Genomic DNA, 55,544 nt, shown 5'->3' with positions numbered 1-55,544 from the left:
CCTGCAGGAGCTGCGCTGGTATGACCGCACCGAAACCTTCGTCAGACCGGGGCTGGCCTTCACCACGCTGACCCTGCTCGACTCCACGCCCCCCGGCGAGGTGCAGGAGGAGTTCTACCAGGCACGCAAGAAGCTCGGTGACGAGGCCCGCAACCTGCCGGCGGGCGTGATCGGCCCGATGGTGAACGACGAGTACGCCGACGTGACCTTTGCGATCTACGCCCTCAAGGCGCGCGGCGAGGAGTCCCGGGCGCTGGTGCGCGATGCCGAAGCCTTGCGCCAGCGTCTTTTGCACGTGCCGGGTGTCAAGAAGGTCAACATCGTCGGCGAGCAATCCGAGCGGATCTACGTGGAGTTCTCGCACGAGCGCCTGGCCACGCTGGGCATCAGTCCGCAGGACGTCTTCGCGGCATTGAACAACCAGAACGCCCTCACGCCTGCCGGGTCGGTGGAGACCCAGGGTCCGCAGGTGTTCATCCGCATCGACGGGGCGTTCGACGCGCTGCAGAAGATCCGCGACACGCCCATCGTGGCCCAGGGCCGCACGGTCAAGCTGTCCGACATCGCCACCGTCCAGCGCGGCTACGAAGACCCCTCGACCTTCATCATCCGCAACGGTGCGGAGCCTGCCTTGCTGCTGGGCGTCGTCATGCGCGACGGCTGGAACGGGCTGGACCTGGGCAAGGCGCTGGACCGGGAGGTGGGCGCCATCAACGCAGACATGCCGCTGGGCATGGGCCTGACCAAGGTGACGGACCAGGCCGTGAACATCAGCGCCTCCGTCGATGAGTTCATGCTCAAGTTCCTGGCCGCGCTGCTGGTCGTGCTGGTGGTGTGCTTCGCCAGCATGGGCTGGCGCGTTGGCGTGGTGGTGGCTGCGGCCGTGCCGCTGACGCTGGCGGCCGTGTTCATCATCATGGCCGCCACGGGAAAGAATTTCGACCGCATCACGCTCGGCTCGCTGATCCTTGCGCTGGGCCTGCTGGTGGACGACGCCATCATCGCCATCGAGATGATGGTGGTGAAGATGGAAGAGGGCTACGACCGCGTGGCCGCGTCCGCCTACGCCTGGAGCCATACCGCGGCGCCCATGCTGTCCGGAACGCTGGTGACGGCGGTGGGCTTCATGCCCAACGGGTTCGCACGCTCCACGGCGGGCGAGTACACCAGCAACATGTTCTGGATCGTCGGCATCGCGCTCATCGTGTCCTGGGTGGTGGCCGTGGTGTTCACGCCCTATCTCGGCGTGAAGATGCTGCCCCCTCTCAAGAAGGTCGAAGGCGGACATGCGGCGATGTATGGCACGCCCCGCTACGAGCGCCTGCGGCGCGTGCTGGGCAAGGTGATCGCCCGCAAGGGCATGGTGGCTGCAGTCGTGGGCGGGCTCATGGTGGCTTCCGTGCTGGGCATGTCCATCGTGAAGAAGCAGTTCTTCCCCATCTCCGACCGGCCCGAGGTGATGGTCGAGGTGCAGATGCCCTACGGCACCTCCATCGGCCAGACGAGCGAGACCACCCGCAAGGTGGAAGCCTGGCTGCTGCAGCAGCCCGAATCGGAGATCGTGACCGCCTATATCGGCCAGGGCGCACCGCGCTTTTTTCTGGCCATCTCCCCTGAGCTGCCCGACCCGTCGTTCGCCAAGATCGTCGTGCGCACCGCCAACCAGGCGCAGCGCGACGCGCTCAAGCTCAGGCTGCGCGAGGCCATCGCCCAGGGACTGGCCCCGCAGGCGCAGGTGCGCGCATCGCAGATCGTGTTCGGGCCGTACTCCCCGTTCCCCGTGGCGTATCGCGTCTCCGGCCCCGACCCGCAGCGGCTGCGCGACATTGCCGGCCAGGTGCACCAGGTGCTGCACGACAGCCCGATGATGCGGACCGTGAACTCCGACTGGGGCGTGCGCACCCCCGTCATGCGCTTCACCCTGGACCAGGACCGGCTGCAGGCCATGGGCCTGACCTCCGCGGCAGTCGCGCAGCAGCTGCAATTCCTGCTCAGCGGCGTGCCCGTGACCACCGTGCGCGAGGACATCCGCACCGTGCAGGTGATGGCGCGTTCTGCGGGCGGCACCCGCCACGATGTGGCCAGGGTCGGCGACTTCACGCTCACCAACGCCACTGGCCAGCGCATACCGCTGTCGCAGCTGGGCGAGGTCACCGTGCAGATGGAGGAGCCCGTCATGCGCCGCCGCGACCGCATGCCCACCATCACGGTTCGCGGTGATATCGATGACAGCCTGCAGCCGCCCGATGTCTCGGCGGCCCTCACCCGGCAGCTGGAGCCCATCAGGAAGGCGTTGCCTGCGGGCTACCGCATCGACGAGGCCGGCTCCATCGAGGAATCCGGCAAGGCCATGACGGCCATGCTGCCCCTGTTCCCGATCATGATCGCCATCACGCTGATCATCATCATCTTGCAGGTGCGGTCGATATCGGCCATGGTCATGGTGTTCCTGACCAGCCCCCTGGGATTGATCGGCGTGGTGCCGACGCTGATCGTCTTTCAGCAGCCCTTCGGCATCAACGCACTGGTGGGGCTGATCGCGCTGTCGGGCATCCTGATGCGCAACACGCTGATCCTGATCGGGCAGATCCAGCACAACGAGCAGGAGGGGCTTGCGCCGTTTCAGGCGGTGGTGGAGGCCACCGTCCAGCGCGCCCGGCCCGTGATCCTGACCGCGCTGGCGGCGATCCTGGCCTTCATCCCGCTGACCCAATCGGTGTTCTGGGGAACGCTGGCCTATACGCTGATCGGCGGCACGCTGGCCGGCACGGTGCTGACGCTGGTCTTCCTGCCCGCCATGTACTCGATCTGGTTCAGGATCAGGCCCGGCGAATCCCCGCGCTGATCCACGGCAAATGCGCCAGCGGCCCGGGCCGATTGGCCACAATGGCGCATCCCGTTCCAGGCTCAGGAGGCCATGCATGTCCGATATCCGCTGCGGCGATTCCATCCACCCACGCGCATCCCTGGGCCGCCGCTGCGCGCGCGCCGCCGCACCCGTGCTGGCGGCGCTGCTGCTGTCGCCGCTGGCCCAGGCAGCGCTCAAGGTGGGCGACACCGCGCCGCGCTTCACCACGCCGGCTGCGGTGGCGGGCAAGGCCTTCGATTTCGACATGGCCGCCACCCTCAGGAAGGGGCCGGTGGTGCTGTATTTCTTCCCCAAGGCCTTTACGCAGGGCTGCACCATGGAAGCCCACGCCTTTGCCGAGGCCACGCCGCGTTTCGCGGCCATGGGCGCCACGGTGGTGGGCATGTCGCATGACGACATCGATACGCTCAAGCGCTTTTCCACCGAGGCCTGCCGCGACCAGTTCGCCGTGGCATCGGACCCGCAGGCGCAGACCATCCGCGCCTACGATGCCTCGGCCGCCGCCAACCCCCAGCGCGCCGACCGCATCTCCTACGTGATCGGGCAGGACGGCAAGGTCCGCTTCGTGCACATGGGCTCGGACCCGGACGAGCATGTGCGCCAGACCGAGGCCGCGGTCAAGCGGCTGACCGGAAAGTAGCCCGCCGCGCGGCCCCTGTCAGGGGCCGTTGCCCTCGCCGGCCAGGATCTCGGCGTATTCCTCGTCCGTGAACAGCCTGGAGCGTGTGTGGAAGGCCTTGCCCGTGCTGCCCTCCAGCGAGAAGGTGCCGCCCTGGCCCTCGATCACGTCCAGGATGAGCTGGGTGTGCTTCCAGTATTCGTACTGCGACTTGCCGATGTAGAAGGGCGCGCCGCCCACCTGGCCCAGCAGCACATCCTGGGCGCCTATCGTCAGCTCGCCGGGCAGGTAGCAGTTGGCGGCGCTGTTGTCGCAGCAGCCCCCGGACTGGTGGAAGAACACCGGCCCGTGCTGCGCCTGCAGGTCGGCGATCAGCGCCAGCGCGGCGTCGGTGGCAGTCACTTTGTCGACCATGGGTTGGTCCTTTCCTGGGCGGCCGGCCGCGCTGTGCGCCGCCGGCCGCATTCACCTGGGAAGAACTTCAGAAGAAGCCCAGCTTGTTCTCGCTGTAGCTGACCAGCAGGTTCTTGGTCTGCTGGTAGTGGTCCAGCATCATCTTGTGGGTTTCGCGGCCGATGCCCGATTCCTTGTAGCCGCCAAAGGCCGCGTGCGCCGGATAGGCGTGGTAGCAGTTGGTCCACACGCGCCCGGCCTTGATGGCCCGGCCCATGCGGTAGGCCACGTTGCCGTTGCGGCTCCACACGCCCGCGCCCAGGCCATAGAGCGTGTCGTTGGCAATGGCCAGGGCCTCGGCCTCGTCCTTGAAGGTGGTCACGGCCAGCACGGGGCCGAAGATTTCCTCCTGGAAGATGCGCATCTTGTTGTGGCCCTTGAACAGCGTGGGCTGCACGTAGTAGCCGCCTTCCAGGTCGCCGCCCAGATGGGCCTGGCCGCCGCCGGCCAGCACCTCGGCGCCCTCCTGCTTGCCCAGGTCCAGGTACGACAGGATCTTGGTGAGCTGCTCCTTGGACGCCTGCGCGCCCATCATGCTGTCGGTGTCCAGCGGGTTGGCATGCCGGATGGCGGCCACGCGCTGGAGCACGCGCTCCATGAAGCGGTCGTAGATGCTTTCGTGGATCAGCGCGCGGCTGGGGCAGGTGCAGACCTCGCCCTGGTTGAAGGCGAACAGCACCAGCCCTTCGACGGCCTTGTCGAGGAAGGCATCGTCCTTGTCCATCACGTCGGCGAAGAAGATGTTGGGCGACTTGCCGCCCAGCTCCAGCGTGGCCGGGATCAGGTTGTTGGCGGCGGCCTGGGCGATCACGCGGCCCGTGGAGGTGGAGCCCGTGAAGGCGATCTTGGCGATCCGCTTGCTGGTGGCCAGCGGCATGCCGGCCTCGCGGCCGAAGCCGTTGACGATGTTGAGCACGCCGGGCGGCAGCAGGTCGGCAATGAGCTCGGCCAGGATCAGGATGCTGATGGGCGTGGACTCGGCCGGCTTGAGCACCACGCAGTTGCCTGCACCCAGCGCGGGCGCCAGCTTCCAGGCCGCCATGAGGATGGGGAAGTTCCAGGGAATGATCTGGCCCACCACGCCCAGCGGCTCCTGGATGTGATAGGCCACCGTGGTCTCGTCGATATGGCTGAGCGCGCCTTCCTGGGCGCGCACGCAGCCCGCGAAATAGCGGAAATGGTCCACGGTCAGCGGGATGTCGGCATTCAGCGTCTCGCGGATGGCCTTGCCGTTGTCCACGGTCTCGGCATAGGCGAGCAGCTCCAGGTTGGCCTCGATGCGGTCGGCGATCTTCAGCAGGACGTTCGCACGCTCGGCCGCGCTGGTGCGGCCCCAGGCGTCGCTGGCGGCATGGGCGGCGTCCAGCGCCAGTTCGATGTCTTCGGCCGTGGAGCGCGCGGCGCGGGTGTAGACCTTGCCGCTGATGGGGGTGACCACGTCGAAGTACTGCTCCTTGACCGGAGGTACGAACCTGCCGCCGATGAAGTTGTCGTAGCGGGCCTTGTAGGCGATCTTGGCGCCAGCGGCGCCGGGTGCTGCGTAGACGGTCATGCTGCTTGTCTCCTGAGGATGCTTATGGGTCTGTTGTGATCGGGTGTGGATCGGGATATCCGGCCATGGCCGGACGGCAGACATGATTCAAAAGCCGTGCCAGCCCGCAGGCCGCAGGGCAGGTGCCCGCAAAGGCCCGCGGGACGTGGCTGCTGCGGGTATTCCCGTGCGCGTTCGCCCTGTGCCGTGACGTTGCGCAACAGGACAACTGTCCAGAAATGGAACAGTCGGGCGCCTGACCCGCCACTTGGCTTGCCCGGTGCCCGCCGGCCCCGCATACTGGCCCGCAACGCGGCGCAATGACGCCCGAGCAGGAGACAGCATGCAATCGAGAGCCTCCCTTGTGGCCTTGCGCCAGGCCCGTCACAGCCTGATGGAGTCGGGCCTGTGCCCCAGCGGCCTGGTGGACGAGCGCCTGGCGCGCTCGTGGCAGCGCTGCATCGAGCAGGGACTGCGTCCCACCGGGCGCCTGGGCGCCGCCGACAACCTGGAGCAGCACGCGCTGGGCGTGCTGCGCAGCCGCCACCATGCGCTGCTGGCGCATTCACGGCCCGTCATGGAATACCTGTCCGAGCAGGTGCGCGGCAGCCAGAGCGTGGTGGTGCTGGCCGGCCCCTGCGGCACCCTGGTGGATACCTGCGGCGACCCCTTCTTTCTGGGCAAGGCCGAGCGCGTGGCCCTGGCCAGCGGCGCGTCCTGGCATGAGGCGCAGCGCGGCACCAATGCCATCGGCACGGCACTGGCCGAGATGGACTCCATCGAAATCCAGGGCGGCGAGCATTTCCTGGAGCGCAACGGCTTTCTCACCTGCGCGGCCGCGCCCATCCTGTCGGGCACGGGCCAGCTGCTGGGCATTCTGGACATCTCCAGCGAATATGGCCGGGGCAGCCCGCACACGCTGGGCCTGGTCGGCACGGCGGCCCGCATGATCGAAAACCGCCTCATGGCCTGCGACGGCCAGCGCCACATCCGCCTGCACCTGCACGCGCGGCCCGAAGGCATTGGCACGGTGGGCGAAGGCATTGCGCTGATCTCGGGCGACGGCTGGGTGGTGGGTGCCAACCGCGCCGCTCTGGCCTTGCTGCGCCTGTCGCACGCGCAGCTGGGCAGCGTGGCGCTGGACCAGGTGCTGGACGCCAGCCTGCAGGAGCTGCTGTCACGCCAGCACCGCCAGCCCGATGCGGCCCAGCCGCTGCGGCGCCATGACGGCACGGCGCTGTTCGGCCAGCTGGTGCCGGACCGGCGCACCATCATGGCGGGGGCGGCGGCGCAGACAGTGCAGGAGGCGCTGGGAGCGCGGCAAGCGGGGGAAACACGGCAGGCCCCCCGCGATGCGCTGGCGCGGCTGGACACGGGCGATGCGCGCTGGCGTGCGGCGGCCGACAAGGCCCGGCGCGTGCTGGGCAAGCCGATTGCGCTGCTCATCCAGGGCGAGTCCGGCGTGGGCAAGGAATGGTTTGCGCGCGCGGCCCACGACAGCGGGCCACGCCGCGACGGCCCCTTCGTGGCCATCAACTGCGCGGCCATGCCCGAGTCGCTGATCGAGGCCGAGCTGTTCGGCTACCGCCAGGGCGCCTTCACGGGCGGGCGGCGCGAAGGACAGGCGGGCCTGCTGCGCCAGGCGCACGGCGGCACCCTGTTCCTGGACGAGATCGGCGACATGCCGCTGTCGCTGCAGACCCGGCTGCTGCGCGTGCTGCAGGAGCGGCAGGTGGTACCGCTGGGCGGTGGCACGCCCGTTGCGGTCGATTTCGCGCTGGTCAGCGCCTCCAACCGCAGGCTGCGCGAGGATGCCGACCAGGGGCGTTTTCGTGCCGACCTGTACTACCGCATCAACGGCCTGGCCGTGGAGCTGCCTCCGCTGCGCGAGCGCGGCGACTTCGAGGCGCTGGCCGCGCGCATGCTGGCCGACATCGAACCCGCGCGCCCGCTGCGCATGGCACCGGCCCTGCTGGCGCAGCTGGCCGGCCATGGCTGGCCCGGCAATCTGCGCCAGTGCGCCAGCGTGCTGAGAACGGCCTGCGCCATGCTCGACCCCCATGAGGACTGCCTGCAATGGCAGCACCTGCCCGACGACTTCCAGGCCGAGCTGGCGCAGACCGCCCGCAGCGGCCCCCGGCTCGACGCTGCGCCGCAGAGCCTGGATGAACTCTCGCGCTCGGCCGTGCGGCAGGCGCTGGAGAACTGCCGGGGCAATGTCACCCAGGCCGCGCGCATGCTGGGCATCAGCCGCCAGACGCTGTACCGCAAGCTGGCCCAGGACCGTGCGGCGGACGGCTTGCGACTGCAGTGAGGCGCCTGCCGGTGCTCAGGCCTTGAAGGTGATCCAGGGCCTGAGCTTCACGGCGGCGTGGATCAGGCCGGCGGCCTCCTGCGACTCGATGACCGGGCCGATGGGCTTGTAGGCTTCGGGCGCCTCCTCGATGCGGCGCTCCTCGCGCAGCGTCACGCATTGCCAGCCCTGCTCGCCCGCATGGCCTGCACGTGCTTCGGGGCGCAGCGCGCGCACGGCCTGGCGGCGCATGCGCCGCCCCGCGCCATGGCTGCAGGACCAGAGCCAATCGGCCGCGCCCAGGCCCGTGACCAGGTAGGAGGCATCGCCCATGGACCCCGGGATCAGCGCGAAGTCGCCCTCGTTGGCCGGCGTGGCGCCCTTGCGGTGGATGTTCATGCCGCCTTGCTGCAGGACCACGTTGTGCGGCACATCGACCACCAGGCGCGAATCCGCTGCGCCCACGATCTGCTCCAGGTCCTTGCGCACCAGCTCGGCCAGCACCACGCGGTTGGCCCAGGCATAGCGCGCCGCCACGCCCATGGCCTGCAGGTACTCGCCGGCCAGCGGACCCGACAGGCCGTACAGGCCGCTGGCCGGGTGCTTCACGCCTTGCGGCCACTCGGCCCGGGCGCGGTCCATCCAGGCCTGGCCCACGTAAAAGCCCAGGTCGCGCGATCCGCTGTGGATCATCACCACCACGTCGCCCGCGCGCAGTCCGGCGCGGTAGGCCGCGTGGCGGTCCAGCACCTCGTCGACCACCTGCAGTTCCACGAAATGGTTGCCCGATCCCACCGTGCCCAGGCACGGGTCGCGGAACACGGCATGGCGCTCCTGCAGATAGGCATGGGGCGCGTGGCGGGCGCTGCCAGCGAAGCTGTCCAGGCCGATGCAGGCGGCCAGCTCGCGGTGCAGGCGGTCCCTGTCGACATGGCCCCACAGGCCCTGGCCGCTCAGCCGGTCCACAAAGGCGGCCGGCCCGTGGTCGAACAGCGCGCGGAAGGCGGCCGTGGTCACGGGCACGTCGCGCCCGCTGCCCAGCAGGCTGGCGGTCAGCAGTTCCACCAGCCGGCCCTTGTGCGGCGCCAGCTGGTCCAGCCGGGCGCCCGTGGTCAGCAGGCGCACGCTGCAGTTGATGTCCGTGCCGATGGCGGCCGGAATGACGAAGTCCGATGGCGTGGCCACCACGCTGCCCACGGGCGCCACCGTGCCCGGATGGAAGTCGGGCGTGGCGCAGGCGCGGCAGACGGCGCCGTGGCTGCCCTGGCCGTCATGCCGGCGCACGGCGGCAAAGGCCAGCAACTGGCGCACGGCCTTGTCCTCCAGGGGAAGGCTGTCGGGAAGAAGAATGTGGGCCTCGGCCTGGCCATCGCGCACGTGGTAGATGCCGTCGCGATAGTCGAGAGAGATGCCCGTGCGTGCAAAGGCACGCTGGAGTCGTTGAGGAGTGCTCATGGCTGCAGATCCGCGAGGCCTGGTTGGCGCTCGCCGCGTCCGATGGGTGTACGGACGATGAAAGACACCCGGGCGGCAAAGGCCCGGAAAACGTCTTTCCTGCAGCAGCTCGTTCAAGAAAGAAGGGGCGCAGTATAGCGGGATCCGCGCTGGACGGCAGGCGCTACGCGTTGCGCCGCTCGTACTGGGCGATGGCGTTGAGCAGCAGGGGCGAGAACTTCTTCGCGTAGTCGGCTCCACCCCACTGGCTTGACGATCCGCTCAGGTGCAGGGCGCCCAGCGGCACGCCGTCGGCATCGACCACGGCGGCGGCCAGCGCGACCTCGCCCATGATGAATTCATCGACCACCATGGCGTAGCCGCGCTCGCGCACCTTCTTCAGTTCCGCCTGGACGGCCTTGGCCGTGGTCAGCGTCCGGGGCGTGCTGGCCAGCAGGCGGCCGGGGGCCAGCAGCTGCTCCACCTGCGCCTCGTCCAGCCGGGCCATCACGGCGCGCCCGCCTGCCGTGCATTGCAGGGGCACGCGCCGGCCCACGAGCGAGGCGTGGTAGTGCTCGGTGCTGGTCTGGTGGCGCAGCACGTGCACCAGCCAGTCGCCGTCGCGCAGCGACAGGCTGATCTTCTGCTCCGTGTCCTTGGACAGCTGCAGCAGCAGGGGGTTGAGCGCCTCGGCCAGCGCATGGGTGCGCAGGAAGTGGAAGGTCAGGTCCAGCACGCCCGGGCCCAGCCGGTAGCGGCGGGTCTGGCTGTTTTGCTGCAGGTAGCCCTCGGCGCTGAGGGTGTAGGCGTAGCGCTGGGCGGCGCTCTTGTCCAGGCCGCTGCGCTCCATGATTTCCGTGAGGCTCAGGTCGCCCGCCGCGCCCTTGAAGCAGTCCAGCACGCGGAATGCCTTGCCCACGGAGCCCACATACAACGCGTTTTCGATCATCGTTTTACCTGATTGTGAATCTGAAGTATTAAATAACAATACCAAGTATTGAAAAATATGGAGGCAGCGGATGCCACAGCAAGCCATTGTCAGTGCGGACCGGGCGGTCGGCGCGTCGGAGTGGATCAAGGGCCAGCGGGAGAACATGCTTTCGCTGCTGGCCGACATCGTCAACATCGACTCGGGCAGCTTCGACAAGCCCGGCGTGGCGCGCGTGTTCCGGCGCCTGGAGGCCTTCTTCCTGGGCCAGGGGCTGCAGGTCAGCCCGCATTTCGTCGATGGCGTGGAGGCCGCGATCTCGGTCACCGTGAACGCGGGCAGCACCGTGGGCAGGCCCGTGCTGCTGATGGGGCACTGCGACACGGTCTTCCCTGAAGGCGAGGCCGCGCGCAGGCCGTTCCGCATCGAAGGCGGCAGGGCCTACGGCCCGGGCGTGGCCGACATGAAGTCGGGCATCGTCATGAACGCCTTCCTGCTGGCTGCGCTGGCCCACAGCGCGGAGCCCGCGCCCGAGGTCACGGGCCTGTTCACCTGCGACGAGGAAATCGGCTCCCCCCTGAGCAAGTCCGTCATCGAGCCCTTTGCGCGCAAGGCGGGCTTTGTCTTCAATGCGGAGCCCGGCCGGCCTTCGGGCAACGTGGTCACGGGCCGCAAGGGCGGCGTGTTCTTCGGCGTGGAGATCGAGGGCAAGGCGGCGCACTCGGGCGCCAACTTCGCCGAGGGCATCAGCGCCATCTCGGAGCTGGCGCACAAGGTGGTGGCGCTGGACGCGCTCACCGACCTGGACAAGGGCGTCACGGTCAACGTGGGCCTGGTGTCGGGCGGGCTGTCGGTGAACACGTCGGCGCCGTCGGCCAAGGCGGCCATCGACCTGCGCATTTTCGATCTGGACCAGCGCGAGTCCCTGGTGGGCCGCATACGCTGCATCTGCGACAAGTCCTTCATCCAGGGCACGCGCTCCACGCTGAACATCACCGGCGAGTTCCGCCCCTTCGTTCCCACGCCGCAGTCGCAGCAATTGTTCGAGCTGTACCAGGCCGAGCTGGGCGCGCTGGGCCACAAGGCCGAGGGCGAGTTCAGCGGCGGCTGCGCGGACTCGGGCGTGACCTCCAGCCTGGGCGCCATCACGCTGTGCGGCACCGGCCCCGTGGGCGGCAAGTTCCACACCACCGACGAGTACTGCGAGGTGGACACCATCGTCCCGCGCGGCCTGGCGGTGCTCCACACCATTGCACGCCTGCCCCACGCCCGGTGGTAGGGCGCGCCTGATTCCCGCCTTCCCCCTCAAGCCACTGCCTGGTGCACTTCCATGAATCCACTTGCCTTGCCCACACGCCGCTCGCTCCTGAAAATCGCCGCCGGCCTGCCGCTGGCGCCCCTGCTGCTGCAGCCTGCCGCGGCCTCGGCGCCCGGCCCAGTCAGCCTGATGGTGCCCTACCCGGCAGGCGGGCCCAGTGACGTCAGCGCCCGCATCCTGAGCAAGCCCATAGGCGAGGGACTGGCGGCCAAGGTGATCGTGGAAAACCTGGGCGGCGCCACGGGCACGATTGCCGCATCCAAAGTGCTGGGCGCCAGGGCCGACGGCAGCATGTTCTTCCAGGGCACGCAGAACGAACTCATCCTGCCGCCGCTCACCAACAAGGCCGTGCGCTACCAGCCCGATGCGTTCGAGAACCTGCAGTACATCACCGTCACCCACCTGGTTCTGCTGGTGCGCTCGGGCCTGCCGGCCCGGAACATGCAAGAGTTCCTGGCGCTGGCGCGCTCGCGCAACGAAAGCAATTCGCTGACCTACGGCTCCGTGGGCGTGGGCTCGCTCTACCACCTGATCACCGAGTACATGGGCAAGGTGGTGAAGGTGCCGTTCACCCACGCGCCCTATGCGGGCACGGCGCCCGTGATCCAGGACCTGGCCGGCGGCCAGATCGACTTCAGCATCATGCCGTTCCAGGCGTCCATGCTGGAGATGATCCGCACCGGCCGCTTCCGGGCGCTGGCCGTGCTGTCGCGCAACCGGCCTGCCGTGCTGTCGGCCGTGCCCAGCATCACCGAAGTGCCGGCGCTGCGCGATTTCGAGTACGCCAGCCTGGCGGGCTACTTCGTCAAGCGCGGCACGCCGCAGGACGTCAAGCAGCGCCTGAACCAGGCCATCGGCCAGGCCCTGCTGGACCCGCAGGTCATCGCCAAACTGGAGGCCGACGGCCGTGACGTTGCCAAGCCCATGGGCCTGGACGATGCGGCGGCCGCCTATGCGCGCGAGATCGCCAAGTACCGCGAGATGATCCGCGTCACGGGATACGTGCAGGCGGATTGAGAACGAAGGCCGCAACCTAAGCGAGTGCACCCTCCAGCAGCTCGGCCATGCGCGGCAGGTCGGGCTCGGCGCTGGTCACCAGCAAGATGGCGCGCTCATAGGCGGCGCCCGCAATGGGCAGCATGCGGCAGTCGCCCATGAAGCGCTCCAGGCCCGTCCAGTGCGGCACCAGGCCCACGCCCATGCCGTCGGCGGCCAGCATGGCAATGGCCTCCAGCGCGTCCAGGTCGCACAGCACCGCAGGCTCCAGCCCCTGGTCGGCCAGCCAGTCGGCCGCATGGCGGCCACCCCAGGCATCGGGGTCGTAGCGTATGTAGGGCAGGCTGCGCAGCAGCGCGGCAGGCCGGCCGCGCGCCTGGGGCGGTGCCAGCAGCACCAGCGGCTCGCGGCGCAGCTGCACGCTGCGCAGCGCCTTGGGCAGTTCAAAAGGGGGCGCCACGATGACGGCGGCATCGAGCTCGCCGGACTGCAGCATCTGGAACAGCGCGCGCGAGGTGCCCGGCACGATGACGGGCCGGCACTGTGGCGCCGCCTGCGTGAGCTTGCGCAGCGCGGCCGGCAGCATGCCGGTGAGCGCGGTCGAGATGGCGCCGATGCGCAGCGTGCCGGCCAGGCCATCGGCGCTGGCATCGCTGCCCAGCAGCGCGGCCTCGCGCACCAGGCGCCGCGCGCGCGGCAGAAGGGCCAGGCAGGCCTGGGTGGGGCGGGCCGCATGGCCGCTGCGCGAGAGCAGGGCAAAGCCCAGCTCGCGCTCCAGCGCCTGCACGCGCTGGCCCACGGCGGCGGCGGACAGGTGCTCGGCGCGCGCCGCATCGGCGATGGAGCCGCTGTCCACCACGGCGATCAGGCTCTTGAGATAGCGGGTCTCCAAAAGATTTCCTTGGGGATTGCAAAGAAATCAACGCTATCACTTTCGAAAAGCCTCTGCTAGGCTCGCGCCACCCACGGCAGGCCACGGCCTGCGAGCCTGCCTGCACCACAAGCACAACCAAAGGATCAGCCATGCGCACCAGCTTCCACCTTGCCTACCATGTCCGCGATCTGGACGAAGCGCGCGCCTTCTACGGCACGCTGCTCGGCTGCCAGGAAGGCCGCAGCACCGAGACCTGGGTGGACTTCGACTTCTTCGGCCACCAGATCTCGCTGCACCTGGGCGAGCCCTTCCCGGTCACGAACACCGGCCGCGTGGGCGACCACATGGTGCCCATGCCCCACCTGGGCCTGGTGATGGCCATGGACGACTGGAAGGCCCTGGCCGCGCGGCTGTCGGGCGGCGTGGTGGATTTCGTGCTGCAGCCCGGCATCCGCTTCGAGGGCGAGCCTGGCGAGCAGGCCACCATGTTCTTCCGCGACCCCAGCGGCAATCCCATCGAGGTCAAGGGCTTCGCCGACCTGGACAAGGTTTTTGCCAAATGAGCGGTTCGCTCCCCCCGCTTCCTTTCGTCTGCGCACCCGGCTACCCGGCAGCCCTGGCCTGGCTGCAGGCCCTGCAGGCCGCCCTGCCCGAGGAGCGCGTGGTCGCCCTCGACGCGCTGGATGCCGACCAGCGCGCGGCCTGCGAGGTCGCCATCGTCGCCAACCCCCAGCCCGCCGACCTGCGCACGCTGCCGCGCCTGCAATGGGTGCACAGCGTCTGGGCCGGCGTGGAGCGCCTGGTGGCCGACCTGGGCGATACCGACCTGCGCATCGTCCGCCTGGTGGACCCGCAACTGGCCGACACCATGGCCGAGGCCGTGCTGGCCTGGACCCTGTACCTGCACCGCGACATGCCGCGCTATGCCCGCCAGCAGGCCGCGCGCCAATGGCTGGCGCATGACGGCGTGCGCGCGCAGGACAGGACGGTATCGCTGCTGGGCCTGGGCGCACTGGGCGAAGCCAGCGCGCGGCGGCTGCTGGCGGCAGGCTTCCAGGTGCGCGGCTGGAGCCGCACGCCCAGGCAGATGGAAGGCGTGCAATGCCATGCGGGTGATGCCGAGCTGCCCGCCATGCTGGCGCAGACCGACATCCTCGTATGCCTGCTGCCGCTCACGCCGCAGACGCGCGGCATCGTCGGCGCGCAGGCGCTGGCCGCGCTGCCTGACCATGCCTCGCTGATCAACTTTGCGCGCGGCCCCATCGTGGACGATGCCGCGCTGCGCGCCGCCCTGGACGGCGGCCGCCTGGCCCATGCCGTGCTGGACGTGTTTGACCAGGAGCCCCTGCCAGAATCGTCCTGGCAGTGGGCGCACCCTGCTGTGACCGTGCTGCCCCACATCTCGGCACCCACGGACCGCGCGACGGCATCGGCCATCGTGGCGGGCAACATCCGGCGCTGGCGCGCCAGCGGCGAGCTGCCGCAGGCGGTGGACGCGGCGCGGGGCTATTGAGGGCGGCTGCGGTACGGCTATGGCACGGCCATGGACTGGCTTCTGAGCCAGTCCATGACGGCGCGCACATGGGGGCCCGGCTCGCGTTGCTCGCCCACGGCCAGATGGTAGGTATGGCCGGTGATCGAGGGGCCGAAGGGCTGCAGCAGGTGGCCGGCCGCAATGTCCTCGGCCACCAGGGCCAGGCTCACCAGGGCAATGCCATGGCCGGCAATGGCCGCCTGGATGGCATGGCCCTCGTCGGAAAAGCGCAGTTGCCCCGCCGGTGAATTCCAGGCCAGGCCTGCCTCGTCAAACCAGCGCTCCCAGGTGGGATTGCTGGCGTGCGCCGTCTTCCAGTCAAAGCGGATCAGCGGCAGGCGGGCCAGGTCGGCCGGACCCAGCACGCCCAGCCGGGGATTGGCCACGGGCGCAAAGCGGTCGCTGAACAGGGGCTCGGCCGCCAGGCCCGGATAGGGGCCGCGCCCGTAGCGCACGGCGATATCGACGGCATGGGAGCGCAGGTCCACCACATCGTCCGAGGCCTGCAGTTGCAGGTCCACCTCCGGGTGCATCGCGCGGAAGCTGGCCATGCGCGGTACCAGCCATTTCACGGTGAACGCATTGGTGGCCGAGATGCTGACCTGGGCGCGCAGGCGCTTTTGCAGCAGGCGCTCCAGCGTGGCGGCAAAGGCGTCGAAACCGTCGCGCAGCACCGGATAGAGCTGGGCGCCCGCCTCGGTCAGCACCACCTTCCGTACCTGGCGATCGAACAGCGCCAGGCCCAGCTGTTCCTCCAGCGCGCGGATCTGGTGGCTGATGGCCGTGGGGGTCACGGCCAGGTCGTCGGCGGCCTGCTTGAAGCTGCCCAGGCGGGCGGCGGCCTCGAAGGCGCGCAGTGCGGAAAGCGGCAGTTGGTTGCGTTGCATGAGGGCTGGAGGAGATCAGGGCCGGGAGAGGAATGGGGTGAGGAAAACTCATCTTATGCCTGACAAATGAACCTTTGTCGCAATCATCCGGCTTGCCTATCGTCCGCCCATGCCCCAAGCGCGATCCTGCCGGGGATGGATGAAGGAAATGAAACCATGCTGCACCGTGTCACCACGCAACCCGACCCCTACGAGCCGTTTTTGCTGTCGCAAGGCATTCGCTTTGGCGAGCTGCTGTTCATCTCCGGCCAGGCCGGCGCCGGAGACGATGGCCGCATCGTGCCGGGCGGCTTCCTGGCCCAGGGCCGGCAGGCGTTTGCCAATCTGCGCCGCGCGCTGGAGGCGGGCGGCTCCAGCCTGAAGGACGTGATCAAGGTCACCATCTTCGTCACCGACATGGGCCACTTCGACGAGGTGGTCGCCCTGCGCCGCGAGTTCTTCGGCGCCCCCTATCCGGCCGACACGATTGCCCAGATCCAGGCGCTGTACGACCCGGCGGCCATGATCGAGATCGAGGCCATTGCAGCCGTGCGTGATGGCCAGGCCCGCTGACATGGTTGCGGCCGTTCTGTTCCGATGGCCTGGCCACGGCGTGCATGGCCAACGACTGGAGCCGATGGGGCCGATATCTGATTCCTTCAACCGCCGAGCAGTCCCGAGGTGCTCAGCGGCCCCGGCGACAGCTGCTGCCCCCAGGCCTGCGTCAATGCCTCGATGGCATCGCCCACCACGCGGCAGGCCTGGGTGAGCTTGCCGTGCCGGGGCAGGGCCAGCGTCACATGGCGCACCAGGCCGGGGTTGACCAGGCGGCTGGCCTGCAGCCGGCCCTGGCGCAGTTCGGCATCGATGGAGTACGGGCCGATCACCGAGTAGAGGCCGGTCGCATGGGCCACGAGTTCCTTTTGCACGGTCAGCGAGTCGGCCTCGGCCGCCGCCGCGAGCCGAAAGCCGTGGCTGTGCGCGGCCTCATCGAGCGCATCGCGCCAATGGCTGGGGCGTCGCGGCAGCACCAGTTGCAGGCCGTCGAGCGCGGCGAACTCCGTGGTGGGCGCCAGGGTCAAGGGATCGCCAGGGCGCGACACCAGATAGCTGTGCGCGGTGCTCAGCAGCCGCTCGTCGCCGCCGGCCGGGCGCGCGAAGCGAAAGAGGATGGCCAGGTCCACGGCACCGCTGTCCAGCAGCGCGTCGAGCTCCGTTCCCTGGGCCTCGGTGATGTTCAGGCGTATGCCCGGATGCTCGCGCTGCAGCCAGTCGAACACATGCGTCATCAGCGGGTGCGCGGCCGAGGGCACGATGCCCAGCCGTACCTCGCCCCATAGCTGGCCTGCGTCCGCACGCAGCGTTTCCTGTAATTGCTCGGTTTCCTGCAGCCAGCTGCGCAGCCGCAGCGCGGCCCGCGCGCCCAGCGGCGTCAGCGTGACGCCCCGGCCCGTGCGCCGCAGCAAGGGGCCGCCCAGCGACGCTTCGAATTCGCTGATCTGCCGGCTGATGTGCGACTGCACGGTGTGCCGCCGTGCCGCGACCTTGCTGATGCTGCCGGCTTCGGAGACCTCGAGGAAGAGCTTGACGCTGGGCAGGTGCATGGTGGTTACCCGGTTGAGGTATGCCTGATGAGGCAATTCTGAAAGCCTGAAATTCTATCTATCCAGATATCAAACGGATTTCTACAGTGCAGTCATGCCTTGCCAGCGGCCTTGCCGTGGCAGGTTTTCCAGACACCGAACCTAAGGAAAATCCGTTGAAACTCGCCAGCTTCATCCATGCCGGACAGCCCCGCTACGGGCAGGTTCTGGCCGAGCGCTTCCTGCTGCCGCCCGCCGACTTTCTCGCCCGCCATCCCGACCTGCTGTCTGTGCTGCGCGCACAGGCGCTGGGCGAGCTGGAGCAGGCCCTGCAGGCCGGCGCCGTGTCCGTCGATGCGGCGCAGACCCAGGCGCTGCCCGTCATCCCCAACCCCGGCAAGCTCATCTGCGTGGGCCTGAACTACAAGACCCATGTGGCCGAGACGCGGCGCGCCGACAGTGAGCACCCGTCGCTGTTCCTGCGCTTCAACGACAGCCTGGCCGCCGATGGCGACGAGCTGCTGCGCCCGGCCTTTTCGGAGCGTTTCGACTGGGAGGGCGAGCTGGCCTTCGTCATCGGCCGGGGCGGGCGCCACATTGCAAAGGAAGATGCCTTCGACCACATCGCCGGCTATGCCTGCTTCAACGATGTGAGCGTGCGCGACTGGCAGCGCCATACGCACCAGTTCACGCCCGGCAAGAACTTTCCCGGCACGGCGCCCTTCGGCCCCTGGCTGGTCACGCGCGACGAGGTGGCCGACGTGCGCAGCCTGGCGCTGCAGACCCGCCTGAACGGCAGCGTGATGCAGCAGGCCAGCCTGGGCGACCTGATCTTCGACATCCCCACCATCGTGGCCTATGTGTCGCGCTTCACGCCGCTGTCGCCCGGCGACGTGATCGCCACGGGCACGCCGGGCGGCGTGGGCGACCGCCGCGAGCCGCCTCTGTACATGAAGCATGGCGATGTGGTCGAGGTCGAGATCACGGGCCTGGGCGTGCTGCGCAACCGTATCGGCACTGATGTCTGAGATGACTCCCCCTGAGTCGCTTCGCGCCTTCCCCCTCTCTCGCTTCGCGGGAGGGGGACGACACCCTCGGTGCGGGGCGGCCCTTCCTCGGTGTCCCTCGCTTTGGGGCACGCCGGTTTCAAGGACTGTGGGCGGCGCATGGCGCTGTGAATAACTGTCTCTGGAGAATTTCATGGATAACCAACAAGCGATTTCGCAGCGGCCCCGGCTGCGCATTGCCGTCGATATCGGCGGCACCTTCACCGACATGGCGGCGTTCGACGAGGCCAGCGGCCGGCTGCTGTTCGGCAAGGCCCTGTCCACGCATGGCGAGCTGGTCAACGGCATCCAGGCCACGATAGACAGCGCGGGCATCGACTGGCGCGACGGCCATCTGTTCCTGCACGGCTCCACCATTGCCATCAACACGCTGCTGGAGCGCAACGGCGCCCACACCGCGCTGCTGATCACCGAGGGCTTTCGCGACATCTACGAGATCGGCCGCGTGAACCGGCCCGATGCCTACAACCTGTTCTTCAACAAGCACCAGCCGCTGGTGCGGCGCTCGCTGCGCCATGAGGTGTCCGAGCGCCTGCGCGCCGACGGCAGCCTGCACAAGCCGCTGGACGAGGCAGCCGTGCGCGAGCTGGCCCGCGAGCTGGCAGGGCAGGGCGTGGAGGCCGTGGCCGTGCTGCTGCTGCACTCCTACCGCAACCCGGCGCACGAGCAGCGCGTCAAGCAGATCCTGCAGGAAGAGATGCCGGGCGCCTTTGTCTGCGCCTCGCACGAGCTGTCGCAGGAGTACCGCGAGTTCGAGCGCGTGTCCACCGCCGTGGCCAATGCCTATGTGGGGCCGCGCGTGTCGCAGTACCTGGGCCAGCTGGAGAACCACCTGGGCGGCAAGGGCTTCGAGGGCGACTTCTACATCGTGCAGTCCACGGGCGGCCTGTTCCCGGTCGAGCATGCCAAGGTGGGCTGCGTGCGCATGCTCGAATCGGGTCCGGCGGCCGGCGTGATCGGCGCCCAGGCCATCTGTGCGCAACTGGGCATGGGCGATGCCATTGCCTTCGACATGGGCGGCACCACGGCCAAGGCCGGCGTGATCAGCGAGGGCCGGCCGCTGACCACGGGCTCGGCGCTGATCGGCGGCTACGAGCAGGCCCTGCCGATACAGATCCCGATGATGGACATCCACGAAGTGGGCACGGGCGGCGGCTCCATCGCCCGCGTGGAGACGGGCAACGCGCTGCGTGTGGGCCCGCAAAGCGCCGGCTCCATCCCCGGCCCCGTGGCCTATGGCCGTGGCGGGCTGGAGCCCACGGTGACCGACGCCAACCTGGTGCTGGGCCGGCTGGACGCGGAGCATTTCCTGGGCGGCGAGCTGCAGCTGGACATGGACGCCTGCCAGCGCCAGATGGCCGAGCGCGTGGCGACCCCGCTGGGCCTGGAGCCCACCGAGGCGGCCGACGGCATCCTGCGCATCGCCGTGACGCAGATGTCGCATGCCGTGAAGGCCGTGACCACCGAGCGCGGCCTGGACGCGGGCAGCTTCACCATGGTCGTCTACGGCGGCGCGGGTCCGCTGCACGCCTCGGCCATTGCGCGCGAGATCGGCATCCGCAAGGTGCTGATCCCCTATGCGCCCGGCTATTTCTCGGCCTACGGAATGCTGTTCTCCGACCTGCGCTACGACTACGTGCGCTCGGTGTTCCGCAAGCTGGGCGAGGTGTCCTTCGAGGAGATCGAGGCCGCCTACCAGAGCATGGAGGACGAGGGCCGCGCCGCGCTGGCGCAGTCCGGCATCGCGCCGGACGGCATCGTGATCGAGCGCGCCGCCGACATGCGCTACGTGGGCCAGGAGCATGCGGTGACCGTGGACCTGCCCATGGCCTTCTTCGAGGGCCGGGACCGCTCGGCCATCAAGCGCCAGTTCGACGAGCTGCACAAGGTGCGCTACGGCACCTCGGCCCCGCAGGAGCCGGCCGACCTCGTGAGCCTGCGCGTCACGGTGCTGGGCACGATGAAAAAGCCGCCCAGGCACAGCGTGGAGCGCGGCAGTGCCGAGCCCAGCCGTGCCTCCGTGCGCACGGTCAAGCCCGTCTATTTCCGCTCCAGCGGCTGGGTGGACACGCCGGTGCATCTGCGCGAGCGCCTGCTGGCGGGCAACGAGATCGCGGGGCCCGCGCTGATCGAGGAACACGCATCCACCACCGTCGTGCAGCCCGGCGACCGGCTGCGCGTGGACGAACTGGGCAATCTGCAAATCGACATCGGGAGCGACCGCACATGAACCACCCCACTGACTCCAGGCCCGTCGATCCGGTCACCGTCGAGATCATCCGCAACGGCCTGTACGCCGTCACGGAGGAGATGAAGACCAACCTGACGCGCACGGCCTACAACCTCATCATCTACGAGGCGCTGGACTTCACGGTCGGCCTGTTCACGCGCGAGGGCGACACGGTGTCCATCGGCCTGGGCCTGCCCATGTTCATCCGCGGCATGTCGGAGACGGTCAAGGCCAAGATCCGCCACTTCGGCTACGAGAACATCCTGCCCGGCGACATCCTGGTCACCAACGATGCCTACACCACCGGCAGCCACCTGAACCACTTCACGTTCACCATGCCGGTGTTCCATGAGGGCCGGCTCGAAGGCTTCACCTGCTGCATGGCCCACTGGCTGGACGTGGGCGGCACGCTGGGCAACGTCACCACGGACATCTTCAGCGAGGGGATACAGATCCCCATCATGAAGTACCAGCGCCAGGGTGAGGTCAACCAGGACCTGATCGACATCATCGCGATGAACGTGCGCCTGGCCGAGCGGGCCCTGGGCGATCTGCGCGCGCAGATCACGGCCATCACCACGGGCGAGCGCCGCTATGTGGAACTGCTGCAGCGCTATGGCGTGGATGCGGTCAACGGCGCCATCGCGCAGATCATGGATTCCAGCGAGGCCGTGGCGCGCAAGAACACGCTGTCGATTCCCGATGGCGTGTACGAGGCCGAGTCCTTCATGGACGACGACGGGCTGGACATCGGCAAGCGCATTCCCATCCGCGTCAAGGTCACGGTGCAGGGCGACGAGATGACGGTGGACCTGTCGGACGTCTCCAAGCAGGTGCGCGGCTTCTACAACTCCGGCTTCACCACGGGCATCGCCTGCGCGCAGGTGGCCTACAAATGCCTCACCACGCCGACCGACTACCCGGTCAACGACGGGAGCTTCCGGCCGCTCAAGGTGATCATGCCCATGGGCACGGTGATCAGCGCCGAGAGGCCCTATCCCATGCGCGTGTGGATGACCTTCCCCATGACGGTGATCGACACCATCTTCAAGGCGCTGGCGCCGGCGATTCCCGACCGCTCCATCGCAGGCCACCATGCGGACCTGGTGTTTCCCAACATCCATGGCATCTCGCCCGAGGACGGGCGGCTGTTCATCGTCGGCATCGGCCCGCTGGGCGGCGGCTGGGGCGCCAAGAGCCGTGAGGACGGCGTGTCCGTCACCGTCTGCATCAATGACGGCGACACCCACAACAGCCCCACCGAGCAGCTTGAGGCCAAGTACCCGGTGCTGGTGGAGAAGTATGAGATCCGCCAGGACTCGGCCGGCGCGGGCCAGTATCGCGGCGGCCTGGGCGCGGAGATGGTGGTGCAGGCGCTGTCGCCCTTCACCGTCACCACGCGCATCGACCGCGTGCACTGCAAGCCCTGGGGCCTGGAGGGCGGCGGCGACGCCATGGGCAACGGCCTGGCCGTGCGCCACAAGGGCGAGTGGAAGACCGACCACGCCAACGCCAAGATCTTCAACGTGCGCCTGGAACGCGGCGATGCCTACCGCATGCTGTCGGGCGGCGGCGGGGGCTTTGGCGACCCGCTGGCGCGCGAACTGGACAAGGTGGCCGAGGACGTGCGCGAAGGCTATGTGAGCGCCCAGGTGGCCCGCGAGGTCTACCGCGTGGCGCTGGATGGCCAGGGACAGGTGGATCACGAGGGCACGCAGGCGCTGCGCAGTGCGCCCAGAGTGCCCGGTGCATCCGGTGCAGCGGCTGCCGCCGTGGCCTGGGACGGGCAGTGAGCACGGCCATGGCCTCCGACCACGCCCTGCAGGCCGGCCGGCTCTGGGACCTGTGGTGCGCCCTGGCGCTGCGCCATGTCGCGCTGGGCGGTGCCTGCGCCTGCGGGGCGGGCGGCATCAGCCTGCGGCTGGAGGACTTCGAGCTGGACATCGTGGACTACCTGCAGGACGGGGGCGAGCGCTGCGAGCAGCCCGAGGTGGCGGCCTGGTTCCGTGCCCGGCCCGCACCCGGGCAGGGCGCGCAGCCGCTGCGCGGCCTGCTCGATGCGCTGGGCTCGGACGAGGTGCCGCAGGCCGTGGCGCAGTGGGCGCTGGCGCGGCTGGAGCGCACGCTGCGCTCGTTCGCCGAGGTGCATGGTGGGGTGGCGTCATGAGCGGGCATTTCTCCAGCCTGCTGGCCCTGCCCGAAGCGGCGGGGCAGCGCATTCCGGTCACCGTGCTTACGGGCTTTCTGGGCAGCGGCAAGACCACGCTGCTCAACGGGCTGCTGGCGCTGCCGGACCTGCACGGGACGGCCGTCATCGTCAACGAGTTCGGTGCGGTCGGCATCGACCAGGACCTGACCAGCCTGGCCTGCGAGGACACGGTGCTGCTGGCCAATGGCTGCCTGTGCTGCAGCGTGCGCGGCGATCTGGTGGAGGCGCTGGAGCGCCTGGCCCTGCGCGAACAGGGCGCGCCGCGCCGCGTGCTGATCGAAACCAGCGGCCTGGCGGACCCGGGGCCGATACTGCGCTCCTTCCTGGGCGAGCCCGCCGTGCGGGCGCGCTATGCGCTGGCCGGCGTGGCCTGCACGGTCGATGCCGTGCTGGGCAGCGCCACACTGGCAGGCTATCCCGAAGCCGTGCGGCAACTGGCTGTGGCCGACCTGGTGCTGCTGACCAAGACAGATTTGCTGGGCGGCGCACGGCCCGCTGCGCAACTGCTGGCCCAGGTGCAGGCCATCAACGGCGAGGCGCCGCAAGGCATGGACCCCGCCCACCATGTGGCGCTGCTGCAGCGGCTGATGTCGGAAGGCGCGACGGGGCAGGAGGACGCCGCTGCGGGCATGCTCCAGGCACCCGGCTACCGGGCCATGGCTCCGGTGACAGCTCCGGTGACAGCGCCGGCAGGCGCGCACCGCGACGGCATCTCGTCCTTTGTGCTGCAGCGCGACGAGCCCCTGCCCGCGCAGGCGTTCGGCGAATGGATGGACTGGGTCACGGCCATGCGCGGCGATGACCTGCTGCGCGTCAAAGGCATCGTGCACCTGCAGGAGCACCCGGACCAGCCCCTGGTCATCCATGGCGTGCAGCACCTGTTCGCCCCGCCGCAGACGCTGCCCCGCTGGCCGGGTGCCGACCGGCGCACGCGCATCGTCTTCATCACGCGGGGGCTGGATGCCCAGGCCCTGGACGACACGCTGAGCGTGCTCGTGCGCAGGCACAGGCGGCGCGCGCCGAATCAGGACCCGGGCTGAGCCACGCAACGGCCGGCCCATTTTCAAAAGAAACAGGAGACAAAGCATGAAAACTCTGACACGGCTGAAGGGGCCGGTGCTGGGCGCCTTACTGGGTGCGCTGGCTGCCTTGCCCATCGCCAGCATGGCCTCGTCCAGTGCGCCCGCCGCCTTTCCCGAGCCGGGCAAGATGGTCAAGGTCATCGTCCCCTTCGTGGCGGGCGGCGGCGTGGACAGCGCCGCGCGCCTGTTCGCCGAGCAGTTGCGCAAGCAGCTGGGCACGACGGTCATCGTCGAGAACCGCGTGGGCGGCAGCGGCGTGGTGGGCGGCCGTGCGGTGCTGGCGGCTGCCCCCGATGGCTACACCCTGCTGTTCTCGGCCGCCACGCATGTGCTGGCCAAGCAGGTATTGGCCCATCCGCCCTATGACCCGCAGACCGACTTTGTCCCCGTGGCGCGCGTGGGCGAGGCGCCGCTGATGCTGGTGATATCGCCGCAGCTGCCCCATAGCAAGCTGGGCGAGGTGCTGGCCGCAGGCGCCAAGAGCACGTGGACGGCGGCCATTCCCGCCGTGGGCGCACCCAGCCACCTGGCCACGCTGCTGCTGGCCCAGCAGGGCCGCATGCGCCTTGAGTACGTGCCCTACAAGGGCACGCAGCCCGCGCTGGTGGATGTGGGCGGCGGCCATGTGGACCTGCTGCTCGACTCCATGGTCTCCGTGCTGCCGCTGGCCAAGGCCGGCAAGGTGCGGCCGATTGCCATCACCTCCGGCAAGCGCAGCCCGCTGGCGCCCGAGGTGCCCACCATGCAGGAAGGCGGCCTGCCGCGGTTTGCCTACACCTCCTGGTACGGACTGTGGGCGCCCAGGGACACGCCGGCCGACCGGGTGCAGCGGCTGAACCAGGCCTCCAACGCGGCGGTGGCCGAGCTGGCCAGGTCCGGCGCCTTCGCGAGCCTGGGCATCGACACGGTTTCGGAGAGCACCGAGCAGTTCAAGCGCTTCATCGCCGCCGATGTGGCGCAGAGCGCCGCGCTGCTCAAGGGCGCGGGCTTCAAGCCCGAGTAGTCGGGCAGACCCCGGCACAAGCCCGAGAAAGAGCAAAGAGCAAAGAGCAAAGCAAAAAATCACAAGGAGACAACATGCAGGTTTTCATACGCCAGGCCCTGGCCGCCTCGCTGGGGCTGGCCGCCGCGCATGCGGGCGCGCAGTCCTCGGTATCGATCTCGGGCACCGTCGATGTGAGCGTCAGGCAGGTGCGCAACCAGGGCCTGGGAACGGTCACCTCGCAGGCCAGCGGCGCCAACTCCACCAGCAAGCTGGTGTTGCGGGGGCAGGAGGACCTGGGCGACGGCCTGAGCGCGGGCTTCTACCTGGACGGCAGCCTGCTGGCCGACACCGGCGCCATGGGTGCCAGCGGCCCGTTCTGGGACCGGCGCTCCACGGTCAGCCTGGCCTCGCGGCAATGGGGTGAGCTGCGGCTGGGGCGTGACTGGGTGCCCACGCACCTGGTGTGGAGCGGCTTCGATCCGTTTGCCACGCTGGGCATCGGCAGCGCCAATGGCTTTCGCTCGTTCACGGCTTCCCGCGCGCTGGGCCAGGCCTTCGGCACGGCGCCGGAGTCGCAGGCTGCCAATCCCACGCTGCGCGTGAGCAATGCGGTGGAGTATTTCCTGCCGGCCGGCCTGGGCGGGCTGCAGGGCGTGTCCGGCAGCCTGATCGCCACCTTGGGCGAGAAGGGCGCCACGGCGGCAGGCCAGACGCGCGGCAACGGCTTTCGGCTGGGGTGGGCGGGCGCGGGCTGGAACGTGGCGGGCGCGCAGTTCACCACGCGCAACACCCTGAGCGGCATCCATTTCAAGGACCAGAGCTACGGTGTCTCCTACGACTTCGGCTGGCTCAAGGCCAGCCTGGCCCAGCGCCGCTGGGTGCATGGCGTGGACCGCACGGTCAACACCCTGGTGGGCATGAGCGTTCCCGTGGGCAGCGGCGTGGTCAAGCTCAGCTACGTCAAGGCCGACCAGACGGGCGCGACGGCGGCGCAAAGCGCCAGCGATGCCGACCTGTGGGCGCTGGGCTATGTGCACTCGCTGTCGCGGCGCACGGCGCTGTACGCGCATGCGGCCCGCATGTCCAACCGCAATGGGGCGGCCTTCGCCATTGCCGGGGGTGCGGCTGTCAGCGGCAATCCGGCCGCGGCCAATTACTTTGGCGGGCGCGCCTCCACGGCCTTCGAGCTGGGCCTCCGGCACGACTTCTGACGGGCAGCGTGGGCAGCCTGCGCGCTGGTTCGTGGTCATTGCTGCACCCCATGCAGCAGTGAACTGCACGCCGGCCTATTGCTGCCGTCAATCGCTTCTTCTACGCTGCACCCATTTCACGGAGCAGCGAGATGAATCCATTGATCAAGGTCCGCATGGACGCCGCAGGCACCCCCGACGCCATGCGCCTGGAGCCGGTCGAGGTGCAGGCGCCCGGCCCCGGCCAGGTCTGGCTGGAGCAGACGGCCATCGGCGTGAATCCGCTGGACGTGAGCCAGCGCAAGGGCGCGGTCGCCATCGCCTTTCCCTCGGGCCTGGGGCTGGAGGGCGCGGGGCGGGTGGCCGCCGTGGGCGAGGGCGTGACGAATGTGGCCGTGGGCGAGCGCGTGGGCTACGCCACGGGGCCGCTGGGCGCCTATGCCAGCGCCCGCCTGTATCCGGCCGAGCGCCTGGTGAAGCTGCCCGATGCGCTGCCTGACGACGCGGCGGCGGCCGTGCTGTTCAAGGGCATCACGGCGCAGTACCTGCTCAAGACCACCCATGCCGTGGGCCCCGGCAGCCGCATCGTGATCTATGGCGCCGCCGGTGCGCTGGGCCAGTTGATGTGCGCCTGGGCCAGGCACCTGGGCGCCCTGGTGATCGGCGTGGTGTCCAAGGCAGCCAGCGTGGAGCGCGCGCGGGCGGCCGGCTGCGACGAGGTCTTCGTGTTCGATGCGGCCACGCTGCCGGGCCAGGTGCTGCAGGCCACCGGGGGCCTGAAGGCCGACGTGGTCTACGACCCCATCGGCCGCACGACGCTGGGCGCCTCGCTGGACTGCCTGCGCCCGCGCGGCCTGCTGGTGTCCTTCGGCGCGACCTCCGGCCTGCCCGATCCCATCTCGGTGGCCACGCTCAATGCCAAGGGCTCGCTGTTCCTCACGCGCCCCTCGCTGGCCGCGCACACGGCCACGGCGGCCGAGTACCAGGAGCGCGCACGGGACGTGCTGGCCGCCGTGGCGGCCGGCATCATCGTGCCCGGCGTCTGGCGCCGGTATGCGCTGGCGGAGGTGGCGCAGGCGCATGGCGATCTGGAGCAGGGACGCTCCCAAGGTGCGATCATCCTGACCCCATGAACCTTCTGGACAGCCAGCACGCCGATGAACTGGCGGCCCTGGTGGCGCTGCATGAACAAGGCTCCTTCGCTGCGGCGGGGCGGGCCTTGCTGCGCCATCCGTCCGTGCTGTCCAAACGCCTGAACGCGCTGGAGACCCGGCTGGGCGTGCGGCTGGTGGAGCGCAGCACACGCCATCTGCACCTGACCGACGAGGGCCTGCGCCTGGTGGACAAGGTGCGCCAGGCGGCCGGCCTGATTGCCGATGCCCAGAAGGAGGCCGCCCAGGGCGCCTCGCAGGCGCGGGGCAGGCTGCGGCTGTCGCTGCCGGCCGCCATGGGACGGCGCTGGCTCAGCCCGCTGCTGGCCGAGTTTGCGCTGGCCCATCCGCAGATCGTGCTGGAGGTGGAGTATGCGGACCGCTTCGTGGACATCGTGGGCGAGCGCTTCGACGCGGCGGTGCGCATAGGCCGGCTGGCGGACAGCCGTCTCGTGGCGCTGCGGCTGGGCGGGCACCAGCGCATCCTGGGCGCCGCGCCCGCCTACCTGCAGGCCCACGGCACGCCGATGCACCCCGAGGACCTGGCGGCGCACCGCTGCCTGGGCTTCACGGGGCTGCAATCGTTTCCGCAATGGGAGCTGGTGCACGGTGGCGCATCGGGCGATGTGCCTCAGGGCCAGGCCCGGCACACGGTGCTGGTGCGCGGCCCCATGGTCAGCAATGACAGCGAGGCCCTGCTCACGGCTTCCGTCATGGGCGTGGGCATTCTGGCCGGCGGCGACTGGCTGATGAGCGAGCACATGGCCGCAGGCCGGCTGGTGCGGGTGCTGCCGCAATGGCGCCTGGATGGCGCCTCGGGCATCTACTTCGTTCGGCCCTCGGCGGCGTTCAGCAGCGCGGCCATGACGGCGCTGCGCGACTGCCTGGTGCGGTGGTTTGCCACGCGCAGCCCCTGGCGCACGGGGCATGACACACTGGCGCCGCCCCCATCCCTGCCCCCGCCCTTTTCCGCATCCGCTCCATGACCCAAAAAACCTCGCCGCCCGCCATGGCGGCCGCCTTGCTTCCCTGGCTGTTCGTGCTGCTGTGGAGCACGGGCTTCATCGGCGCCAAGTTCGGCCTGCCCTATGTGGAGCCGCTGACCTTTCTGACGCTGCGCTATGCCATCGTCCTGGTGCTGATGGCGGCGGTGGCCCTGGTGCTGCGCGCGCCCTGGCCACGGTCGGCACGCCAGTGGCTGCACATTGGCGTGGCAGGGCTGTTCGTGCATGGCGTGTACCTGGCCGGCGTGTTCACGGCCATCGCCCACGGCCTGCCTTCGGGCGTGACGGCCCTGGTGGTGGGGCTGCAGCCGCTGATCACGGCCCTGGTGGCCGGCACCTTTCTGGGCGAGTCCGTGCGTCCCCGGCAGTGGGCCGGGCTGGCGCTGGGCTTCACGGGCGTGGCCCTGGTGGTGGCGGGCAAGATCGCCTCGGTGCCGGTCCATGCCCTGCTGGCCATGCTGGTGCCGGCCGTGGTGGCGCTGGCCGGCATCACGGCCGGCACGCTGTACCAGAAGCGGTTCTGCCCCTCGTTTGATCTGCGCACGGGCTCGGTCATCCAGTACCTGCCGTGCCTGGTGGCGACGGGGGCGCTGGCCCTGGCCACCGAAACCATGCAGGTGCGCTGGAGCGGCGAGTTCCTGTTTGCGCTGGGCTGGCTGGTGCTGGTGCTGTCCGTGGGCGCGGTCAGCCTGCTCAACCTGCTGATACGCCGCGGCGGCGCCGTGCACGTGGCCAGCCTGTTCTATCTGACGCCACCGGCCACGGCCCTGATCGCCTGGGCCATGTTCGGCGAGACGCTGGGCGGCCTGGCGCTGGCGGGCATGGCCTTGACGGCAGCCGGCGTGTGGCTGGCGCGCCAGGGGCGCTAGCTTGCCCCGCAAGCCGCGGGCAGGGCATGCGCAAAGGCGGGATACTGCGGCACTGTCAGCCCACGAATACCGGATTTCCGCACCATGCCCATCAATGAACTGCGCGCCATCGCCACCTTTGCCAAGGCGGTCGAGCTGGGCAGCCTGCGCCAGGCGGCGCTGTCCCAGGGCGTGAGCCCCCAGGCCGCCAGCCAGGCGGTGGCCCATCTGGAGCAGCACCTGGGCGTGCGCCTGCTGCACCGGACCACGCGCAGCCTTGCGCTGACCGAGGAGGGCCAGCGTTTCCTGCAGGACACCCAGCCGGCGCTGGCCGCGCTGGACCGCGCACTGAACCTGGCACGCGACAGCCGCGAGGGCATTGCGGGGCCGTTGCGCATCGTGGGCCCCAAGTCCTGCTTCGCGCCCGTGCTGATGCCGCTGCTCGATGAGTTCTGCCGCCTGCACCCGGGCATCGTCCCCGATGTGCGGCTGGACGACGGCATAGGCAACTGGGTGCTGGACCGGGTCGATGCGGGGTTTCGCATCGGCGCCTCGCCCGATGAAAGCGTGATCGGGCGGCGGCTGTTTCCCGTGCAGCTCATCGTCTGCGCGGCGCCGCAGTATCTGCAACGCCATGGCGTGCCCCGGTCGCTGGACGAGCTGGCCGCGCACCGCTGCAGCATGTTCCGCCATGCGGCCACGGACACGGTGATGCCCTGGTACCTGCCGGTCGATGGCGAGCTCACGCACCGCTACCTGCAGCCGGCCCTGTCCACCAACGATGCCGAGCTGGAGCTGCATGCCGTGCTGGCCGGCCAGGTGCTGGGCCAGCTGTCCAACATCTGCGCGGCCGCGCACATCCGCGCGGGGCGCCTGGTGCCCGTGCTGCTGGCGCATATCAGCGAGCACATCGGCCTGCATGTCTACTACGGCAGCCGCGACGCGCTGCCCCGGCGCGTGCGTGCCTTCATCGACCTGGCCGTGCAGCGGCTGCAGGACTGCCCGGACTATCTGCTGACCATGGAAGAACTGGAAAGGGCGGCGGCCGCAGGTGCCGCCGCCCTTTCCGGGGGCTGACCGGGATCAGGTCCGGCCGTTCAGGCCAGATCGATCACGCCAGCTCGATCACGCCAGATCGAACGGCAGCTTGCGCACGGGCTTGCCCGTGAGCTGCGCCACGGCGTTGGCGAAGGCCGGTGCCAGCGGCGGCAGGCCGGGCTCGCCCATGCCCGTCGGCGGCTCGGCGCTGGGCACGACGTGGACGGCGATCTCGGGCATGTCGGTGATGCGCGGCACGGCGAAGTCGCCGAAGTTGCTTTGCTCCACCACACCGTCCTTGAGCGTGATCGCCGCGCCGGGCAGGCACATGGACAGGCCCATCAGCGCCGCGCCCTGCACCTGCGCCTCGATGGTGCGCGGGTTCACGGCCAGGTTGCAGTGCACGCCGGCCGTGGCCTTGTGCAGCACCGGGCGGCCGTCCTTGACCGAGGCCTCCACCACATAGGCCACCACCGTGTCGAAGGACTCGTGCACGGCCACGCCCCAGGCGCGGCCCGCGCGCAGCTGGCGCTTGCCGTAGCCGCTCTTGTCCACGGCCAGCTGCAGGGCCAGGCGATGGCGCGGGTGCTTGTCGCCGAACATCTGCATGCGGTAGGCCACGGGGTCCTGGCGGCTGCTGCGCGCGATCTCGTCGATCAGCGTTTCCATGACGAAGGCCGTGTGGGTCGATCCCACGCTGCGCCACCACAGCACGGGCACGTTGACCTTGGGGTGGTGCACGGTCAGGCGCATGGGCAGCGGATAGGGCTCGCGCATGCCCTCCACGGCCGTGGCGTCGATGCCGTTCTTGATCATGCCGCCCTCGAACATGGTGCCCGCGGTGATGGACTGGCCCACGATGGCGTGGTCCCAGGCCAGCACCTTGCCGCGTTCGTCGAAGCCGATCTTCGCGCGGTGCAGGTGCATGGGGCGGTAGTAGCCGCCCTTGATGTCGTCCTCGCGGCTCCAGACCATGCGCACGGGAGCGTTCAGGCCGGCGCGGCGCGCGGCCAGCGCCACCTGGCAGGCCTCAATCACGTAGTCGCTGGTGCCCACGCCCCGGCGGCCAAAGCCGCCGCCGGCCATCTGCACGTGCACGCGCACCTGCTCGGGCTTGAGGCCCAGCACACGCGCGGCGGCCATGCCGTCCACGCCTGCGAACTGCGTGCCCAGGTAGAGGTCGGCTCCGGCCTCGCCGGTCTCGCCCATCTGCACCGTGCAGTTGAGCGGCTCCATGGGCGCATGGGCCAGGTAGGGGAAGCTGAACTCGGCCTCGATATGGCGCGGCGCCTTGTCCAGCGCCGAGATGTCGGCGTCGAAGTGGCGCGCGCCGGGCTGCGCGGCCAGCTCGCGGTACTGGGCCAGTTGGCGTTCGCTGTCCACCTTCTCCACGGCGTCGGTGTTCCATTGCGCCTTCAGCGCCTCGCGGCCCTTGCGCGCAGGCCAGTAGCCGGTGGCGATCACGGCCACGCCTTCGCCGCCACCGTCCACGGGCACGCGCAGCACGGCCTTGACGCCGGGCACGGCACGCGCCGCAGCGTCGTCCAGCGAGGCCAGCTGCGCCTTGAACACGGGCGGGTGTGCAATCACCGCCGTCAGCTGGCCCGGCAGGTGCATGTCGATGCCGAAGCTCTGCTGGCCGCTGCTCTTGGCCCGGGCGTCGATGCGGCCCGTGGGCTTGCCGATCAGGCGGAAGTCCTTGGGATTCTTCAGCACGACGGTGGCCGGCACGGGCTGGGCCATGGCGGCCTGGGCCAGCTCGCCATACGACAGCTTCTTGCCGTTGGGGCCGAGCACGAAGCCCTCGCGCGTGCGCAGCGTGGCGGCATCCGTCTTCCACTGCGCGGCGGCGGCGGCCACCAGCATGGCGCGCGCACGGGCGCCCAGCTCGCGGTACTGGGTGTAGCTGTGCTTGAGGGCGGTGGAGCCGCCCGTCATCTGGATGCCATAGCGCGGATCGGCATAGGCCGCATCGTTGCCGCCCAGGCGGGCGCGGACCTTGCTCCAGTCGGCGTCCAGCTCCTCGGCCAGCACCAGGGGCAGGGCGGTGTGCACGCCCTGGCCGAACTCCAGGCGGTTGATGGCCACGGTGACTTCGCCATTGGGCGAGATCTCCACGAAGGAGGCGGGCTGCTCGGTGGGCTTGAGGCCGGCGGCCTCGCCCTTGCCCGGCGCCTGCGCCATGGCGGGAAACACGCCCAGGGCCAGCGAACCGGCACCGGCGATCTTGAGGAAGCTGCGGCGGGGGATCTGTGCAAGGGTGGGCGCGTCGGCGATGGCAGCGGTGGCCTCGTCACGGTCCAGGATGTGCTGCAGGGCGCGCGGCAGTTCGGCGGGGTTGAAGGTGGTCAGCATGCGGCGTTCTCCGTTCAGCCCAGGGTGCGCGCGGCATCGGCCACGGCCGTGCGGATGCGTGCATAGGTTCCACAGCGGCAGATGTTGCCGGCCATGGCCGCGTCTATCTCCTCGCCGCTGGGCTTCTTGCCCTTGGGCAGCGACTTGAGGAAGGCCGTGGCGCTCATGATCTGCCCGCTCTGGCAGTAGCCGCACTGGGCCACGTCGTGGCGCACCCAGGCATCGCGCACGGCGGTGCCCACGCGGTCGGAGCCCGAGGTCATGGCCTCGATGGTGGTGATCTTCTGGCCCGCGGCCGCCGAGATCGGCGTCACGCAGGAACGTATGGCCTGGCCATTCATGTGCACCGTGCAGGCGCCGCACAGCGCCGCGCCGCAGCCGAACTTGGTGCCGGTCATCTCCAGCGTGTCGCGCAGGGCCCACAGAATGGGCGTCTCGGGGTCCAGGTCCATGGAAACGGTCTTGCCGTTGATGGTGAGATCGGTCATCGCAGTCTCTCCTTGTTGTGGGGGCTTTTGGGGATGGGGTCCTGTGGGAGTGTCGCCGTCGCCCGGGCTTGAGGGAAGAGGGCGGATCCGTCGAGGCGCCGACTATAGAAAGGCCATGCCCCCGCCACTAGCCATGTTCCGCTTGAAAGATTGGCAAGAGCAAGTTGCGAATGCCCTGCAGATTCTGTGTGCCCGTGTTCCTCTGCCTCCGTGCAGGTTCAATGCACAAACCCACCCTTGATGAACCGCACGGGCTCGGCGTCCATGCGTGCAATCAGCGCGCCCAGGCCATCGGCCACGGCGCCAGCGCCAGCGCCGGAGGTGGCCTTGGCCGCCGTGTCCGTGCGGCAGACCAGGTCGTCCTCCGACCAGCCCTGGGCGCCCGGACGCGATAGCGCGCGCAGCCAGCCGCTGCGGTCGCCCAGCCATTGCATGCCCTGCAGCTGCTCCGAGCCGCTGAGCAGGGCCATGGCCTGCCAGGCGCGCGGGTCGTTGACGGTGCAGTCCAGGGCGCTGGCGGCGCGGTTGCCGCCATCGGGCGACAGCTGCAGGCTGACCAGGCGCGGGTCTTCCTGCACCGGGCCGCTGCCTGCCACCATCCTCAGCCGCTGCTGGCGGCTTTGCCAGGTGCTCAGGCGGCGTGCGGGCTGGCCTGCGCACTGCACGGCCATGTCGGGAAGTCCCACGGGATAGGGCCAGTTGCCGGCGATCTGCAGCATCTGGCCTGCGGCGCGGGCCTTCATGAAGTCGATCAGGGCCCAGGCGTCGTCGCTGGACAGCCGGTCGGCCTGGCCGTGTGCCCGTGCGCCGTCGCCAGACTCCACGGGACGGCGGTCATGAAGAATGGCCCAGAGCAATTCCCCATCGGCGCGGCGCCACAGCAACGGGCTGGTGAAGTTGGGGGGCCAGACCGGCTGGCTGGCGGCCAGCGGGCCGTGGCCCCGGCCATCGGCACCGTGGCAGGCCGTGCAGTGCTGGGCATAGACCGCGCCGCCGCGCGCAATGCTCTCCACGCTGAAGCCCGTGGGCGAGGCATGGAAGCTGGTGGCATGCGCGGGCACCAGGATCAGGTCGGCACGCGGCCAGGGGGCCAGCAGCAGGGCGAGCGCGGCCAGCGCGGTCAGCACCAGGGCCGGCAGGCGGATGCGGCGCAGCACCAGGGCCAGCGCCAGGGCCAGCAACAGCAAAACGATGGCGGTGGCCACGGCCGCCAGCGACCACAGCAGGCCCCGGGCCTGGCCCAGGTCGATCAGCAGGTTTTCGCCGGACAGGCGCAGGGCCCAGGGCCAGGCGGGCTGCCCATCCACCGTGCCGGCCAGGCCCAGGCCATGCAGCAGCTGCAGCAGGCCGACCTGGGCCTGCTGCATGGCGCCGATCAAGGGGTTGAGCCAGTCGGGGGAGTCGCTGCGTTGCATCGGAGGCGGGCGCTACCAGGTCTGGTCCAGGCCCAGGTGGCGCAGGGCCTCGTGGCGCAGCTCGGACAGGCGGGCATGGCCGCGCTGGCGCGGATAGGGCAGGTCCACATCGATCTCGGCCACGATGCGGGCGGGCCGCTGGCTGAAGACCAGCACGCGGTGGGCCAGGAAGAGGGCCTCTTCCACATCGTGGGTGACCAGCAGCACGGAAAAGCCTGCGCGCTGCCAGATCTTGAGGATCTCGCTTTGCATGGCCAGCCGCGTCAGCGAGTCGAGCTTGCCCAGCGGTTCGTCCAGGATCAGCAGGCGCGGGTCGTTGACCAGGGCGCGCGCCAGGGCCGCGCGCTGGGCCATGCCGCCCGACAGCTGGTGGGGATGGCTGTCCGCAAAATCCTCCAGTCCCACCAGGCGCAGGGCCTCGTCGATGCGGTGGGCCTGGATGTCCAGCAGGCCGCGTGCCTGCAGGCCCAGGGCCACGTTGCCGCGCACCGTGCGCCAGGGAAACAGCGTGGGGTCCTGGAAGACGACGATGCGCGAGGGATCGGGCTCGGTGATGGCCGTGCCGTCCTGCGCCACGGCGCCGGCCGTGGGCGCGTCCAGCCCGGCCACCAGGCGCAGCAGCGTGGACTTGCCGCAGCCGCTGGGGCCCAGCAGGGCGACGAACTCGCCGGGCCGTACCTGCAGGCTGACCTCGTCGAGCACCTGCAGCGCGCCCTGTCCCTGGCCGAACCAGTGGCTGACGGCCTGCACATCGATGGCCGCCCCGGCTAGGGCCGCCCCGGCGATGGCGGGCGTGGCTGCGGCGTTGGCGGCATGTTCTGCGGCAATCACCATTTGACGGTTCCCTTCTGCCATGACAGCGTGCGGTCGCGCACGGTGAACAGCAGCGTGATCAGGCCCGAGCACAGCACGGCCATGACCAGCAGCGCCGTGTACATGTTGGCGTAGGCTGCCCAGCCCTGGGCCCACTGCAGATACCAGCCCAGGCCGGCCTTCACGCCCATCATCTCGGCCGTGATCAGCACCGAGAACGAGGCGCCCAGCCCCATGAACAGGCCCACGAAGACCTGGGGCAGGGCGGCCGGGATGGCCACGCGCAGCACCAGGAACCAGGGCGATGCGCCCAGCGTGCGCGCCACGTCGTAGTAGCTCTTGCTGACCGAGGCCACGCCCGACCAGGTCAGCACGGCCACCGGAAAGAACGTGGCCAGCGCCACCAGGAACACGGCTGCCGAGTAGCTCGACGGCGCGAAGAAAAAGGCCAGCGGCAGCAGGGCCGAGGCGGGCACCGGCCCCAGGAAGCGCAGCAGCGGATGCACCCAGTAGCCCGCGATGCGCGACCAGCCTATCCACACGCCCGTGAGAAAGCCGATCACCGCGCCGAACACGATGCCGTTGAGCAGCAGCCGCAGCGAATACAGCGTGGACAGGCCCAGGCGCTGCCAGTCCTCGTGCACCACGTCGATCAGGCTTTGCGGTGGAGCGAAGAACGGCGGCGGCAGCGCGCCGAGCTTGGCTGTCAGCGTCTCCCACAGCGCCAGCAGCAGCGGCGCCGCCACCAGCCAGGCACCGGCCGGGCGCAGCCAGCGGTCGATGCGCCGTGCTGCCCGTACGGGTCGCACAGGCAGCACGGCCGATGCCAGCAGCAAAAGGGCCACGGCCAGGGCGGCAATGCCGAACTCCTGCGTGAATGCCCATTCGCTGAAGCCGATCTCCTTGTTGGGCCACAGCAGGGTCAGCATGCCCAGGCCGGCCCAGGCGGCGGCGGCCAGCAGGCCGGTGCGCCAGGGGCCTGCCTTGCGCGTGCCCTGCGCCTGTTCCCGTTCCAGGCCGGGTGCGGCATCCGTGGCGCCCAGGCGCCAGCGTGGTCTTGCGGTGCTCATGCGAGGACGTCCAGCGTGATGTGGCTGGCAAAGCGGCCAGGGTCGGTCTGCTTCTTGAGCACGCCGGCCGTGCGGAAGTCGGCCGCAAAGGCCTGGACCTCGTCGCGCAGCGGCTTGCCGTGCGGATGGTGCTTGAAGGTCAGCTCGGCCAGCAGGCGCTGCAGGTCCTCGACGGGCACCTTGGGCGAGTACTTGGCAAAGATCTTCGCCGTTTCGTTGGGGTTCTCGGCGATGTAGTCAGAGGCCTGGGTGAGCGCGCGCACCACGCTGGCCGCTGCGGGCTTGTTGGCCCGGGCGAACTTTGCGCCTGCGCCGATCACGCAGCAAATGCTTTCGGCGTACTCGTTCTTGGCGCTGTTGCCCAGTTCGAGGAAGGTGCCGGGGTTGCGCTTTTCGATCAGGTAGAGATTCGGGTCGCCGTCGGCAATGGCCTGGATCTCGCCCTTCTTGGCGGCCACATCCAGCAGGTCGGCCGGGTAGACGCGCCATTCGATGTCCTTGTCCACATCCAGGCCGCGCTTGGCCAGGTGGATGGAATAGAACTGCTTGGCCGGGCTGTTGAGATCGGCCACGCCGATGGTCTTGCCCTTGAGCGTGCTGGGGTCCAGCGTGACGCCGGCCGACTTCAGGCCGACCAGGCGCAGGCAGCCGCCGTGCACGCTGCCGATGAGCTTGACATCCAGCCCCGCCTCCAGCGGCTTGATCCAGCGGTGGATCAGGCCCGCGCCCGCATCGGCCTTGCCCGTGGCCAGCGCCTCCAGCAACTGGTCGGCCGAGCCGCCCCAGTTCAGCAGTTCTACGTCCAGGCCGTTGCGCTCGAAGAAGCCGCGCTCCAGCGCCACGGGAATGGGCGAATGGCAGAAGCTGGCCTGGCTCCAGGCAAAGGTGATCTTCTGGCGCGGCTGCGCCCCGGCGCGGCCGCTGAACCAGGCGGCCGAGCCCAGCGCGCCGGCTGCGGCGCCGGCGCGGATCAGGGTGCGGCGCGAGAGCGAGGGCTCGGTCGCCTTGGGAGCATCGAGCGCCCCGAAAGCACCGCAATCGGCGCCATGGGCGCAGCGGCTGTCCTGGGTCCTGTCGATCTCGGTCTGGGTCTTGCGGGTCATGGAACTCCCTCCAAAGCAGTTTCGGGACTGCCGATGCTGTCCGCTGAGTGCCGTGTTTCCAACGACGCAAAACGCGCATCCATATGTGCGTGGCAACTAGGAAGGGCGCGGCCCGGCGACATGCGCAAACCGAATAAGCGAACGCGTTTTTCTTCGTAGTGCGCAGGGCGCGGGCTTCGAATAATGGGCTGCATCGACCACTCATACGGAGTCCATGCATGACCTCAGCGACCGGCACCGAGTCCGCCCCGCACGACGCAGCCAGCGATGCGCTGTGGCAGCAGGACACCCAGGCCCTGCACGCCGGCTACCGGGGGCGAGAGCAGCAGCGCAGCGCGGCCGTGCCCATCTACCAAAGCACCTCCTTCGTGTTCGACAGCGCCCAGCACGGCGCCAACCTGTTCGGCCTGGTGGAGGAGGGCGATGTGTATTCGCGCACGGCCAACCCCACGCTGGCGGTGCTGGAGCAGCGCATTGCGGCTCTCGAAGGCGGCGTGGCCGCGCTGGCCCTGGCCTCGGGCATGGCCGCCATCGACGTGGCGCTGGCCACGCTGGCCAGTGCGGGCGACCATGTGGTCGTGGCCTCGCAGCTGTATGGCGGCACGCACAACTTCATCGCCCATGTGCTGGCCTCGCGCGGCGTGCAGAGCACGGCCGTGGCCAAGGATGATTTCCAGGCGTTGCACCGGGCGATAGGGCCGCGCACCAAGGCCGTGTTCGTGGAGTCCGTGGGCAATCCATCGGGCGGCATTGCCGACCTGCGCCAGCTGGCCGATATCAGCCATGCGGCCGGCGTGGCCCTGGTGGTGGACAACACCGTGGCTTCGCCGCTGCTGCTGCGGCCCTTCGACTGGGGCGCCGACATCGTCGTGCATTCGGCCACCAAGGCCATCGGCGGACACGGCAATGTGCTGGGCGGGCTGATCGTGGACAGCGGCCGCTTCGACTGGGTGGCGCACGCGGGGCGCTACCCGCAGTTCAGCGCGCCCGAGCCGGCCTACCAGGGCTTTGTCTTCACCGAGAAATTTCCCGACCGCGCCTTCATCGCGCGGGCCCGTGCCGTGCTGCTGCGCAACTGCGGCGCGGCGCTGGCGCCGCACAGCGCCTTCTTGCTGCTGCAGGGCCTGGAGACGCTGGGCCTGCGCCAGGAGCGCGCCAGCCGCAACACGCTGGCCGTGATCGATTTCCTGCAGCGCCATCCGCTGGTGGAGCGCATACACCACGCCAGCCAGAGCGGCCACGCCGACCACGCGCTGGCCCTGCGCCAGCTGCGCGGCGGGCATGTGCCGGCGCTGCTGGGCTTCGAGCTGCGCGGCGGCCGGCAGGCGGCACGCGCCTTCTATGACGCGCTGCGCCTGTTCCTGCGCCTGGTCAACATCGGCGACAGCAAGTCGCTGGCCGCCATTCCTGCCGAGACCACGCACAGCCTGCTCAGCGACAAGGAGCTGGCGCGCGTGGGCATTGCGCCCGGGCTGGTGCGCCTGTCCATCGGCATAGAGCATCCGCAGGACCTGCTGGCCGACCTGGCGCAGGCGCTGGAGCAGGCGCAGGGCCATGCGGTGTTGGCTGCCGAACGCGAACAAGACCGCGATCAGCGCCTGGCGGCCTGAGCGTCCCTTCCTTCCCCCTTCCCTGGCAGCACAGCATGAGCACCTTGACAGCATCCACTCTCGACGCGCCCGCCGCCACAGCGGCAACCCCGGCCCTGCCCGTCATCGATCTGCAGGCCCTGCGCGACCCGGCCACGCAGGCCCAGGCGCTGCGCCAGCTGGCGCGCACGGCGCGCGACACCGGCTTCTTCTACCTGGAAGGGCACGGCATAGGCCGGGACGCATGGCAGGGCATACAGCGGCGCGCGCGCGAATTCTTTGCGCAGCCGCTGGCGGACAAGCAGGCACTGGCCATTGCCAACACGCGGCACTTCCGGGGCTATACGGCCGTGGGCATGGAGATCACGCGCCAGCGGCCCGACCAGCGCGAGCAGATCGACCTGGGCGAGGAATCGCCCGAGATTCCCGCAGGCCCCGGCGTGCCGGACTGGAAGGGGCTGCAAGGCCCCAACCAGTGGCCGCAGGCCCTGCCCGGGTTCCGCGAGGAGGTGCTGGCCTGGCAGGCGGCAGCGCATGGCGTGGCGCTGGAGCTGCTGCGCCACTTCGTGGCCGCGCTGCAGCTGCCCGAGGGCGCGCTGGACGCCCTGGTCAGCGGCCTGCCTGCGCACCGCATCAAGATCATCCACTACCCGGGCAGCGAGCTGGGCGCAGCAGGCCAGGGCGTGGGCGCGCACAAGGACGGCGGCCTGCTGACCCTGCTGCTGCAGGACGAGGTGGGCGGGCTGCAGGTGGAGACGCCGGCCGGCTGGGTCGATGTGCCGCCGCGCGACGGGGCCTTCGTCATCAACATCGGCGAGATGCTGGAGCTGGCCACCAACGGCTATCTGCGCGCCAACGTGCATCGCGTGCTGGTGCCGCGCGCGGGCGTGCAGCGCTACTCCATCGCCTACTTCCTGGCGCCGCGCCTGGACCTGGGCCAGGTCCCGCTGCTGACCCTGCCGCCCGAGCTGGCCGTGCTGGCCACGGGGCCGCAGAGCGACCCGGACAACCCGCTGTTCAGCCATGTGGGCGAGAACGCGCTCAAGGGCCGCGTGCGCTCCCACCTGGATGTGGCCCAGCGCTTCTATCCCGAGCATTTCGCCCGCCTGCAGGCCCAGGCCCGCGCCGCTGGCCGTGAGTTGCACCCCGGTGCCTATTGATCGATTCCTGTTGATCGGTGCCTGTTGATTCTTGAAAGGACTGTGCGATGGACAAGCGAGTATTTCTGCGGGGCCTGGCGGCGGGGGCCTCGGTGGCGGCGATGTCAGGCGCCATCCGCGCCGCGCAGGCCGGCCCACTGCGCGTGGGCGTGCGCGGCGGCGTGGATGAGGAAATCTGGGAGGTGGTGACCCGCGTGGCACGCGAGCAGGGGCTGCAGGTCAAGCCCGTGGTCATCAGCGGCGCGGCCAGCCCCAACGAGGCGCTGAACAACGGCGACATCGAGGCCAACTCCTTCCAGCATGTGCCGTTCCTGCGCGACCAGAACCAGCAGCGCGGCTACCGGCTGGTGGCGGCGGGCGACACCTACATCTCGCCCATCGCCTTCTATTCGAAAAAGCACAAACGCCTGGCCGACCTGCCCGCTGGCGCGCGCCTGGGCATTCCCAACGATCCCAGCAACCAGACGCGCGCGCTGGTGGTGCTGCAGGACCAGGGCATCCTGAAGCTGCGCGAGGGCTTCGACCCCTTCAAGGGCACGGCGGGCCTGGCCGACATCGCCAGCTACCAGAAGAAGGTGCAGCTGGTGGAGGCAGCCTCGGTGGTGCTGGCGCGCTCGCTGGACGATCTCGATGCCTCGGCCATCGTCAACAGCTTTGCCTACCAGGCCGGGCTGATCGCCACGCGCGATGGCATTGCCGTCGAAAGGCGCGAGCGCAATCCCTACGTGAACATCATTGCCGTGCACGAGCGCGACCGCGCTGCACCCTGGGTCGCGGCCCTGCTGCGCGCCTACCAGTCCGAGCCCGTGCGCCAGTTCATCGTGAGCAGGTACCAGGGCTCGGTGCTGCCGGCCTTCTGAGGCGTGTAAGGCAATGAAGGTGGAACAGGCGGCGGCCGGCGAGCCCCATGCAATCGATGCGCTGCAGCGGCCGCACATCGTCTTCGAGGGCGTGCGCAAGCACTACCCGGGAACGGGCAGGGGCGCGGGAAGGAGCGCGGGCGAGCCCGTGCACGCGCTGCAGGCGCTGAGCTTCGAGGTGGCGCGTGCCGAGGTGTTCGGCATCATCGGCCGCAGCGGCGCCGGCAAATCCACGCTGCTGCGCACCATCAATGCGCTGGAGCGGCCCAGCAGCGGCCGCGTGCTGGTGGACGGCACCGATGTCGCCACGCTGGACGAGGACGCGCTGGTGGCGCTGCGCCGGCGCATCGGCATGATCTTCCAGCACTTCAACCTCCTGTCCTCGCGCACGGTGTACGAGAACGTGGCCCTGCCGCTGCAGGCCGCGGGCTGGCGGCCCGCGCTTGTCCGCGCGCGGGTGGACGAGCTGCTGGCTCTGGTGGGGCTGGCGGACAAGAGCGGCACCTATCCGGCCCAGCTCTCGGGCGGGCAAAAGCAGCGCGTGGGCATTGCGCGCGCGCTGGTGCACGAGCCCGAAATCCTGCTGTGCGACGAGGCCACCTCGGCCCTGGACCCCGAGACCACGCAGTCCATCCTGGAGCTGCTGCGCGAGATCAACCGCAAGCTGCGGCTGACCATCGTGCTCATCACGCACGACATGGCCGTGATCCGCGAGGTCTGCGACCGCGTGCTGGTGCTGGACCAGGGCCGGCTGCAGGAGATCGGCGGGGTCTGGCAGCTGTTTGCGGCACCGCGCTCGGAGGCGGCGCGTGCGCTGCTGCGGCCGCTGCGGCAGGCCTTGGCGGCCGACCTGGAACTGGTGGCAGAGGCCGATGGCCCGGAGGCCGTCGCCGTGCTGGCCATCGGATGGGCCGACGGCGGCAGCCAGCAGGGCCTGCCGCTGGCGCAGCTCCAGGTGCTGGGCCCGCGTGCCCGCTTGCTGCAGGGCGGGCTGGACTGCATGCGCGGGCGTTCGCAGGGCCGCCTGCTGGTGGGCGTGCCGGTGCAGGATCTGCCGTCGTCGCTCTCCCCGCTCTCGCCGGACGCGCTGTCTTCCCTTCAACAGGCGCTGGGCGCCGATTCACTGCAACTGCTTGGCCATGTCCCTGCCCCCGCTCGATAAATACCTGCAGGCCATTCTGGAAACCCTGCTGATGGCGGGCGCGTCCTCGCTGATCGCCATCGTTGCCGGGCTGGCGCTGGCCATCGTGCTGCACACCACGGCGCCGGGCGGGCTCTACGCCAGGCCGCGCCTGTACCGGGGGCTGTCGGCGGCGGTGAACATCGGCCGGGCCATTCCCTTCATCATCTTGCTGGTGGCCCTGCTGCCGGTGACGCGCGCCATCGTGGGCACCACGCTGGGCACCTGGGCGGCGGTGGTGCCGCTGTCGGCCAACCTGATTCCGTTCTTTGCGCGCATCGCCCAGGTGAGCCTGGGCGAAGTGGACGGCGGCCTGGTGGAGGCGGCGCGCGCCATGGGCCTGCGCCGCCCGCAGATCGTGCGCCAGGTGCTGCTGCCCGAGGCGCTGCCGGGCCTGATCGGCGGCATGACCGTGAGCGTGATCGCCATGGTCAATGCCTCGGCCATGGCGGGCGCCGTGGGGGCGGGCGGCCTGGGCGACCTGGCCATCCGCTACGGCTACGAGCGCTATGAGACGCGCGTGATGTTCGAGGTCATCGTCATCCTGGTGGCCCTGGTGTCGGTGCTGCAGTTCGGCGGCGAGTGGCTGGCGCGCCGTGCCGACCACCGGCGTTCGATCTCTTGAGATGATTTAGAAATAACAGACTGAATTTTTATTATTTTTGGTTTTTTCGACTTGTCTCGACAATGGCCTGCAGCAGCATTCGGGCTGCTGATTCTTTTCCGAGACGCTTCGATGACCCACACCACACGCCCCGCCTGGCCTTCCCCTCTTGCCGGCCGCACTGCCATGAAGCCGGGCGTGGCCATCGTCTGTGGCGTCCACCATGTCCAGCTGTCCTTCCCGGCGCGCGCCCAGGCGGCCATGGAGCGCTTTTATGGCGAAGTGCTGGGCCTGTCTGCCCTGACCGTTGCCGGGCGTCCGGGCCTGAGCTTTCTGGCCGGCGGGCAGCGCATCGATCTGGTGCCCTACAAGGGGCAGTCCGGCGGCACCGAGCGCGCGGCGGGCAACCTGGTACACCTGGCGCTGACGGTCAGCGACGTGGATGCGCTGCGCCAGCAGTTGCTGGTGCACGGCGGCCTGGCGCTGGAGGTGGCGCCCGTGAGCGAGGGCCGGCGCTGCTATGCGCGCGACCCCGCAGACAATCTGATCGAGCTGCTGGAGCTGCCCCGCGAGGCAGCGGCCGATGCCCCGGATGAGCCGGCCGTGGCCTGTTCGGCCTGAAGCCTCTCGCCGTTCCCCTCTCTCTTTCCTTCCTGCTTTTGCCTTCCACAGGCCCGGGCCGCACCGGCCCCGGGCGGAGCCTTGCCCATGAACTTCCAGCAACTGCGCTATGTGCGCGAAACCGTGCGCCGCGGCTACAGCCTGACCGAGGTGGCCCACACGCTGCACACCTCCCAGCCCGGCGTGAGCCGGCAGATCCGCGAACTGGAGGAAGAACTGGGCGTGGAGATCTTCATCCGCGCAGGCAAGCGGCTGACCGGGCTGACGCCGCCCGGCGAGGCGCTGCTGCCCATCGTCGAGCGCCTGATGCTGGAGGCCGACAACCTGCGCCGCGTGGGCGCCGACTTCAGCGCCAGCGAGCAGGGCCGGCTGTCGATTGCCGCCACCCACTCCCAGGCCCGCTATGCGCTGCCCCATGTGGTGCGCGACTTCCGCCAGCGCTATCCGCAGGTGCGCCTGCACCTGCACCAGGGCTCGCCCGAGCAGGTGGCGCAGATGCTGCGCAGCGGCGAGGCCGACATCGGCGTGGCCACCGAGGCGCTGGCCGGCTATGAAGGCCTGGTCGCGCTGCCCTGCTACCGCTGGACGCATGGCGTGGTCGTGCCGCCCGGCCACCCGCTGCTGCAGTCGCAGCATGCGCTGACGCTGGAGGCGCTTTCGCGCTTTCCCATCATCACCTACGAGCAGGGCTATACGGGCCGCGCCCACATCGACGAGGCCTTTGCGCGCGAGGGCCTGGAGCCCGACGTGGTGCTCACGGCCATGGACGCCGACGTGATCAAGACCTATGTGGAGCTGGACATGGGCGTGGGCATCGTCGCCTCGGTGGCGCTGGATGCCGAGCGCGACCAGGGCCTGCGCACGCTGGACGCCGGCCACCTGTTCGAGGTCAACACCACGCGGCTGGGCCTGCGCAAGGGCGCCTGGCTGCGCGGCTATGCCTATGCCTTCATCGAGACCTTCGTGCCCACGCTGACGCGCGAGGTGGTCGAGCAGGCCGTGCGCCAGGGCGTGGAGCCCGAGTAGGCAGACAAAGGGGGCCGGCCTCAGCCCGGCTCGCGTGCCATCTCCAGCAGGGTGTCGCCGGTCACGCGGTAGCGGATCCACTCGGTCTGGGGCAGGGCGCCCAGGCGGTCGTAGAACTCGATGGAGGGCAGGTTCCAGTCGAGCACGCTCCACTCGAAGCGGCCGCAGTCCTTCTCGACGGCGATCTGCGCCAGGCGGCGCAGCAGCGCCGTGCCCGCGCCCAGGCCGCGCGCCTCGGGCGTGACGTAGAGGTCTTCGAGGTACAGGCCGTGGCGGCCCTGCCAGGTCGAGTAGTTGAAGAAGTAGACCGCAAAGCCCACGGGCTGGTCGCCATGCAGGCAGATCAGGCCAAAGACGGCGGGGTTGTCGGCAAACAGGGTGCGCTTCACATGCTCTGGCGTGGCCAGGACTTCATGCTCGGCTTTTTCATAGACGGCGAGTTCGCGCACGAAGCGGACGATGAGCTCGGCGTCATCGGGGGTGGCGGGTCGGATCTGTAGGGTGGTAGTCATTCAAACGCGGGGGGACACGGGGAGCCCGGAAAAACGGTATTGCGGCGCAAGATGGCGCCGCAATCTCCGGTTTTAGCCGATTTTCACGGCCGTGTCCGCCAGGGGCTGTTGCACCGGAAGGGGCAGGAACTGGCGCAGGATCTGGAAATGGTCCTCGAAGAACGCGCTTTCCATGGCGGGCAGGTCGCAGACGGCCACCCAGCGCGCCAGTGCCGCATCGTCGCCGCCCTGCACGGGCGGCAGCGAGGGCAGCACGCCCAGGTCCAGATAGTGCACATGGGTGATGGTGCGTCCGCGCAGGCTGCGGTCGGGATGGTCGAAGACCTGCACGGACTGCAGGGCCGCCTGCAGGTCGGCCTCGCTGAGCGTGGAGCAGGTCTCCTCGCGCAACTCGCGCAGGCAGGACTGCCACAGCGTGTCGCGCGGCTCCAGGAAGCCGCCCGGCAGCGCCCACAGGCCCAGGCCCGGGGCATGGCCGCGGCGTATCAGCAGGATGTGGTCCTGTTGCGCGTCTTCGTGCGGCACGCGGCAGCGCAGCAGTGCGTCCACGGTCACGAAGACGGGCGGGTAGGGCGCCGCAGCCCAGGCCTGGCGGTACCGGGCCAGCATGCGCCATTCCTCGCACATCTGCGCATGGACGGGCGTGGTGGCCCATTGGCGCAGGAACTGCAGGGTGGCGGGCGGCACCTGGGCGGCCAGGGCCTCGAAGTCCACGCCGGATTCGCCGAAGTAGATGTCGCGCAGCGGCGTGGCGTCGAACTGGCCCAGGCGCGGCAGGCTGATCAGCTGCCAGCGCGGAAAGCGCGCCAGGTAGCCGCTGGTCGCGTCCTTGAAATGGCCGACCAGGGCCACGCTGGCGCCTTCGGGCACGCAGGACTGCACGGCCTGCTGCACGGCCTGTACCCACAGCGGCTCGTTGTAGTAGTCGCGCACGGGCACGCAGTGCAGGCGGGCCGCGTCCGCGGGCGGCAGCGCCTCGCGCAGCATCTGCGCGCGCTCCTGCCAGCTGAAGGGATTCTTGGGATTGGGCGCCTGCCAGGCGCTGCCCAGCACGACGACGATCTGCTCGGCACGCTCCAGCGCCGCGCGCAGCAGGGCCATGTGGCCGTTGTGCAGCGGCTGGAAGCGCCCGATCAGCACGGCGGTGTGCACGCGCTCGCTGGTGGCCGGGGTTTCGGTGGGGGCGTCCATGGCGGCAGTCTCTTGCATAAACAGGCTCGGTGGCTTCACTCTGGCTTCATTCGTAGTGGGCGGCAATTGGCATCTGGCGGCCGGTGCCGAAGGCGCGCGGGCGCACGCGCAGTATGGGCGGGGCCTGGCGGCGCTTGTACTCGCTGCGGAAGATCATGCGCTTGACGCGGTCAACCAGCTCGGCCCCGCCGGGCTGGCCCAGCAGCTGGGTCACAAAGCGCTCGGCCGTGCCGTATTCGGCGGTGGACAGGTGCCGGCCCTCGATGGCGTATTTGAGGATTTCGTCCAGCACCGCATAGGGCGGCAGGCTGTCCTCGTCCTTCTGGTCGGGTGCCAGCTCGGCCGAGGGCGGCTTGTCGATGATGGCCTGGGGAATCAGCTCTCGGCCCGCACTGTGGTTGATGTGGCGCGACAGCTCGAAGACCTCGGTCTTGTACAGATCGCCCAGCAGGCCCAGGCCGCCGTTGGTGTCGCCATACAGCGTGCAGTAGCCCACCGAGATCTCGGACTTGTTGCCCGTGGTCAGCAGCAGGTGGCCGAAGGCGTTGGAGTACTCCATCAGCGTGGTGCCGCGGATGCGTGCCTGCAGGTTCTCCAGCGGCAGGCCCTGCAGCGGCTGGCCGAAGCTGGCCTCGAACTGGCGCGCATAGCCGTCGACCAGTTCGCGGATCGGGTGCTCGTGCAGCGTGATGCCCAGGTTGCGGCACAGGATCACCGAGTCATCGACCGAGCCGCTCGACGAAAAGCGCGAAGGCATGGTGACGGCCACCACGTTGTCCGCGCCCAGGGCCTCGGCCGCCAGGGCCAGGGTCAGTGCGCTGTCGATGCCGCCCGAGCTGCCGACCACCGCGCGCGTGAAGCCGCAGCGGCGCGCATAGTCGCGCAGGCCCAGCACGATCTGGCGGCGGTAGAACTCCATGGTGGGCAGGCCTGCGGCCGGTACGCTCATGCAGGGCTGGCCGGCTGCGTCGAGGAAGCGCCCGTCGCCGAACTGCAGCGTGCGCAGGTCCTCCACGAAGCGCTCGGCCTCGAAGACCACGCCGCGCCCGGGCTCCACCGCGAAGGAAGCGCCGTCGAACACGATCTGGTCCTGGCCGCCGATCTGGTTCACGTAGAGGATGGGCAGGCCGTGGCGCGTGGCCGCCTGGCCGAAGATCTCGTGGCGCTGTTCGCGCTTGCCCAGGTGGCTGGGGCTGGCGTTGATGCTGACCACCAGGTCGGGCGCGGCGTCGGCCATGCGCGCGAAGGGGTTGGTGGCGTAGTCGGCACCGGCGTCGTTCCAGCCGTCCTCGCACACCAGAAAACCCACCTGGGCCTGGCCTATGCGCAGCACCTTGGCCGCGTCGGGGCCGGGCTCGAAGTGGCGGCGCTCGTCGAAGATGTTGTAGGTGGGCAGCAGCTGCTTGTCGTAGCGCAGGCGAACGGCGCCGTCCTTGAGCACCAGCAGGCTGTTGTGCAGCGGCTTGCCGGGCCCGCTGGCACGCGTGGGCGCACCGATGACCCAGTGCAATTGCGGCCACTGGCGCGTGGCCTGCAGCAGCTGCTGCAAGCCTTGCTCCAGGCGCTCGCGAAAGGCGGGCTCGTCCAGCAGGTCGCCAGGGTAGTAGCCGCACAGCGACAGCTCAGGAAAGACCAGCAGGTCGGCCTGCGCGTGCGCGGCGCGGGCAGCGGCCTCGGCCATGCGGGCCACGTTGCCGGCGATGTCGCCGACGGTGGGGTTGAGTTGGGCGATGGTGATGCGCAGCATGAATGGAGCCTTGGCGGTGTCAGGCGGTGTCAGACGGCGACAGGCTGGGCCAGGCCGAAGACCTGGCGCAGATAGGCCAGATAGGTTTCGTCGTTGCACAGCGTCTTGCCCGGCGAGTCCGAGATCTTGGCCACGGGCTGGCCGTTGGCGTGGGTGAGCTTCATCACGATGTTGATGGTCTCCAGCCCCATGTCGTTGGTCAGCCGCGTGCCGATGCCGAAGCCCAGCTGTATGCGGTCGGCAAAGCGCTGGTACAGGGCCAGGGCCGTGTCCAGGTCCAGGCCGTCGGAGAACACCAGGCGCTTGGCCTGGGGGTCTATGCGCAGCTTCTGGTAGTGGGCGATGGCCTTCTCGCCCCAGGCATACGGGTCGCCCGAGTCGTGCCGCAGCCCGTCGAAGAGCTTGGCGAAGTACATGTCGAAATCGGCCAGGAAGGCATCCATGCCCACGGTGTCGGTCAGGGCCACGCCCAGGTCGCCCCGGTACTCCTGCACCCAGTCCTCCAGCGCGGCGATCTGGAAGTCGCGCAGGCGCACGCCCTGGGCCTGGTAGCTCTGCAGGTACTCATGGGCCATGGTGCCTATGGGCACGATGCCGAAGTCGCGCGCCAGCAGCACGTTGGACGTTCCCTTGAACCACTGCGCCGTCTGCGTGGCAAAGGCCTGGACCACCTCGCGCTGCCAGGCGCCCGAGAAGCGCCGGCGCACGCCGAAGTCGAACAGCTCGAAGGGATTGCGCAGCCTGGCCTCGCAGGCCAGGTGGCGCAGGCGCTCGATCTTGCCGGCCAGGCGCCTGCGGCCTTCGGCCAGCGCCGCCTCCGCGTCGAAGCGCCGGAAATACAGCTCGTTGACGATGGCCAGCACATAGATCTCGAAGCCCATCACATGGACCTGGGGGCCCTTGGCCTCGATGTGCAGGGTGTCGCCATCGGCCCAGGCACGGATGAAGGCGCGCTGGAACTGGAAGATGCGCAGAAAGTCGATGAAGTCGCTCTTCATGAAGCGCAGCCCGCCCAGGTAGGCCAGGTCTTCGGGCGTGAAGCGCAGCGCGCACAGGGCGTCCAGCTCGCGCTCCACCTCGGGCAGCAGCTCGGCCAGCGGGAAGGCCGTCTTCGTGCGGCAGACGAATTCGTATTCGGCCTCGGTCTGGGGATTGCGGTGCAGCATGGCCTGCCACATCGTGAATTTGTAGAGATCGGTGTCGAGCAGGCTGGTGATGATGGGAGCCATGGTGCGATGCTGGGGAAACAGGAAAGGGGGCTGCGCGCGTGAAGGCGGTCCGCCCCTACAGGTGGAGTTCTTGGCTGGAGGCCAGCCGCAATCCGCGGGCCTGCATGGCTGCCAGGAAATCATGGTGCGCGGACTCGAAGCCCGGCACCGGGCTCATGGCGTCGTGCATCAGCACGATGCGCTCAGGATGGGGAAGGTGCTCGACCAGATGCTCGACCGTGGAGCGCACGCAGTGACTGCTCGCCTCGCCCGCGACCACCAGTATGTCTGCCTGGCCCAGCCGCTCCAGCAAGGCAGTGTTCAGCAAGGTCGCCGGATCGGCCGGGTCCGGCACCTCGGCCTGCAGGGCGCTGTAATGCTCGGTCCAGGGATTGAGCCCCTTGAAAACGTTGTACACGGCGCGCTGGCGCTGCTGCTGCCAGTCGCCGCAGGCCGCCAGCACATCGGCATGGATACCGTGGCCCCAGCTGCCCACTTCGCAGTGCACGGGCCAGACCATCAGCGTGTAGCGGCTGTTGGCTTCGAGTGCATCCAGATAGGCCAGGCTGCGCTGCAGCGCCCCGGCGTTGCGCGGCCGGAACACCCCCGCTCGCACCTGCGCCGCCGTGATCGCGGTGAACGGTGCCACATGGCTGCCATCGCCCTGCTGCCAGAAGGCGGGGTGGGCAATGTCATAGCGCTGGTGCGAGTCCAGCGTCACCGTGATGGCGTCAATTCTCGCCCCCTCGCGCCGTATCCAACCGGCAAGCCGCTGCATGTCGGCATGGGCGCCCGCCACGGGAAGGCTGGGACGTAGTCCGCCAGGACACCAGTCCTCAGGCAGATCGCAGAAGTCGTTCTGGGGGTCTATGACCAGGAGCTGGGTGGTGGCAGATGGCATATATGAGGGTGCACGCAAGCAACAGTGCTTGGCAGGTGCATCAGGTCAATGCTTCAGTGTAGTGCTGCAGGAACCTCGTCTGTCACCAAGGCTTGATCCTGCCGCTTCTGCAGGAGCTGTGAAATACGGTGCCACATCCCTGTCAAGGCCAGGGCGAAACGAGAAGGGGAAGCGACTTCGGAACATGATGCGGAACCTACAATGGGAGGTTTTACGTATTCCCTGGGTGGTTTGGACCGTTTCATACGGCAATAGCGCTGGTTTCGGCCGTGCCCTGCATCAACCGAATGCTTTCATTCGGTAGCTTCTGATTATCAATATGGCTTCCCTTCAGGTAACAACGACTTTCATGGGCATAGGGTTGGCCGCGCTGATCCTGTACTTGATCCGGCGCGACCATCTCTACCTCATGCACGGCCTGTTCTGGGTGGTCGTTGCCGTTGCCGCCGTCGTGCTGGGCGTCTGGCCCGGGATGATCAACCGCCTGGCAGCGGTGCTGGGCATCAGCTATCCACCGGCCATGCTGCTGCTGCTGGCCAGCATCGTCCTGCTCATCAAGGCCTTGCATGCCGACATGGTCAACACCCGCATCGAGCGCGATGTGCGGCGGCTGAACCAGCGGTTGGCAATGCTGGAGGCTGATGCTGAGGATTTGCGTCGTTCACCTTCGCCCGGCGAGACTTCGTCATGAGTCATCCCCTGCTTCCTATCATTCTTTGCGGAGGATCGGGCACTCGACTCTGGCCGCTCTCCCGGGAAACCTATCCCAAGCAGTTTCTCACCTTGATGGAAGACCGGAGCATGCTGCAGCAAACTGTCACTCGTCTGAAAGGACTGGCGACACACATACCGCAGGCCTCCGTCCCGGTACTGGTGTGTAACGAGCAGCACCGCTTTTTATTAGCAAGCCAACTTATGCAGATTGGTGTTGAGCGGTGCCCCATCCTTTTGGAACCAGCAGGACGTAACACTGCACCTGCCTTGACTATTGCGGCTCTTTATGCTTGCGCTAGCGATGAGGATCCAATTTTGCTGGCAATGCCTGCGGATCATATGGTTTCCAACAAGCCTGCTTTCCATGCGGCTGTGGAGCAGGCATATACCGAAGCATGTGGGGCTTCTGTAGTTACATTTGGAGTTTCTCCTAGTCGTCCTGAAACAGGATACGGCTATATACGGTACCGAGATACCAGTGAATCAGGAGCATTATTGATCGAGAGCTTTGCCGAAAAGCCTACCGCAGAGTTAGCTCGTCAATATATTGAAAATGGAAATTACCTTTGGAACAGCGGAGTCTTTATGATGCGTTCCAGTATATGGTTGGAATTGATGGAAAAATTCCGACCGGATATTCTCGCTGCTTGTAAGATTGCGATGAACGGCGCGAGGCATGATCTTGATTTTATCAGGCCGGGTGCAGATGCATTCCTATCCTGTCCTTCAGACTCTATCGACTATGCCGTGATGGAACGATTACCGATGATGCCTGAAGTAGGTGTCAAGGCCCAAGTAGTCCCTTTAGATGCAGGATGGTCCGATTTGGGAACTTGGGATGCTTTGTGGGAGGCAAAAGAAAGAGATGATCAGGGAAATGCATTGATGGGTGACGCGGTTCAGTCCAATTGCAGGAATTCTTTTCTGGTCTCCAATGGACGGCTTGTTACAGGAGTTGGACTGGAAAATATTGTCGTTGTAGAAACGGCGGATGCTGTCTTGGTCGTGAAAAAAGATCACACCCAGGAAATAAAAAAATTAGTTGTTGATCTTGGTGACGAAGGCCATGGATTAGCTCATTCGCATCGAAAAGTCCATCGTCCTTGGGGTTGGTATGACAGCTTAGAACGTGGTGATCGATTTAACGTAAAAAGAATCGTTGTAAACCCCGGTGCAAGCTTGAGTCTGCAAAAGCATTGTCATCGCGCAGAACATTGGATTGTTGTGAAAGGTATTGCTGAAGTTGTCAAGGGCGAAGAGAAGTTTCTATTGCGTGAAAATGAGTCCACGTATATTGGTCTAGAGGAAATACATAGGCTTAAGAATCCTGGAGATTTTCCTTTGGAAATAATTGAAGTCCAATCGGGAGATTATTTGGGAGAGGATGACATCATTCGTTTCGATGATGCGTATGGGCGTGCAGGAATATTCTAGAGTAAAACGAAATAGTATTTTTTCCGCATGCATCAGGCTTGCGATAGATTTATAAGTATCCGAAGGCTTTTGAAAATGAGTGGCAATTCTTTGTCTGTGGTTGAGTTGATTAGGGTTGTTACTAGAAACAAGGATCTAATTATTGCTCTGACGAAAAGAGAGATCGTCGGACGCTATAAGGGGTCTGTGATGGGATTGCTATGGTCATTTTTCAATCCTGTGCTTATGCTGGCAGTATACACATTTGTGTTTGGTGTCGTTTTTAAATCGAAATGGCCGGGCGGTAGTGGATCTCAAGCAGAATTTGCATTGACGCTGTTTTCGGGGTTGATAATATTTAATCTTTTCTCAGAATGTGTGACGCGTGCCCCGTTATTAATAGTTGGGAATATTAATTACGTGAAGAAATTAATTTTTCCCTTAGAGATTCTCCCGTTAGTGACAGTAGGGGCCGCTTTTTTTCATTTTCTTGTTAGTCTGTTGGTCTGGTTGTTCTTTTATATATATTTGTTTGGACTGCCAAGTATTGAGTCTCTATATTTGCTGGTAATAATAATGCCTTTGATTTTTTTGGTCATCGGATTATCTTGGTTCTTATCTTCTTTGGGTGTTTATTTAAGAGATGTGTCGCAAATTGTTGTAATACTAGTCACAATTTTGATGTTTATGACTCCATTGTTTTACGCGACGGAGTCGTTGCCAGTGAAATATCAATCGTTGATGCAAATGAATCCACTTTCTTGGTTGATTGAAGAAGCGCGTGGGGTGCTCCTCTGGAATAAAACAGTTGCGTGGGTTGAATGGGCTATGCAGATGCTTTACTCGTTTATTATCTTTCTTCTAGGATATTTCTGGTTCCAGAAGACACGAAAAGGATTTGCAGATGTCCTCTGATATAGCGATCTCTGTATCTAATATATCGAAACGATATGAAATGTATGCAGATCCTAAAGATAGGTTACTGCAATTTTTTTCCTTAAGATCCAAGCAATATTTTGAGGAATTCTGGGCACTACGTAATGTGTCTTTCTCTGTGGGTAAGGGGGAGACAATTGGTATATTGGGCCGTAATGGTAGCGGTAAAAGTACTTTGCTGCAAATTATTGCAGGTACCCTGGCTCCCACGTCAGGTGAAATAAAAACTAATGGAATATTAACGGCTCTTTTAGAGCTTGGCTCTGGATTCAACCCGGAATTCACAGGAAGAGATAATGTCTATCTGAACGGCACAATACTAGGTTTGAGCCGAGAGCAGATGGATAGTCATTTTGATAACATAGCGTCTTTTGCAGATATTGGGCTGCATCTTGATCAGCCTGTCAAAACATACTCCAGCGGTATGGTTGTCAGATTGGCATTTGCTGTTCAGGCTTGCATATCTCCGCAAATATTAATTGTCGACGAGGCGCTTTCAGTTGGCGATGAGAAATTTCAGCGGAAATGCTTTGATTATATTGAGAGGCTTCGGGGCAACGGCTGCTCCATTCTCTTGGTAACACACTCAACTGCGACAGTTGAGAAGTTTTGTCAGCGAGGAGTGCTTCTGCATAAAGGAGAAGTACATGGGGTGGGACCTGCAAAAGAGATCGTTGATCAATATCACGCCCTGCTTTATTCTGACGAGCGTTCTTATCTTCGCTATATGAATCAGAGTTCCCGCCAAGCCGTGGATAAAGCTTCCTCTATTATTCTTGCGGATGACAATCATATAGAGAAGTCACAAGATGATGACGGTTCTTTCCAAGAAAAAGACGGACTTAGAGCTGTTATAAGTAACTGGGGGATGTATAACTCTGTCGGTGAAGTTTCTGAGGTTTTTTATACAGGTGATAAAGCAATCGTCCAATTCGAGGTAGATGTTCTAAAATCTGTCGAGGAAATTCAGGCGGGAATTCTGATTCGCACAGTTGAAGGTGTTTCGGCCTTTGGAACCAGTACGCTTTACCATGATTGTAATCAGGTGAACGCACGTAAGGGGACTAAGCTGGTTTTTAGCTTTGATATTGAATTGAGCCTTTGTCCTGGGTCATATTTCATTACATTGGCAATAGCTGAGGCTATCTCTCATGGAGATATGGCGTATCTGGATAGAAAAACTGATGCAATAATTATTAAGGTTGATCAAATACGCTTGATGGGGAGCGGTATAGCCATGCTGAAATCAAGCGCTAAAGTTGTGGGGATTGAGGCATGAAGTCCGTTCTTATAATAACGGAGCAGTTTACAATTGGCGGATTGGAAACCCATATTCAGAGCGAAATATTGTATTTTGTGAAGAATGGGTATAAAGTCCATCTTGCAGTGGGCACGCAATTTAGTGATGTGCTTTTGCCTCAGGGAGTTGCGTCAGTCTGCAGAGATTTGAATATTAGTGCTGCCATCAACTCTAATCAGCTGATTGAACTGGTAGATGACATCAGAAAAATTATTCAAGAGAAATCAATTGATTTGATCCATGCTCATCCGTTTAATTCCTTAATACCAAGTTTTTTGGCGGCGGAAGAAGAGGGGATATCACTAATTATCACCCTCCATGGCCCAGCATCATTGTCTGGATATAGTGGGCCATTTTATGATTTTCTCTTGAAATCGATTATCCTTCCAAATGCCTCTTCTGTCGTATGTGTTTCAGATGAGGTGCAGTCAATGGCTGCTCCGTATGTGAATGCTGAACGATTGAGTGTCGTGCCCAATGGAGTTGGATTCTCCAAGAGGAATAGATTGGAAAGCGACTGCAGCACACAGGATCTCAGATGGTGCCTTGTTAGTCGATTGGATTCTCAGAAAATTAATGGAATTTTTGATTTTGCTGTGAAAGCCTCCTCTGCAGGAATTCCTGGTTTGTTGATCGTTGGAGATGGGCCTGCGAAGGACGATCTGCAAAATCGATTGAATAATGCAGGTCTCCAGGCGTTTGTGGATTTTTATGGTTCCAGTGTAAGGGTACAGGCACTCATGCGCCAGTATGCTGGTGTTGCCGGTATGGGGCGAGTTGCACTTGAGGGTATTGCTGCTCAAAAGACCGTCGCATTGGTGGGATACGATGGTCTTAAAGGCATAATTACTCCTCATCTTCTTGAGAAAGCAAGGGCGTCTAATTTTTCTGGGAGAAATTTAAAAAATATCGATGCCGATACTTTTCACCAGCAACTACAGGAAATTTCGGAAGATTCCATTGATTCTCTTAGAGATATTGCACGTATAAATTTTGATCAAGATGTGGTGTGGGAGCGATTCATAGCTGTATCTAGAGGATTGAGTCCGATAAGGAAAAATATCCTGAGCGAGGCTGTTCGTGTGCTCAGAATCACAGGAGTACGAGAGGATGTTTCCGTATTTGAATCCCAGGCGCTAATAAGCGCTATAGATGATTTGTCGTGCAGTCCTGGATATTTTTCACCATCTATAATTGCTAGCTTTGGCCGATGCAAGGTTGGTGTTGAAGAGATAA

49 protein-coding genes (2 of these 49 cut by a window edge) are annotated in these 55,544 nt (G+C 67.1%); 31 read left to right on the top strand and 18 right to left on the bottom strand.

From position 1 onward, the window contains the following. Together ACF8LI_RS28025 and ACF8LI_RS28020 are read left to right on the top strand one after the other, a co-directional pair. Positions 1-2,845 carry the 3' portion of an efflux RND transporter permease subunit gene (locus tag ACF8LI_RS28025; RefSeq protein ID WP_392414660.1) on the top strand. Its footprint begins 224 nt before the window's first position, so the window shows 2,845 of its 3,069 coding nt (coding positions 225-3,069); the start codon falls outside the window, past its left edge; its stop codon occupies positions 2,843-2,845. 76 nt (positions 2,846-2,921) lie between these two features. Continuing rightward, entirely contained in the window at positions 2,922-3,509 is a 588-nt protein-coding gene (locus ACF8LI_RS28020) for a peroxiredoxin (RefSeq protein ID WP_392414659.1), read from the top strand. Between the two features lie 18 nt (positions 3,510-3,527). On the opposite strand, the gene ACF8LI_RS28015 is transcribed toward ACF8LI_RS28020, so the two are convergent. Together ACF8LI_RS28015 and ACF8LI_RS28010 are read right to left on the bottom strand one after the other, a co-directional pair. Next, on the bottom strand, positions 3,528-3,902 hold the full coding sequence (locus ACF8LI_RS28015) for a DUF779 domain-containing protein (protein WP_026062734.1): 375 nt from the start codon (positions 3,900-3,902) through the stop codon (positions 3,528-3,530). A 67-nt stretch (positions 3,903-3,969) separates the two neighbouring features. Next, the gene (locus ACF8LI_RS28010; protein WP_012207447.1) at positions 3,970-5,493 is read right to left on the bottom strand and encodes an aldehyde dehydrogenase family protein; all 1,524 of its coding nucleotides are present in this window, start codon (positions 5,491-5,493) and stop codon (positions 3,970-3,972) included. Positions 5,494-5,815: 322 nt separating this feature from the next. On the opposite strand from ACF8LI_RS28010, the gene ACF8LI_RS28005 reads away from it, so the two are divergent. Then, a complete protein-coding gene (locus tag ACF8LI_RS28005) occupies positions 5,816-7,786 on the top strand; it encodes a sigma-54-dependent Fis family transcriptional regulator (RefSeq protein WP_392414658.1) in 1,971 nt (656 codons plus the stop codon). A 15-nt stretch (positions 7,787-7,801) separates the two neighbouring features. Here the strand turns inward: ACF8LI_RS28005 and ACF8LI_RS28000 are convergent, their stop codons facing one another. Further along, complete coding sequence (locus ACF8LI_RS28000) at positions 7,802-9,220, bottom strand: RtcB family protein (protein ID WP_034397062.1); 1,419 nt, start codon at positions 9,218-9,220, stop codon at positions 7,802-7,804. Between the two features lie 163 nt (positions 9,221-9,383). Continuing rightward, positions 9,384-10,148: an IclR family transcriptional regulator gene (locus ACF8LI_RS27995; RefSeq protein ID WP_392414657.1), complete on the bottom strand. Its 765-nt coding sequence runs from the start codon at positions 10,146-10,148 to the stop codon at positions 9,384-9,386. 70 nt (positions 10,149-10,218) lie between these two features. On the opposite strand from ACF8LI_RS27995, the gene ACF8LI_RS27990 reads away from it, so the two are divergent. Continuing rightward, on the top strand, positions 10,219-11,406 hold the full coding sequence (locus ACF8LI_RS27990; RefSeq protein ID WP_016450904.1) for a M20 family metallopeptidase: 1,188 nt from the start codon (positions 10,219-10,221) through the stop codon (positions 11,404-11,406). A gap of 51 nt (positions 11,407-11,457) precedes the next feature. Continuing rightward, positions 11,458-12,462 carry a tripartite tricarboxylate transporter substrate binding protein gene (locus ACF8LI_RS27985; RefSeq protein WP_016445478.1) on the top strand — a complete coding sequence of 335 codons (1,005 nt, stop codon included), beginning with the start codon at positions 11,458-11,460 and terminating at the stop codon, positions 12,460-12,462. Between the two features lie 16 nt (positions 12,463-12,478). Here ACF8LI_RS27985 and ACF8LI_RS27980 read toward each other — a convergent pair whose 3' ends face one another. After that, the gene (locus tag ACF8LI_RS27980; protein WP_392414656.1) at positions 12,479-13,333 is read right to left on the bottom strand and encodes a LysR substrate-binding domain-containing protein; all 855 of its coding nucleotides are present in this window, start codon (positions 13,331-13,333) and stop codon (positions 12,479-12,481) included. Between the two features lie 131 nt (positions 13,334-13,464). Here ACF8LI_RS27980 and ACF8LI_RS27975 point away from each other — a divergent pair, with 131 nt between their 5' ends. Together ACF8LI_RS27975 and ACF8LI_RS27970 are read left to right on the top strand one after the other, a co-directional pair. After that, positions 13,465-13,878, top strand: a complete 414-nt coding sequence (locus ACF8LI_RS27975; protein WP_012207434.1) for a VOC family protein — start codon at positions 13,465-13,467, stop codon at positions 13,876-13,878. Next, entirely contained in the window at positions 13,875-14,828 is a 954-nt protein-coding gene (locus tag ACF8LI_RS27970) for a 2-hydroxyacid dehydrogenase (RefSeq protein WP_392414655.1), read from the top strand. The genes ACF8LI_RS27975 and ACF8LI_RS27970 overlap by 4 nt, the downstream gene beginning before the upstream one ends. A gap of 17 nt (positions 14,829-14,845) precedes the next feature. Here the strand turns inward: ACF8LI_RS27970 and ACF8LI_RS27965 are convergent, their stop codons facing one another. Beyond that, a complete protein-coding gene (locus tag ACF8LI_RS27965) occupies positions 14,846-15,736 on the bottom strand; it encodes a LysR substrate-binding domain-containing protein (RefSeq protein ID WP_392414654.1) in 891 nt (296 codons plus the stop codon). 156 nt (positions 15,737-15,892) lie between these two features. Between ACF8LI_RS27965 and ACF8LI_RS27960 the strand changes: the two genes are divergently transcribed. Continuing rightward, a complete protein-coding gene (locus ACF8LI_RS27960; RefSeq protein WP_016445482.1) occupies positions 15,893-16,288 on the top strand; it encodes a RidA family protein in 396 nt (131 codons plus the stop codon). 86 nt (positions 16,289-16,374) lie between these two features. Here the strand turns inward: ACF8LI_RS27960 and ACF8LI_RS27955 are convergent, their stop codons facing one another. After that, complete coding sequence (locus ACF8LI_RS27955; protein WP_017406769.1) at positions 16,375-17,319, bottom strand: LysR family transcriptional regulator; 945 nt, start codon at positions 17,317-17,319, stop codon at positions 16,375-16,377. 155 nt (positions 17,320-17,474) lie between these two features. Here ACF8LI_RS27955 and ACF8LI_RS27950 point away from each other — a divergent pair, with 155 nt between their 5' ends. The 11 genes from ACF8LI_RS27950 (at position 17,475) to ACF8LI_RS27900 (ending at position 30,141) form a co-directional block, all read left to right on the top strand. Continuing rightward, complete coding sequence (locus ACF8LI_RS27950; protein WP_160855899.1) at positions 17,475-18,326, top strand: fumarylacetoacetate hydrolase family protein; 852 nt, start codon at positions 17,475-17,477, stop codon at positions 18,324-18,326. A gap of 172 nt (positions 18,327-18,498) precedes the next feature. Next, a complete protein-coding gene (locus tag ACF8LI_RS27945) occupies positions 18,499-20,595 on the top strand; it encodes a hydantoinase/oxoprolinase family protein (protein WP_016450909.1) in 2,097 nt (698 codons plus the stop codon). Further along, positions 20,592-22,388: a hydantoinase B/oxoprolinase family protein gene (locus ACF8LI_RS27940; protein WP_012207429.1), complete on the top strand. Its 1,797-nt coding sequence runs from the start codon at positions 20,592-20,594 to the stop codon at positions 22,386-22,388. The genes ACF8LI_RS27945 and ACF8LI_RS27940 overlap by 4 nt, the downstream gene beginning before the upstream one ends. A gap of 8 nt (positions 22,389-22,396) precedes the next feature. Then, complete coding sequence (locus tag ACF8LI_RS27935; protein ID WP_012207428.1) at positions 22,397-22,762, top strand: hypothetical protein; 366 nt, start codon at positions 22,397-22,399, stop codon at positions 22,760-22,762. Next, positions 22,759-23,844, top strand: a complete 1,086-nt coding sequence (locus ACF8LI_RS27930) for a GTP-binding protein (RefSeq protein ID WP_374006781.1) — start codon at positions 22,759-22,761, stop codon at positions 23,842-23,844. Before ACF8LI_RS27935 ends, ACF8LI_RS27930 begins: the two co-directional genes overlap by 4 nt. A 46-nt stretch (positions 23,845-23,890) precedes the next feature. Then, positions 23,891-24,889, top strand: a complete 999-nt coding sequence (locus ACF8LI_RS27925) for a tripartite tricarboxylate transporter substrate binding protein (RefSeq protein WP_392414653.1) — start codon at positions 23,891-23,893, stop codon at positions 24,887-24,889. Between the two features lie 74 nt (positions 24,890-24,963). Next, positions 24,964-26,082 (top strand): porin, encoded by a 1,119-nt coding sequence (locus ACF8LI_RS27920; protein WP_017405827.1) that lies wholly within the window; start codon positions 24,964-24,966, stop codon positions 26,080-26,082. Positions 26,083-26,213: 131 nt separating this feature from the next. Continuing rightward, a complete protein-coding gene (locus ACF8LI_RS27915; RefSeq protein ID WP_013800704.1) occupies positions 26,214-27,194 on the top strand; it encodes a quinone oxidoreductase in 981 nt (326 codons plus the stop codon). After that, positions 27,191-28,198, top strand: a complete 1,008-nt coding sequence (locus tag ACF8LI_RS27910; RefSeq protein WP_392414652.1) for a LysR family transcriptional regulator — start codon at positions 27,191-27,193, stop codon at positions 28,196-28,198. The genes ACF8LI_RS27915 and ACF8LI_RS27910 overlap by 4 nt, the downstream gene beginning before the upstream one ends. Continuing rightward, the gene (locus tag ACF8LI_RS27905) at positions 28,195-29,085 is read left to right on the top strand and encodes a DMT family transporter (protein ID WP_392414651.1); all 891 of its coding nucleotides are present in this window, start codon (positions 28,195-28,197) and stop codon (positions 29,083-29,085) included. The genes ACF8LI_RS27910 and ACF8LI_RS27905 overlap by 4 nt, the downstream gene beginning before the upstream one ends. A gap of 84 nt (positions 29,086-29,169) precedes the next feature. Further along, positions 29,170-30,141: a LysR family transcriptional regulator gene (locus ACF8LI_RS27900; protein WP_392414650.1), complete on the top strand. Its 972-nt coding sequence runs from the start codon at positions 29,170-29,172 to the stop codon at positions 30,139-30,141. A 48-nt stretch (positions 30,142-30,189) separates the two neighbouring features. Here the strand turns inward: ACF8LI_RS27900 and ACF8LI_RS27895 are convergent, their stop codons facing one another. The 6 genes from ACF8LI_RS27895 to ACF8LI_RS27870 form a co-directional block, all read right to left on the bottom strand. Then, positions 30,190-32,457: a molybdopterin cofactor-binding domain-containing protein gene (locus ACF8LI_RS27895; RefSeq protein WP_392414649.1), complete on the bottom strand. Its 2,268-nt coding sequence runs from the start codon at positions 32,455-32,457 to the stop codon at positions 30,190-30,192. A 14-nt stretch (positions 32,458-32,471) separates the two neighbouring features. Next, positions 32,472-32,945 carry a (2Fe-2S)-binding protein gene (locus tag ACF8LI_RS27890; protein WP_012207419.1) on the bottom strand — a complete coding sequence of 158 codons (474 nt, stop codon included), beginning with the start codon at positions 32,943-32,945 and terminating at the stop codon, positions 32,472-32,474. Positions 32,946-33,163: 218 nt separating this feature from the next. Beyond that, the gene (locus ACF8LI_RS27885; protein WP_392414648.1) at positions 33,164-34,360 is read right to left on the bottom strand and encodes a c-type cytochrome; all 1,197 of its coding nucleotides are present in this window, start codon (positions 34,358-34,360) and stop codon (positions 33,164-33,166) included. A gap of 12 nt (positions 34,361-34,372) precedes the next feature. Continuing rightward, positions 34,373-35,194, bottom strand: coding sequence for an ABC transporter ATP-binding protein (locus ACF8LI_RS27880; RefSeq protein ID WP_392414647.1), 822 nt, complete (start codon positions 35,192-35,194; stop codon positions 34,373-34,375). Beyond that, the gene (locus ACF8LI_RS27875) at positions 35,188-36,243 is read right to left on the bottom strand and encodes an ABC transporter permease (RefSeq protein ID WP_013800719.1); all 1,056 of its coding nucleotides are present in this window, start codon (positions 36,241-36,243) and stop codon (positions 35,188-35,190) included. The genes ACF8LI_RS27880 and ACF8LI_RS27875 overlap by 7 nt, the downstream gene beginning before the upstream one ends. After that, complete coding sequence (locus ACF8LI_RS27870) at positions 36,240-37,346, bottom strand: ABC transporter substrate-binding protein (RefSeq protein WP_392414646.1); 1,107 nt, start codon at positions 37,344-37,346, stop codon at positions 36,240-36,242. The genes ACF8LI_RS27875 and ACF8LI_RS27870 overlap by 4 nt, the downstream gene beginning before the upstream one ends. Before the next feature lie 218 nt (positions 37,347-37,564). Between ACF8LI_RS27870 and ACF8LI_RS27865 the strand changes: the two genes are divergently transcribed. The 7 genes from ACF8LI_RS27865 (at position 37,565) to ACF8LI_RS27835 (ending at position 44,386) form a co-directional block, all read left to right on the top strand. After that, the gene (locus ACF8LI_RS27865) at positions 37,565-38,956 is read left to right on the top strand and encodes an O-acetylhomoserine aminocarboxypropyltransferase/cysteine synthase family protein (RefSeq protein WP_392414645.1); all 1,392 of its coding nucleotides are present in this window, start codon (positions 37,565-37,567) and stop codon (positions 38,954-38,956) included. Positions 38,957-38,991: 35 nt separating this feature from the next. Then, positions 38,992-40,095, top strand: coding sequence for an isopenicillin N synthase family oxygenase (locus tag ACF8LI_RS27860; RefSeq protein WP_047326487.1), 1,104 nt, complete (start codon positions 38,992-38,994; stop codon positions 40,093-40,095). Positions 40,096-40,142: 47 nt separating this feature from the next. After that, complete coding sequence (locus ACF8LI_RS27855; RefSeq protein ID WP_012207412.1) at positions 40,143-40,955, top strand: MetQ/NlpA family ABC transporter substrate-binding protein; 813 nt, start codon at positions 40,143-40,145, stop codon at positions 40,953-40,955. A 13-nt stretch (positions 40,956-40,968) separates the two neighbouring features. Continuing rightward, positions 40,969-42,117 carry a methionine ABC transporter ATP-binding protein gene (locus ACF8LI_RS27850; protein WP_392414644.1) on the top strand — a complete coding sequence of 383 codons (1,149 nt, stop codon included), beginning with the start codon at positions 40,969-40,971 and terminating at the stop codon, positions 42,115-42,117. Further along, positions 42,095-42,760, top strand: a complete 666-nt coding sequence (locus ACF8LI_RS27845) for a methionine ABC transporter permease (protein ID WP_392414643.1) — start codon at positions 42,095-42,097, stop codon at positions 42,758-42,760. The genes ACF8LI_RS27850 and ACF8LI_RS27845 overlap by 23 nt, the downstream gene beginning before the upstream one ends. Positions 42,761-42,871: 111 nt before the next feature. Beyond that, positions 42,872-43,360 carry a VOC family protein gene (locus ACF8LI_RS27840; protein ID WP_392414642.1) on the top strand — a complete coding sequence of 163 codons (489 nt, stop codon included), beginning with the start codon at positions 42,872-42,874 and terminating at the stop codon, positions 43,358-43,360. Positions 43,361-43,447: 87 nt separating this feature from the next. Then, positions 43,448-44,386, top strand: a complete 939-nt coding sequence (locus tag ACF8LI_RS27835; protein WP_043822171.1) for a CysB family HTH-type transcriptional regulator — start codon at positions 43,448-43,450, stop codon at positions 44,384-44,386. A 20-nt stretch (positions 44,387-44,406) separates the two neighbouring features. On the opposite strand, the gene ACF8LI_RS27830 is transcribed toward ACF8LI_RS27835, so the two are convergent. The 5 genes from ACF8LI_RS27830 to ACF8LI_RS27810 all read right to left on the bottom strand — a co-directional run bounded on the left by ACF8LI_RS27830 (position 44,407) and on the right by ACF8LI_RS27810 (position 49,945). Beyond that, a complete protein-coding gene (locus tag ACF8LI_RS27830) occupies positions 44,407-44,898 on the bottom strand; it encodes a GNAT family N-acetyltransferase (RefSeq protein ID WP_012207407.1) in 492 nt (163 codons plus the stop codon). Between the two features lie 72 nt (positions 44,899-44,970). After that, entirely contained in the window at positions 44,971-46,089 is a 1,119-nt protein-coding gene (locus ACF8LI_RS27825) for a bifunctional nicotinamide-nucleotide adenylyltransferase/Nudix hydroxylase (RefSeq protein WP_333905495.1), read from the bottom strand. A 46-nt stretch (positions 46,090-46,135) separates the two neighbouring features. Further along, positions 46,136-47,836, bottom strand: coding sequence for an NAD+ synthase (locus ACF8LI_RS27820; RefSeq protein WP_343739332.1), 1,701 nt, complete (start codon positions 47,834-47,836; stop codon positions 46,136-46,138). Between the two features lie 29 nt (positions 47,837-47,865). After that, on the bottom strand, positions 47,866-49,065 hold the full coding sequence (gene pncB, locus ACF8LI_RS27815; RefSeq protein WP_012207404.1) for a nicotinate phosphoribosyltransferase: 1,200 nt from the start codon (positions 49,063-49,065) through the stop codon (positions 47,866-47,868). A gap of 55 nt (positions 49,066-49,120) precedes the next feature. Then, complete coding sequence (locus ACF8LI_RS27810) at positions 49,121-49,945, bottom strand: cysteine hydrolase (RefSeq protein WP_392414641.1); 825 nt, start codon at positions 49,943-49,945, stop codon at positions 49,121-49,123. Between the two features lie 319 nt (positions 49,946-50,264). Between ACF8LI_RS27810 and ACF8LI_RS27805 the strand changes: the two genes are divergently transcribed. The 5 genes from ACF8LI_RS27805 to ACF8LI_RS27785 all read left to right on the top strand — a co-directional run. Beyond that, positions 50,265-50,636 (top strand): DUF2304 domain-containing protein, encoded by a 372-nt coding sequence (locus ACF8LI_RS27805; protein ID WP_096913978.1) that lies wholly within the window; start codon positions 50,265-50,267, stop codon positions 50,634-50,636. Further along, positions 50,633-52,093 carry a mannose-1-phosphate guanylyltransferase/mannose-6-phosphate isomerase gene (locus ACF8LI_RS27800; RefSeq protein WP_084027311.1) on the top strand — a complete coding sequence of 487 codons (1,461 nt, stop codon included), beginning with the start codon at positions 50,633-50,635 and terminating at the stop codon, positions 52,091-52,093. Before ACF8LI_RS27805 ends, ACF8LI_RS27800 begins: the two co-directional genes overlap by 4 nt. A gap of 75 nt (positions 52,094-52,168) precedes the next feature. Continuing rightward, positions 52,169-52,987: an ABC transporter permease gene (locus ACF8LI_RS27795; protein WP_392414640.1), complete on the top strand. Its 819-nt coding sequence runs from the start codon at positions 52,169-52,171 to the stop codon at positions 52,985-52,987. Next, the gene (locus ACF8LI_RS27790) at positions 52,977-54,287 is read left to right on the top strand and encodes an ABC transporter ATP-binding protein (RefSeq protein WP_392414639.1); all 1,311 of its coding nucleotides are present in this window, start codon (positions 52,977-52,979) and stop codon (positions 54,285-54,287) included. The genes ACF8LI_RS27795 and ACF8LI_RS27790 overlap by 11 nt, the downstream gene beginning before the upstream one ends. Then, positions 54,284-55,544 carry the start of a glycosyltransferase family 4 protein gene (locus ACF8LI_RS27785; protein WP_392414638.1) on the top strand. 1,694 nt of this gene lie beyond the right edge of the window, so 1,261 of the gene's 2,955 nt are visible here — the first part of the coding sequence; it begins with the start codon at positions 54,284-54,286; its stop codon lies off the right edge, out of view. The genes ACF8LI_RS27790 and ACF8LI_RS27785 overlap by 4 nt, the downstream gene beginning before the upstream one ends.

The organism is Delftia sp. WSY_12 (assembly GCF_043104645.1).
Lineage (GTDB): Bacteria > Pseudomonadota > Gammaproteobacteria > Burkholderiales > Burkholderiaceae_C > Comamonas > Comamonas tsuruhatensis.
This window is presented reverse-complemented; position numbering and strand designations above follow the sequence as displayed.

What these genes read in the sequence shown, in the direction of transcription:
- ACF8LI_RS27900 (WP_392414650.1), top strand. Translation starts at nt 29,170, where the DNA reads ATGCCCATCAATGAACTGCGCGCCATCGCCACCTTTGCCAAGGCGGTC.
- ACF8LI_RS27965 (WP_392414654.1), bottom strand. Translation starts at nt 15,736, where the DNA reads ATGCAACGCAACCAACTGCCGCTTTCCGCACTGCGCGCCTTCGAGGCC.
- ACF8LI_RS27830 (WP_012207407.1), bottom strand. Translation starts at nt 44,898, where the DNA reads ATGACTACCACCCTACAGATCCGACCCGCCACCCCCGATGACGCCGAG.
- ACF8LI_RS27895 (WP_392414649.1), bottom strand. Translation starts at nt 32,457, where the DNA reads ATGCTGACCACCTTCAACCCCGCCGAACTGCCGCGCGCCCTGCAGCAC.
- ACF8LI_RS28020 (WP_392414659.1), top strand. Translation starts at nt 2,922, where the DNA reads ATGTCCGATATCCGCTGCGGCGATTCCATCCACCCACGCGCATCCCTG.
- ACF8LI_RS27855 (WP_012207412.1), top strand. Translation starts at nt 40,143, where the DNA reads ATGGACAAGCGAGTATTTCTGCGGGGCCTGGCGGCGGGGGCCTCGGTG.
- ACF8LI_RS27840 (WP_392414642.1), top strand. Translation starts at nt 42,872, where the DNA reads ATGACCCACACCACACGCCCCGCCTGGCCTTCCCCTCTTGCCGGCCGC.
- ACF8LI_RS27880 (WP_392414647.1), bottom strand. Translation starts at nt 35,194, where the DNA reads ATGGTGATTGCCGCAGAACATGCCGCCAACGCCGCAGCCACGCCCGCC.
- ACF8LI_RS27985 (WP_016445478.1), top strand. Translation starts at nt 11,458, where the DNA reads ATGAATCCACTTGCCTTGCCCACACGCCGCTCGCTCCTGAAAATCGCC.
- ACF8LI_RS28005 (WP_392414658.1), top strand. Translation starts at nt 5,816, where the DNA reads ATGCAATCGAGAGCCTCCCTTGTGGCCTTGCGCCAGGCCCGTCACAGC.
- ACF8LI_RS27940 (WP_012207429.1), top strand. Translation starts at nt 20,592, where the DNA reads ATGAACCACCCCACTGACTCCAGGCCCGTCGATCCGGTCACCGTCGAG.
- ACF8LI_RS27790 (WP_392414639.1), top strand. Translation starts at nt 52,977, where the DNA reads ATGTCCTCTGATATAGCGATCTCTGTATCTAATATATCGAAACGATAT.
- ACF8LI_RS27795 (WP_392414640.1), top strand. Translation starts at nt 52,169, where the DNA reads ATGAGTGGCAATTCTTTGTCTGTGGTTGAGTTGATTAGGGTTGTTACT.
- ACF8LI_RS27845 (WP_392414643.1), top strand. Translation starts at nt 42,095, where the DNA reads ATGTCCCTGCCCCCGCTCGATAAATACCTGCAGGCCATTCTGGAAACC.
- ACF8LI_RS27890 (WP_012207419.1), bottom strand. Translation starts at nt 32,945, where the DNA reads ATGACCGATCTCACCATCAACGGCAAGACCGTTTCCATGGACCTGGAC.
- ACF8LI_RS27955 (WP_017406769.1), bottom strand. Translation starts at nt 17,319, where the DNA reads ATGCACCTGCCCAGCGTCAAGCTCTTCCTCGAGGTCTCCGAAGCCGGC.
- pncB (WP_012207404.1), bottom strand. Translation starts at nt 49,065, where the DNA reads ATGGCTCCCATCATCACCAGCCTGCTCGACACCGATCTCTACAAATTC.
- ACF8LI_RS27930 (WP_374006781.1), top strand. Translation starts at nt 22,759, where the DNA reads ATGAGCGGGCATTTCTCCAGCCTGCTGGCCCTGCCCGAAGCGGCGGGG.
- ACF8LI_RS27995 (WP_392414657.1), bottom strand. Translation starts at nt 10,148, where the DNA reads ATGATCGAAAACGCGTTGTATGTGGGCTCCGTGGGCAAGGCATTCCGC.
- ACF8LI_RS28010 (WP_012207447.1), bottom strand. Translation starts at nt 5,493, where the DNA reads ATGACCGTCTACGCAGCACCCGGCGCCGCTGGCGCCAAGATCGCCTAC.
- ACF8LI_RS27860 (WP_047326487.1), top strand. Translation starts at nt 38,992, where the DNA reads ATGAGCACCTTGACAGCATCCACTCTCGACGCGCCCGCCGCCACAGCG.
- ACF8LI_RS27990 (WP_016450904.1), top strand. Translation starts at nt 10,219, where the DNA reads ATGCCACAGCAAGCCATTGTCAGTGCGGACCGGGCGGTCGGCGCGTCG.
- ACF8LI_RS27835 (WP_043822171.1), top strand. Translation starts at nt 43,448, where the DNA reads ATGAACTTCCAGCAACTGCGCTATGTGCGCGAAACCGTGCGCCGCGGC.
- ACF8LI_RS27925 (WP_392414653.1), top strand. Translation starts at nt 23,891, where the DNA reads ATGAAAACTCTGACACGGCTGAAGGGGCCGGTGCTGGGCGCCTTACTG.
- ACF8LI_RS27975 (WP_012207434.1), top strand. Translation starts at nt 13,465, where the DNA reads ATGCGCACCAGCTTCCACCTTGCCTACCATGTCCGCGATCTGGACGAA.
- ACF8LI_RS27905 (WP_392414651.1), top strand. Translation starts at nt 28,195, where the DNA reads ATGACCCAAAAAACCTCGCCGCCCGCCATGGCGGCCGCCTTGCTTCCC.
- ACF8LI_RS27885 (WP_392414648.1), bottom strand. Translation starts at nt 34,360, where the DNA reads ATGCAACGCAGCGACTCCCCCGACTGGCTCAACCCCTTGATCGGCGCC.
- ACF8LI_RS27850 (WP_392414644.1), top strand. Translation starts at nt 40,969, where the DNA reads ATGAAGGTGGAACAGGCGGCGGCCGGCGAGCCCCATGCAATCGATGCG.
- ACF8LI_RS27820 (WP_343739332.1), bottom strand. Translation starts at nt 47,836, where the DNA reads ATGCTGCGCATCACCATCGCCCAACTCAACCCCACCGTCGGCGACATC.
- ACF8LI_RS27865 (WP_392414645.1), top strand. Translation starts at nt 37,565, where the DNA reads ATGACCTCAGCGACCGGCACCGAGTCCGCCCCGCACGACGCAGCCAGC.
- ACF8LI_RS27935 (WP_012207428.1), top strand. Translation starts at nt 22,397, where the DNA reads ATGGCCTCCGACCACGCCCTGCAGGCCGGCCGGCTCTGGGACCTGTGG.
- ACF8LI_RS27960 (WP_016445482.1), top strand. Translation starts at nt 15,893, where the DNA reads ATGCTGCACCGTGTCACCACGCAACCCGACCCCTACGAGCCGTTTTTG.
- ACF8LI_RS27805 (WP_096913978.1), top strand. Translation starts at nt 50,265, where the DNA reads ATGGCTTCCCTTCAGGTAACAACGACTTTCATGGGCATAGGGTTGGCC.
- ACF8LI_RS27800 (WP_084027311.1), top strand. Translation starts at nt 50,633, where the DNA reads ATGAGTCATCCCCTGCTTCCTATCATTCTTTGCGGAGGATCGGGCACT.
- ACF8LI_RS27970 (WP_392414655.1), top strand. Translation starts at nt 13,875, where the DNA reads ATGAGCGGTTCGCTCCCCCCGCTTCCTTTCGTCTGCGCACCCGGCTAC.
- ACF8LI_RS28015 (WP_026062734.1), bottom strand. Translation starts at nt 3,902, where the DNA reads ATGGTCGACAAAGTGACTGCCACCGACGCCGCGCTGGCGCTGATCGCC.
- ACF8LI_RS28000 (WP_034397062.1), bottom strand. Translation starts at nt 9,220, where the DNA reads ATGAGCACTCCTCAACGACTCCAGCGTGCCTTTGCACGCACGGGCATC.
- ACF8LI_RS27945 (WP_016450909.1), top strand. Translation starts at nt 18,499, where the DNA reads ATGGATAACCAACAAGCGATTTCGCAGCGGCCCCGGCTGCGCATTGCC.
- ACF8LI_RS27875 (WP_013800719.1), bottom strand. Translation starts at nt 36,243, where the DNA reads ATGAGCACCGCAAGACCACGCTGGCGCCTGGGCGCCACGGATGCCGCA.
- ACF8LI_RS27920 (WP_017405827.1), top strand. Translation starts at nt 24,964, where the DNA reads ATGCAGGTTTTCATACGCCAGGCCCTGGCCGCCTCGCTGGGGCTGGCC.
- ACF8LI_RS27915 (WP_013800704.1), top strand. Translation starts at nt 26,214, where the DNA reads ATGAATCCATTGATCAAGGTCCGCATGGACGCCGCAGGCACCCCCGAC.
- ACF8LI_RS27870 (WP_392414646.1), bottom strand. Translation starts at nt 37,346, where the DNA reads ATGACCCGCAAGACCCAGACCGAGATCGACAGGACCCAGGACAGCCGC.
- ACF8LI_RS27810 (WP_392414641.1), bottom strand. Translation starts at nt 49,945, where the DNA reads ATGCCATCTGCCACCACCCAGCTCCTGGTCATAGACCCCCAGAACGAC.
- ACF8LI_RS27910 (WP_392414652.1), top strand. Translation starts at nt 27,191, where the DNA reads ATGAACCTTCTGGACAGCCAGCACGCCGATGAACTGGCGGCCCTGGTG.
- ACF8LI_RS27825 (WP_333905495.1), bottom strand. Translation starts at nt 46,089, where the DNA reads ATGGACGCCCCCACCGAAACCCCGGCCACCAGCGAGCGCGTGCACACC.